Annotated in this window: 45 protein-coding genes and 2 pseudogenes (2 of these 47 cut by a window edge); 34 read left to right on the top strand and 13 right to left on the bottom strand. The window is 42.7% G+C overall.

The features are described 5' to 3' along the window. The 3 genes from C9J47_RS04900 to C9J47_RS04910 form a co-directional block, all read left to right on the top strand. Positions 1-545 carry the 3' portion of an NAD(P)-binding protein gene (locus C9J47_RS04900; protein WP_107252487.1) on the top strand. The gene continues 1,108 nt to the left of window position 1, outside the view, so 545 of the gene's 1,653 nt are visible here — the last part of the coding sequence; its start codon lies off the left edge, out of view; the stop codon is at positions 543-545. Between the two features lie 10 nt (positions 546-555). Then, the gene (gene nifJ, locus C9J47_RS04905) at positions 556-4,128 is read left to right on the top strand and encodes a pyruvate:ferredoxin (flavodoxin) oxidoreductase (RefSeq protein ID WP_107252488.1); all 3,573 of its coding nucleotides are present in this window, start codon (positions 556-558) and stop codon (positions 4,126-4,128) included. Between the two features lie 339 nt (positions 4,129-4,467). Then, positions 4,468-4,650 (top strand): hypothetical protein, encoded by a 183-nt coding sequence (locus C9J47_RS04910; protein WP_107252489.1) that lies wholly within the window; start codon positions 4,468-4,470, stop codon positions 4,648-4,650. Positions 4,651-4,759: 109 nt separating this feature from the next. Here the strand turns inward: C9J47_RS04910 and C9J47_RS04915 are convergent, their stop codons facing one another. Further along, on the bottom strand, positions 4,760-7,912 hold the full coding sequence (locus tag C9J47_RS04915; protein WP_107252490.1) for a hypothetical protein: 3,153 nt from the start codon (positions 7,910-7,912) through the stop codon (positions 4,760-4,762). 503 nt (positions 7,913-8,415) lie between these two features. Then, positions 8,416-9,981 (bottom strand): arylsulfatase, encoded by a 1,566-nt coding sequence (locus tag C9J47_RS04920; RefSeq protein ID WP_107252491.1) that lies wholly within the window; start codon positions 9,979-9,981, stop codon positions 8,416-8,418. A gap of 324 nt (positions 9,982-10,305) precedes the next feature. Here C9J47_RS04920 and C9J47_RS27570 point away from each other — a divergent pair. The 8 genes and pseudogenes from C9J47_RS27570 to C9J47_RS04955 form a co-directional block, all read left to right on the top strand. After that, positions 10,306-10,884, top strand: a pseudogene (locus C9J47_RS27570) (AAA family ATPase); the annotation flags it as partial. A 66-nt stretch (positions 10,885-10,950) separates the two neighbouring features. Next, positions 10,951-11,301 (top strand): annotated as a pseudogene (locus C9J47_RS27575) (AAA family ATPase); the annotation flags it as partial. 8 nt (positions 11,302-11,309) lie between these two features. Then, positions 11,310-12,287, top strand: coding sequence for a DUF58 domain-containing protein (locus tag C9J47_RS04930; RefSeq protein ID WP_107252493.1), 978 nt, complete (start codon positions 11,310-11,312; stop codon positions 12,285-12,287). Then, positions 12,287-12,808, top strand: coding sequence for a DUF4381 domain-containing protein (locus C9J47_RS04935; protein ID WP_107252494.1), 522 nt, complete (start codon positions 12,287-12,289; stop codon positions 12,806-12,808). The genes C9J47_RS04930 and C9J47_RS04935 overlap by 1 nt, the downstream gene beginning before the upstream one ends. Continuing rightward, complete coding sequence (locus C9J47_RS04940; RefSeq protein WP_107252495.1) at positions 12,801-13,901, top strand: vWA domain-containing protein; 1,101 nt, start codon at positions 12,801-12,803, stop codon at positions 13,899-13,901. The genes C9J47_RS04935 and C9J47_RS04940 overlap by 8 nt, the downstream gene beginning before the upstream one ends. Beyond that, positions 13,894-15,645: a vWA domain-containing protein gene (locus tag C9J47_RS04945; protein WP_107252496.1), complete on the top strand. Its 1,752-nt coding sequence runs from the start codon at positions 13,894-13,896 to the stop codon at positions 15,643-15,645. The genes C9J47_RS04940 and C9J47_RS04945 overlap by 8 nt, the downstream gene beginning before the upstream one ends. Beyond that, positions 15,638-17,011 (top strand): BatD family protein, encoded by a 1,374-nt coding sequence (locus C9J47_RS04950; RefSeq protein WP_107252497.1) that lies wholly within the window; start codon positions 15,638-15,640, stop codon positions 17,009-17,011. Before C9J47_RS04945 ends, C9J47_RS04950 begins: the two co-directional genes overlap by 8 nt. 151 nt (positions 17,012-17,162) lie before the next feature. Next, entirely contained in the window at positions 17,163-18,062 is a 900-nt protein-coding gene (locus C9J47_RS04955) for a LysR family transcriptional regulator (protein WP_107252498.1), read from the top strand. A gap of 83 nt (positions 18,063-18,145) precedes the next feature. Here the strand turns inward: C9J47_RS04955 and C9J47_RS04960 are convergent, their stop codons facing one another. Further along, a complete protein-coding gene (locus C9J47_RS04960) occupies positions 18,146-19,840 on the bottom strand; it encodes an alkaline phosphatase family protein (protein ID WP_107252499.1) in 1,695 nt (564 codons plus the stop codon). Between the two features lie 76 nt (positions 19,841-19,916). Continuing rightward, the gene (locus tag C9J47_RS04965) at positions 19,917-20,732 is read right to left on the bottom strand and encodes a formylglycine-generating enzyme family protein (protein WP_107252500.1); all 816 of its coding nucleotides are present in this window, start codon (positions 20,730-20,732) and stop codon (positions 19,917-19,919) included. Between the two features lie 158 nt (positions 20,733-20,890). Between C9J47_RS04965 and C9J47_RS04970 the strand changes: the two genes are divergently transcribed. The 3 genes from C9J47_RS04970 to C9J47_RS04980 are packed head-to-tail and all read left to right on the top strand — an operon-like array spanning position 20,891 to position 24,485. Then, positions 20,891-22,213 carry an anaerobic sulfatase maturase gene (locus C9J47_RS04970; protein WP_107252501.1) on the top strand — a complete coding sequence of 441 codons (1,323 nt, stop codon included), beginning with the start codon at positions 20,891-20,893 and terminating at the stop codon, positions 22,211-22,213. A 15-nt stretch (positions 22,214-22,228) separates the two neighbouring features. Beyond that, the gene (locus C9J47_RS04975; protein ID WP_107252502.1) at positions 22,229-23,278 is read left to right on the top strand and encodes a HEAT repeat domain-containing protein; all 1,050 of its coding nucleotides are present in this window, start codon (positions 22,229-22,231) and stop codon (positions 23,276-23,278) included. 52 nt (positions 23,279-23,330) lie between these two features. Then, positions 23,331-24,485: an OmpP1/FadL family transporter gene (locus C9J47_RS04980; protein ID WP_107252503.1), complete on the top strand. Its 1,155-nt coding sequence runs from the start codon at positions 23,331-23,333 to the stop codon at positions 24,483-24,485. A 142-nt stretch (positions 24,486-24,627) separates the two neighbouring features. Here C9J47_RS04980 and C9J47_RS04985 read toward each other — a convergent pair whose 3' ends face one another. From C9J47_RS04985 to C9J47_RS05005, 5 genes are all read right to left on the bottom strand, one after another. Continuing rightward, the gene (locus tag C9J47_RS04985) at positions 24,628-25,524 is read right to left on the bottom strand and encodes a 1,4-dihydroxy-2-naphthoyl-CoA synthase (RefSeq protein ID WP_006229955.1); all 897 of its coding nucleotides are present in this window, start codon (positions 25,522-25,524) and stop codon (positions 24,628-24,630) included. Between the two features lie 283 nt (positions 25,525-25,807). Further along, a complete protein-coding gene (locus C9J47_RS04990; protein WP_107252504.1) occupies positions 25,808-26,416 on the bottom strand; it encodes a condensin complex protein MksE in 609 nt (202 codons plus the stop codon). After that, positions 26,406-27,824: a hypothetical protein gene (locus tag C9J47_RS04995; RefSeq protein WP_107252505.1), complete on the bottom strand. Its 1,419-nt coding sequence runs from the start codon at positions 27,822-27,824 to the stop codon at positions 26,406-26,408. Before C9J47_RS04995 ends, C9J47_RS04990 begins: the two co-directional genes overlap by 11 nt. Further along, complete coding sequence (locus C9J47_RS05000) at positions 27,811-30,810, bottom strand: hypothetical protein (protein ID WP_107252506.1); 3,000 nt, start codon at positions 30,808-30,810, stop codon at positions 27,811-27,813. The genes C9J47_RS04995 and C9J47_RS05000 overlap by 14 nt, the downstream gene beginning before the upstream one ends. Continuing rightward, a complete protein-coding gene (locus tag C9J47_RS05005) occupies positions 30,807-31,622 on the bottom strand; it encodes a hypothetical protein (RefSeq protein WP_107252507.1) in 816 nt (271 codons plus the stop codon). Before C9J47_RS05005 ends, C9J47_RS05000 begins: the two co-directional genes overlap by 4 nt. A 203-nt stretch (positions 31,623-31,825) precedes the next feature. Here C9J47_RS05005 and C9J47_RS26980 point away from each other — a divergent pair, with 203 nt between their 5' ends. Together C9J47_RS26980 and C9J47_RS05010 are read left to right on the top strand one after the other, a co-directional pair. Then, positions 31,826-31,969 (top strand): hypothetical protein, encoded by a 144-nt coding sequence (locus C9J47_RS26980; RefSeq protein ID WP_170107425.1) that lies wholly within the window; start codon positions 31,826-31,828, stop codon positions 31,967-31,969. A gap of 306 nt (positions 31,970-32,275) precedes the next feature. Continuing rightward, a complete protein-coding gene (locus C9J47_RS05010) occupies positions 32,276-32,842 on the top strand; it encodes a DUF2913 family protein (protein ID WP_107252508.1) in 567 nt (188 codons plus the stop codon). Positions 32,843-33,061: 219 nt separating this feature from the next. On the opposite strand, the gene C9J47_RS05015 is transcribed toward C9J47_RS05010, so the two are convergent. Beyond that, positions 33,062-34,246 (bottom strand): MFS transporter, encoded by a 1,185-nt coding sequence (locus tag C9J47_RS05015; protein WP_107252509.1) that lies wholly within the window; start codon positions 34,244-34,246, stop codon positions 33,062-33,064. 85 nt (positions 34,247-34,331) lie between these two features. Continuing rightward, positions 34,332-35,000 carry an SDR family oxidoreductase gene (locus tag C9J47_RS05020; protein WP_107252510.1) on the bottom strand — a complete coding sequence of 223 codons (669 nt, stop codon included), beginning with the start codon at positions 34,998-35,000 and terminating at the stop codon, positions 34,332-34,334. A 125-nt stretch (positions 35,001-35,125) separates the two neighbouring features. Between C9J47_RS05020 and C9J47_RS05025 the strand changes: the two genes are divergently transcribed. Beyond that, on the top strand, positions 35,126-36,049 hold the full coding sequence (locus tag C9J47_RS05025; RefSeq protein WP_107252511.1) for a LysR family transcriptional regulator: 924 nt from the start codon (positions 35,126-35,128) through the stop codon (positions 36,047-36,049). Positions 36,050-36,077: 28 nt separating this feature from the next. Here the strand turns inward: C9J47_RS05025 and C9J47_RS05030 are convergent, their stop codons facing one another. Continuing rightward, complete coding sequence (locus tag C9J47_RS05030) at positions 36,078-37,082, bottom strand: LacI family DNA-binding transcriptional regulator (protein WP_107252512.1); 1,005 nt, start codon at positions 37,080-37,082, stop codon at positions 36,078-36,080. A 208-nt stretch (positions 37,083-37,290) separates the two neighbouring features. Between C9J47_RS05030 and C9J47_RS05035 the strand changes: the two genes are divergently transcribed. The 9 genes from C9J47_RS05035 (at position 37,291) to C9J47_RS05075 (ending at position 48,610) form a co-directional block, all read left to right on the top strand. Next, positions 37,291-39,051 carry a class I mannose-6-phosphate isomerase gene (locus C9J47_RS05035; RefSeq protein WP_107252513.1) on the top strand — a complete coding sequence of 587 codons (1,761 nt, stop codon included), beginning with the start codon at positions 37,291-37,293 and terminating at the stop codon, positions 39,049-39,051. Positions 39,052-39,053: 2 nt separating this feature from the next. Continuing rightward, the gene (locus tag C9J47_RS05040) at positions 39,054-39,482 is read left to right on the top strand and encodes a PTS sugar transporter subunit IIA (protein WP_107252514.1); all 429 of its coding nucleotides are present in this window, start codon (positions 39,054-39,056) and stop codon (positions 39,480-39,482) included. 9 nt (positions 39,483-39,491) lie between these two features. After that, positions 39,492-39,989 (top strand): PTS sugar transporter subunit IIB, encoded by a 498-nt coding sequence (locus C9J47_RS05045; RefSeq protein WP_006229943.1) that lies wholly within the window; start codon positions 39,492-39,494, stop codon positions 39,987-39,989. Positions 39,990-40,030: 41 nt separating this feature from the next. Further along, positions 40,031-40,834 (top strand): PTS mannose/fructose/sorbose/N-acetylgalactosamine transporter subunit IIC, encoded by an 804-nt coding sequence (locus tag C9J47_RS05050; protein ID WP_006229942.1) that lies wholly within the window; start codon positions 40,031-40,033, stop codon positions 40,832-40,834. After that, positions 40,834-41,682 carry a PTS system mannose/fructose/sorbose family transporter subunit IID gene (locus C9J47_RS05055; protein ID WP_107252515.1) on the top strand — a complete coding sequence of 283 codons (849 nt, stop codon included), beginning with the start codon at positions 40,834-40,836 and terminating at the stop codon, positions 41,680-41,682. The genes C9J47_RS05050 and C9J47_RS05055 overlap by 1 nt, the downstream gene beginning before the upstream one ends. A gap of 62 nt (positions 41,683-41,744) precedes the next feature. Further along, positions 41,745-42,866, top strand: coding sequence for an AGE family epimerase/isomerase (locus C9J47_RS05060; RefSeq protein ID WP_107252516.1), 1,122 nt, complete (start codon positions 41,745-41,747; stop codon positions 42,864-42,866). Positions 42,867-42,875: 9 nt separating this feature from the next. After that, a complete protein-coding gene (locus C9J47_RS05065; RefSeq protein WP_107252517.1) occupies positions 42,876-43,430 on the top strand; it encodes a glucose-6-phosphate isomerase family protein in 555 nt (184 codons plus the stop codon). A 327-nt stretch (positions 43,431-43,757) separates the two neighbouring features. Further along, positions 43,758-47,087 (top strand): DUF5107 domain-containing protein, encoded by a 3,330-nt coding sequence (locus C9J47_RS05070; protein ID WP_107252518.1) that lies wholly within the window; start codon positions 43,758-43,760, stop codon positions 47,085-47,087. Between the two features lie 95 nt (positions 47,088-47,182). Further along, positions 47,183-48,610 carry a sugar porter family MFS transporter gene (locus tag C9J47_RS05075; protein ID WP_107252519.1) on the top strand — a complete coding sequence of 476 codons (1,428 nt, stop codon included), beginning with the start codon at positions 47,183-47,185 and terminating at the stop codon, positions 48,608-48,610. Between the two features lie 93 nt (positions 48,611-48,703). On the opposite strand, the gene C9J47_RS05080 is transcribed toward C9J47_RS05075, so the two are convergent. Next, the gene (locus tag C9J47_RS05080; protein ID WP_107252520.1) at positions 48,704-49,918 is read right to left on the bottom strand and encodes an ROK family transcriptional regulator; all 1,215 of its coding nucleotides are present in this window, start codon (positions 49,916-49,918) and stop codon (positions 48,704-48,706) included. Between the two features lie 95 nt (positions 49,919-50,013). Here C9J47_RS05080 and C9J47_RS05085 point away from each other — a divergent pair, with 95 nt between their 5' ends. From C9J47_RS05085 to C9J47_RS05120, 8 genes are all read left to right on the top strand, one after another. Continuing rightward, a complete protein-coding gene (locus C9J47_RS05085) occupies positions 50,014-50,907 on the top strand; it encodes an aldose 1-epimerase (RefSeq protein WP_107252521.1) in 894 nt (297 codons plus the stop codon). 494 nt (positions 50,908-51,401) lie between these two features. Next, a complete protein-coding gene (locus C9J47_RS05090; protein ID WP_245903288.1) occupies positions 51,402-52,280 on the top strand; it encodes an N-acetylneuraminate lyase in 879 nt (292 codons plus the stop codon). After that, on the top strand, positions 52,274-53,185 hold the full coding sequence (locus C9J47_RS05095; RefSeq protein WP_107252523.1) for an ROK family protein: 912 nt from the start codon (positions 52,274-52,276) through the stop codon (positions 53,183-53,185). Before C9J47_RS05090 ends, C9J47_RS05095 begins: the two co-directional genes overlap by 7 nt. Continuing rightward, positions 53,185-54,399, top strand: coding sequence for an enolase C-terminal domain-like protein (locus C9J47_RS05100; RefSeq protein ID WP_107252524.1), 1,215 nt, complete (start codon positions 53,185-53,187; stop codon positions 54,397-54,399). The genes C9J47_RS05095 and C9J47_RS05100 overlap by 1 nt, the downstream gene beginning before the upstream one ends. Before the next feature lie 57 nt (positions 54,400-54,456). Beyond that, positions 54,457-55,395, top strand: a complete 939-nt coding sequence (locus C9J47_RS05105) for an NAD(P)-dependent oxidoreductase (RefSeq protein WP_107252525.1) — start codon at positions 54,457-54,459, stop codon at positions 55,393-55,395. A gap of 60 nt (positions 55,396-55,455) precedes the next feature. Continuing rightward, the gene (locus tag C9J47_RS05110) at positions 55,456-56,421 is read left to right on the top strand and encodes a sialic acid TRAP transporter substrate-binding protein SiaP (RefSeq protein ID WP_107252526.1); all 966 of its coding nucleotides are present in this window, start codon (positions 55,456-55,458) and stop codon (positions 56,419-56,421) included. Between the two features lie 81 nt (positions 56,422-56,502). Continuing rightward, positions 56,503-57,024 (top strand): TRAP transporter small permease, encoded by a 522-nt coding sequence (locus C9J47_RS05115; protein ID WP_107252527.1) that lies wholly within the window; start codon positions 56,503-56,505, stop codon positions 57,022-57,024. 9 nt (positions 57,025-57,033) lie between these two features. Beyond that, positions 57,034-57,671, top strand: partial view of a TRAP transporter large permease gene (locus tag C9J47_RS05120; RefSeq protein ID WP_107252528.1) — the 5' portion only. 628 nt of this gene lie beyond the right edge of the window; 638 of the gene's 1,266 nt are visible here — the first part of the coding sequence; it begins with the start codon at positions 57,034-57,036; its stop codon lies beyond the right edge, outside the window.

Genomic DNA, 57,671 nt, shown 5'->3' on the forward strand with positions numbered 1-57,671 from the left:
ATTCAGATGGCACTGTTCTCGTCAATGAACACATGATGACAGACTATGAAGGTTTGTTTGCTGGTGGCGATATAGTGCCTTCATCTCGCTCTGTGACTATCTCTACTGGTCATGGTAAGAAAGCAGCTCGCAGTATTGATGCTTGGCTTCGTGGTGGTACTTATATCAGTGAAGAGAAACATCAAATTGTCACTTACGACATGCTTCAGCTTTGGTATCAAATCGACTCAGATCGAAGTCTAGTTCACGAAATTGATGTCGCCGAACGTGTAAAAGATTTTACCGAAGTAGTTCAAGGGATAAGCCAAGAACAAGCGGTTTATGAAGCAACACGCTGCTACAGCTGCGGTAATTGTTTTGAATGCGACGGTTGCTATGGTGCCTGTCCAGAAGAGGGCGCGATACTCAAACTTGGTAAAGGTAACCGCTACAAATTTGATTACGACAAATGTACGGGGTGTCAGGCCTGCATGAATCAATGTCCATGTCATGCAATTGATATGCTCCCTGTAACTAATACAAATCAAAAACCAAATAATCAATAAGGGGTACGCTATGTCACATCAATATAAAACAATGGATGGCTGTACAGCTGTTACCCATATTGCTTACCGTACTAATGAAGTAGCGGCAATTTATCCGATCACGCCTTCTTCGCCAATGGCCGAATTAGCGGATCAATTTGCAGCAGAAAAGAAATTAAATCTTTGGGGTGATATTCCTAATATTATTGAGATGCAATCTGAAGGTGGTGCTGCTGGTGCAACCCACGGTTCATTACAAACAGGCGCGCTAACAACAACCTTTACTGCATCACAAGGCTTGTTGTTAATGATTCCAAATATGTACAAGATTGCGGGTGAATTAACTTCGACTGTATTTCATATTGCTGCACGTTCATTAGCGACGGGAGCATTATCTATTTTTGGTGATCACCAAGATGTTATGGCTTGTAATCAGACGGGTTTTGCAATGCTTGCTTCAAGCTCTGTACAGCAAGCTCACGATAATGCGTTGATTGCTCAAGTTGCGACTTTGGAGTCTCGAGTTCCTTTTATGCACTTCTTTGATGGTTTTAGAACCTCTCATGAAGTTAATAAAATTGAGGTGATCTCCGACGATGTCATTCGCGAAATGATCAATGATGAATTTGTTATTGCCCACCGTAAACGCGCTTTAGCACCAGAACGGGCATTTATTCGAGGTACGGCACAAAACCCTGATATTTATTTTCAAGGGCGAGAAGCAGTGAATCCATTCTACAAAGCTGTGCCACAGATTGTAGAAAATGCCATGAATAAATTTGCTGACTTAACAGGGCGCCAATATAAGCCTTTTAGTTATTATGGTGATCCTGAAGCAACTTCAGTGATGATTATCATGGGGTCTGGTGCTCAGACAACACGCTTAGTTGTTGATGATTTAAATGCCAAAGGGGCAAAATTGGGTCTGATTGAAGTACATCTATACCGTCCATTTGCGGCCGATTACTTTATGAAAACCCTGCCTGTAACGTGTCAGCATCTTGTTGTTATGGATCGCTGCAAGACACCAGGCGCAGTTGCCGAGCCTCTTTACACTGATGTAATGAGTGTATTAGCTGAACAGTGCTCAATGGGTAACCTAGCAGCTATGCCTAAATTAACTGGGGGGCGCTATGGTTTATCTTCAAAGCAATTCACGCCAGCTATGGTGAGAGCTGCATTTGATAATGCTATTAGTGAAAACATTATTCGTCAGTTTACGGTTGGTATTAATGATGATGTCAGTTTCACTAGCTTGACCATCGACAACAATTATACGTTAGAGCCTGTTAATTCAGTTCGAGCCATTATTTATGGTTGGGGTTCAGATGGAACAGTTGGCGCAAGTAAAAGTACCATCAAAATTATTGGTGGTATTGATGGTAAGTTTGTACAAGGTTATTACGATTACGATTCTAAGAAGGCAGGCTCTCGCACCGTCTCTCACCTTCGTTTTGGTGAACACCTTATTGAAGCACCGTGGATGATTGAACGTGCGTCATTTGTTGGCATTAATCAATTTAATTTCTTAACGAAATTTGATTGTCTTGAACACGCCGAGGTTGGTGCAACTGTATTGTTGAACTCCCCATATAATGCAGATGATGTTTGGTCTCAGCTACCTTACGCCGTTCAACAACAAATCATTACTAAAAAATTATCGCTTTATGTACTCGATGCGATGAAAGTCGCTGCTGAAACCAACATGGGACGTCGTATTAATACGATCATGCAAACTGGTTTCTTTATGCTGGCTAATGTTTTTCCTCAACAAGAAGCTATTGCTCAAATCAAGCATTCCATTGAAGTTACTTATGCTCGTAAAGGGCAACGTGTTATCGAAATGAACTGGAATGCGGTTGATCATGCGGTTTCAGCGACTCAAAAAGTGATGGTACCAACCACCGTTACATCACTAATTGGAATAAAAGAAACCATTACCGACCAGCACCCCGTGTTTCTTCAAAAAGTAACCAAAGAAGTCATGGCGATGCGTGGTGATCTGATCCCTGTATCAGAAATTCCTGCTGATGGTACATTCCCATCAGGGACGACACAATTTGATAAGCACCGCCAAGCGGTTAGTGTACCAAGTTGGGATCCCGAATTATGTATTCAGTGCGGTAACTGTTCGTTTATATGCCCACATGCAACAATTAGAGCCAAACTATATCGCAAAGATGCTCTTGATACGGCACCTGAGAACTTTAAGCATGCAGATGTTGCAGCACGAGGTTTTCCTGATATGGCTTATTCTATTCAAGTGTATGCCGAAGATTGTATGGGTTGTACACTTTGTGTTGATGCCTGTCCTGCTCACTGCGCAACAGACTCAAACCGTAAAGCTTTACAAATGGCGCCTGCTGTTGATGAATGGGAAAAACAAGCGGTAAACGTTGAGTTCTTTGACGATCTACCATTGTTACCAATCAATCAAGTTGATTATTCAACAGTAAAAGGTGTGCAGTTTTTACCACCTCATTTCCAGTTTCCGGCGTCTTGTGCCGGATGTGGCGAGACTGCGGTTGTGAAAACTATCAGTCAATTGTTTGGTGAACGCTTAATGATTGCAAATGCCACAGGCTGTTCTTCAATCTATGGCGGTAACATGCCAAGTACACCATGGACACAAGGTGCGAATGGTTGCGGTCCTGCATGGTCAAACTCACTATTTGAAGATAATGCAGAGTTTGGATTGGGTTACCGTATTTCAGTCGATCATCAAGAAAAGGCAGCACGACGTTTACTCAATGAGCTTCAGCATCACATTGGTGCAGAGCTGGTTCAGGCTGCATTGAATGCTGACCAAAGTTCGGAAGTTGGTTGTCGCGAGCAGCGGGATCGTGTTACAGAAATTCGTCAACACATTCATGGGCACCCAAAAGCAGCCGAACTTGATTCAGTTATAGATGCGATGGTTAAACGTTCAATTTGGTTAATGGGTGGTGATGGCTGGGCCTATGACATTGGTTATGGTGGCTTGGATCATGCACTTGGTACCTCACGCAATATTAATATTTTGGTGATGGATACAGAAGTGTACTCAAATACCGGTGGGCAAGCGTCAAAAGCAACGCCGTTAGCTGCAACTGCAAAATTTGCTGCTGGTGGTAAACCAACATTCCGTAAAGAATTAGGTTTACAAGCGATTTCATACGGTAATGTTTATGTAGCTCAAATTTGCTTAAATGCTAATCCACAACAAGCACTGCAAGCGCTACGTGAAGCCGAAGCTTATAATGGACCATCATTAATTCTGTCTTACAGCCCATGTATCGCACATGGCTTTGATATGACTCAAGCTCGTCAGCAAGCGAAAAAAGCGGTTCAGTCTGGGCATTGGCCTTTGTATCGTTATAATCCGACATTGAAAGAGCGAGGTGTTAATCCATTCATGCTTGATTCACTTCGTCCATCGATAACCAAAGCGGATTTTATGGATGCAGAAAATCGCTTCAGTAATTTATTTAAAACTAATCCAGAAAATGCTGACGCTATGTTTGCTCAAGCACAACAAGTAGCATTAAGCAAATGGGCCGTATTTGAAGAAATGGCAGAGACGAATCCTAGTTGGTTTATGCCGGAACTCAGTGCATTAAAATAAGATTTTTAGTCACTGCTTGTTAGAAAGTTAAAGGGAAGGCTAAGTGTTTACACGCTTAGCCTTTTTTAGTCGATTAATGTTCAGTTACTTAAAATCACGTTTAGAAAAGCGATAGTTTTAATGCTACTGGTAATGCTATTCCAATGAGAAGAACGTTTTTCATTCCATTTATCCTTTTTGATGTACCCATATTCTATTTTTATACTCACAGGATCTTTTTAATATAGCGTCTTATTTATTGGGGGTTAATAACCCGTATTAATAAAGGGCAAAGAGATCTATGAGTTATGAATATTTATTGGGTAAGTTGGGCTTCCTTAAATGAGATAACCTTGCTCCATGTATGGATATTATGCGGAGTGGTTGATTTATGAACAGCTGGAAAAAACGATAACGGTTATCGATAAAATAGATGGCGGAAATGGAGTAAATGCTAATTATTTTGTTTTTAAACGCTTTGTGGTTGTTTTAGGCGTTGCTTGGCTTAGTGTAGAGAGAAGTCGTCGATTGATGGTGATTTAAATGAAATGGCATTCATTAATATGAATGCCATTTTTCTATTATCACATCAAGTATGAATGAATCTTCATTTCCTGCAAACAGGGCTTTTTAAAGCCAATAAAGCAGGTTGTTAGATGTTAAATTTCAGGTTTACTGTATTCCATTCGTAAACTTTGCGCATTTTACTTTGCGCATCGGCGTCAATGGACTCTAGGTATCCTTTTTTATCTTCATCTAGTTTATGGTGTTCAACATACGAACCACCTGTTGGTGTATCAATAAAGTCGAACTTACCTGAGCGGAATATAACGAGTGGGTTGACTAACTCCCACTCACCAGCAGTTAGATAGTGGTTATCCAATACTGTGAATTTGGTGAAGTGGTTTGCACGTTCCCCTTCTATTTTGCAATCATTCTGTCCATCAGTATCGAAATTGATGGCCATGCTCGGTGTTAATGAGCTGCTATCGCTATAAGTTGATTCACAACCATCATAACGACTGATCAATACTGCTACTGCTTTTCTTTCCTTTATATCATCGCTGCCAACAGGTTTAACTTTAAGAATGGTATAGTAACCATTGCCGTAAGTTGTTATGTCTGTTTGTAATGGCACATAATGACTTGTATAGCCCTTAAAGTAGAACGAACTTCGTAATAGTTTGTTGTAACGAGTGCTATTTAGACCACTTTCAATAACTTGTGATTGGTTAGAGCTAGAAAATGTAACTGTGTAGTCTTTATCTGAGTCATTCGGCAGTGGTGGGTGAATTTTAATTACACCATAATCTGCTTGCTCGGAGCCACTTTTTGCTGCCTGGTATTTTTCGCTTTCACTCTCTGTGACTGCAAAATTGACAGAAAATGGATAATCTTGAATATCAGAAATAGTGCCTAAGCGAGTATTGAAGTTATAGTTAAATCGAGGGTTAGGTGAGGCCGCTTGCATAAAAGTTCTCGCGCCGTACTGCTTAGAAATAACTTTAATCGACTTTTTTTGTTCTAACGGAGTGTAGTAGACATTAAGATTTTCAACTTTAATACCTGGGTGCACTTCTTTTAGTACAGTAAGGTAGCTTCGTCCGTTCACTTGTTGGTAGTTTCTTGATGTACCTTTATAGGAAATGTACACTTTACCGGCAGATTTTAACTCGATATAACCATTTGCGTTGTTAGTTACTTCAGCGATAGCTGCATTATCGACAGTGAAGTTAAGCTTCCACAGGTTACGTGAAATTTTAGGCTGGTAGAACTTATCTCCACCAAGCGCGATCTCAGATGGATACTCAACGACTAAATCCGCTTTAGCTTGATGAACTGTTGCGGTAAAAGTGGCTTTGGATTCGGCAAAGCTTTCGTTACCACTGTCAATAACTTCAATTGTAGTATTACCAGCATTCTTAACTGTCATCAGGCCTGATGTACCGTCAATACTGACAACGTCAGCTGGACTGCCGCTTTTTATACTGTAGCTAATTGTCCCTTTTTTACCCTCGACTTTAGGCGCATCGATAGTTTTTGTATCAATTTGGTACGTTGCTGATACAGAGCTAGTTGCGAGTGTTAAGCGGTTATCTGCTGGCGTGATATTAATCTCGACAGTTTTCTTCTCAGACTCCAGATATTGGTCATCTTGAGGCCAGTACAGTTCAAGGGTCGCAGAACCTGCTCGGTTAATGCTAATTGTTTTAGCCGCTTGGTTTAACGAAATCGCGTTTTCAGAATTCGCTTTTTCGCTAACAATTGGTGCTGTCGAAACCGGATTACTATCTTGTGAGTAATCATAGAGGTCAGAGAAATTAAGAGTACTTGTTGAATACTTCTGATTAACAGGGCTAACGGTAAAGCTATTACGCTTTGCACGCTTAACATTGACAGTTAATGTTGTTGTTGCAGCACTGTATAGCTCTGATGTGTCAGTGACTTCAACCGTTGTTATTCCAGACTTTAACGTAGTGAGCTTACTACCATTTGCCGTTAGAATATTTGTATCTGCGGCTTTAAGTTGCAATGTTCCTTTTTGCCCTGGAATTGAAACTATATGTTCAGAATTGGAATATGTGTAGTTGGCTGTCTGTGGGGTTAAGACTGGGTGCGTTGCTTTAACAACATTAAAAGTGACCACAGTTGATGCATTGACATAATTCGAACTTTTATCAGTTACTTTTACTTTAACTTCACCTAAGCCTGTCGTTAGGAAAGAGCCATTAGTTTTACTGAAGTTACTGATGTTATTACCAGATACAAGCTCATAGCTTAAAGTCCCTTCTTGGTGTTTTAACTGTAAGTTCAACGGTTGAGTAGTAGTCGAAAATGGGATTTCTCTTGTAACACTCGCGCTAAAGGCTGCTGGGCGCTCACCTTTTTCGACCGTTACAAGAAAGCTATCGTAAATTGCGGGTTGATTTGAATATATAGATCTGAAGCTAATGTTGACATTAGTGCTACCGACTTTTAAAGGTTGGATATCACCTGTTTTTTCATCAATATTGATGAGATCAGGATCATCTGCATGGAATGTGTAAGTCGCTTCGCTACTTAAAATCTGATGGTATGGTTGTGTACCATATTTCATTGTTATCGGACTGAAATTATTGACAATCGCTTTTTTAATATCGATTTTAAATGGGATTTTGTAGGCAGCATAATTGCGGTTACCAGCATCGACTATATATCCGTTTACAGTACCTGAATGCTTAGGTGTAATCGCAAATGTATAACCGCCTACATATTGAAGGTCAACGAGTGCGATAGATGCAGAATCTAGCTCAATGCTTAAATCACCACGAGGGTTATTAACAGTAAAGCTTCTGGATGCATCTTTTTGATCAAGTATGACTTCTTTTGAAAGTGGATTTGGCGCCTTTGCCTTTTTAACTTTGACAGTAAAGGTTGAGCTAGAAGTTTGGTAGTCATCACTTGTGTCAGTCACTTTATAAGTGAGTTCACCCGCGTTAAGTATGGTGAACTTATTATTGAAAGGGTCAAGGTCAGCAACATTGTTATAACCCGAGCTAAGCAGCTCATAGTCCAGTGTGCCAATTTGATTTTCGATAGTAAGGCTAACGTCATTATCTTGACCATATGTGAGCTCAATATTTTCAACATTTAGTTGCATTCTTGGCTGTTTGGACGGCTTAGGTGCTGGTGTGGTGGGGCTTGTCGTTGGTTTTGTCGGTGCAGGGGTAATAGATTGCGATGATGAGTCACCACCACCTCCGCCGCCACACCCAGAAAGTGAAAGGCTCGTTGAGATGAATATAGCAAGTATTTTATATTTCATATAAGTCTTTTATGTTGTGGAATGGTTGTATTTTTGAGATTAGCCGTAACATTTGAACAGTGTTCTTTTGGAGGCGGTAATTTATTACAAAATGTAAATATTCTCAATAGTTATATGAATGATTATTGCCAATATAATTCAATTGATTAATAAATACTTTATTTATGAATGTTTATATATGGAGGGGTAATGGCTCTAATGCTGTCTCTCTTCATTATATGTCACTAATATTTAAAGCAATTCGCCCTTAGTCTGAAAGCTATCCACTAATGAATTGGATGTTTAGTATTCTGTCTGTGCTGGGGGGGTAAAACCTTATTGGTATTACAGAGATTATTGTTGTGATTATTGTTGCTACTGGTGTCTGGAAAATAGTCGATTGATGATGACCTAAATGAAATGGCATTCATTAATATGAATGCCATTTATTTTGTTATTACATTAAGCCTTTTATCTCGGATTTGTGTTTCCGGCTTATCACGAGATGTAACTTAAAGTTAAGTTTACTTCATGTTCTCAACTTGCTTTTGTAATTCATCAATTTGATTCAGTTTTTTCTGAAGACCGAGAGATTGAGCACTTATACTTGCAGGATTTAACAGCGTACCATTTTGCATTGGGTAACCTGGTAGTGTCGCGAAGAAATCAGCAATCACATCTTGAATTGGAACAAATAACCACATATTGTCAGCCATCCAACGCATGTACATGGAAGATTCATGCGGCGCTTTTTCAAATGGGTCTGCACGTAGGTGAATAATTTGCGGCCAGTTTGGTGTGAAACGAACGGCATCAACGATACTACCTTCCATAACGGCGAAGTTTAGTTTCCAGTCATTCCAACGAATCGCGTTTAGTTCACCATTGGCGGTAAAGTACATGAGTGAGTCACGCGGGCTTTCTTCTGCTTTACCTTCGAAATAAGGTTTGAAGTTATAACCATCAATGTGAACTTTCCAGTCTTTATTATTAGCGGTGTAGCCTTTGGCTAGTTGCTCTTTCACGTCATCAACACCAGCTGCAGCTAGGAGTGTTGGTAGCCAATCTTGGTGCGCCATCATTTCATTGATTTTAGACCCAGGCTTAATTACGCCAGGCCAGCGAACAAGCTGAGGAACACGCATGCCGCCTTCCCAGGTTGTGCCTTTTTCACCATAAAATGGTGTTGCACCACCATCAGGCCACGTCACGGTTTCAGCGCCATTATCGGTAGAGTAGATAACTATAGTGTTATCAGCGACGCCAAGTTCATCAAGCTTATCAAGTAGAATACCCACCTGATCATCGTGTTCAAGCATGCCGTCGGCGTAAATGCTTACCCCTGACTTACCTTGATACTTTTCTTGTAATCGAGTCCATACATGCATACGGGTGGTGTTGTGCCATATGAAGAATGGTTTGTCAGCTTTTACCGCTTTTTCCATGAATGCGAGTGACGTTTCCAGGAACTCTTCATCGGCATGCTCCATACGCTTACGGGTCATAGGGCCTGTATCTTCGATCTTGCCATCTGCGTACGATTTAATTACACCACGGGGACCGTAGTTTTTACGGAACTCAGGATCTTTCGGGTAGTAATATGTCTCAGGTTCTTCTTCTGCATTAAGGTGATAAAGGTTACCGAAGAACTCATCAAAACCATGATTAGTTGGTAGATGCTTATCTTGGTCACCAAGGTGGTTTTTACCAAACTGTGCTGTCATGTAACCTTGATCTTTAAGCAAGTCAGCAATAGTTGGTGCCCAGTCAGGAATACCATGAGTTGAACCCGGCATACCAATTGTTAGTAGACCTGTTCGGAATGGTTCTTGACCTGTAATAAACGCAGCTCGTCCAGCAGTACATGACTGCTGACCGTAATGGTCGGTAAACAATGCTCCTTCATTTGCAATGCGGTCAATATTCGGGGTTTGATATCCCATCATGCCTTGGTTATAGGCACTAATATTCCAGTAACCTACATCGTCACCAAAAATTGCAAGAATATTGGGCTGATCGGCAGCTACAGCAGTACCTGCTGTGGCTATTAGTCCCACGCTGATTGCTACTTTATTTAAATGATATGCCATATAAGAGTCCATCTAACTAGTGTCGTAAGAAAAGGTAGAGTAAATAGAACTGAAAACGTAAACCCATACTCGGTTTATGGGTACTTACTCTAAAGCGTCGCACTGTTAGTGTCGCTTTATAGTGTTTATAACTATTGGTTATGTGGTGAGTTTAACTTGATGATTTAAAAGCGAAAGCTATCAATGCAGTGATGGTAGGGATGGTTTGGAGTGTGATGGGGCTCAAACATGTTTTGGTATCTCCGTGGTTATCATAACTAATATAACCAAAGGTAATGGGCAAGTTGTTTAAAATGGCTTCAGATTGTTTTCGGGGCACAGCTTATGAACCACAACCAGCAACAGATATCGACACTTATCAATGAAGTAAACCGTTCCGTTATTGGCCAACAGCATGTTGTTCGTTCGTTAGTAATAGGGCTGCTGACCAATGGTCATGTGCTGCTTGAGGGGTTACCGGGTACAGCTAAAACTCGTTCGGTCAAATCACTGGCAAATACATTAAATGCCAGCTTTGGCCGAATTCAGTTTACTCCTGATCTTTTACCTTCTGATGTAACAGGCACTGAGGTTTATCAAGAGCAGCAGGGGACTCATCAACTGCGTTTTCAGCCTGGTCCCATTTTTAACAGTATTATTCTTGCCGATGAGGTAAACCGTGCCCCCGCAAAAGTTCAAGCTGCATTGCTTGAAGCGATGGCCGAAGGCACGGTTACGGTTGGTGATAAAACACATTGCTTACCTGAACTGTTCATGGTTCTCGCGACGCAAAATCCGATTGAACAGGAAGGTACCTACCCATTGCCTGAAGCGCAGATGGATCGCTTTATCATGAAGGTTACCGTTGATTTCCCTGAAGATGATGCAGAGCTGGATATTATCCGTTTAGTCCGTCAGGAAGAGCAATTGTTATCGCTATCGCTAGGTAGTGACAAGCAGGAGCATCAATCAAAGGTACTTGATCCTGCTTTTATTCTTGAGGCTCGGCGTGAGCTGGCAGAAATGGAAGTATCAGATGTAGTCGAGCGTTATATTGTCGGCTTGGTAATGGCGACCCGCAAGCCTGCCCGTTATGAGGCGTCGGCACTGTCTCGTTGGATTGCCATTGGTGCGAGCCCTCGTGCTTCTATTGCACTTGATAAATGTGCGCGGGCCTATGGTTGGATAAATGGGCGTGATTTCGTTCTGCCCGATGATGTACGAGCTGTTGCCTCATCGGTATTGGGTCATAGGCTTACTTTAAGTTATGACGCATTGGCTGATGGGATCAGTCACCAGCAGATAGTTACGGAGTTGCTTGATCATGTTGTGATTGGTTAGGGGGAAAAATGGTCAATCTATCTCGCTTTTCTTCATCTTTATCAGACAGCAATTCCGACCCCCGCATCCATTGCAGATATGATCGATTAATCAAGCTTCAGGCACAAGTTGAGGGTTTCAGTTTATTACCTCAACTGAAAGCGGGCAGTGTGCTATCGGGTCGCCATGGTTCGGTATTCCGAGGACGAGGCCTCAACTTTGAAGAGCTACGGCATTACCAGCTGGGAGATGATATCAGAAACCTCGATTGGAAAGTTACTATGCGTACGGGCAAGCCTCATGTTCGAAGCTATACCGAAGAAAAAGATCGCCATGTCATCATTTGTGTCGATCAACGTAGCAGTATGTTTTTTTCTTCAGTAGAAGTGATGAAATCCGTTGTTGCCGCTGAGATAGCAGCTTTAATTGGTTGGCGAGTCCTGAAAGATAGTGACCGAATTGGCATGGCGGTATGTGGTTGTGAGGGAATTAACTGGGTCAGATCTCGGCGGTCGCAAGCTGATTGGTTGCAGCGTCTGCAAGTTTTAACTCAAGCTAATCAGGCTTTGAATGTAGCAAGCCATGATCAAGTCGCAGTCAGCTTTGCCAACTTACTGGCAATGTTAGCCCGGTTGAAGTTAAAGAATACCACTCTGGTTATTCTCAGCGATTGGGCGGGTGCTACAGAGCAAGATATTAGCCACCTTAAGCACCTGCAGCGGCATAATGATGTGCTAGGTATCTTGATTGCGGATCCCCTTGAAAAGTCATTGCCGTGCCATAGTGCTAGCGATAGCCATTGGGTGGTAGGTGATGGTCAATTTCAACTCAATATCACCAATAGCCAGCAACTGGCACGGGTTAATCAAGGGTTGGAAACACAGTTGTTGCTGAAAAAAGAACAGCTACTAAAGCTGATGGCAATGAAGTCGTTGCCAGTAATTGAACTTGATACCAGTGGTCAACATATTGAGCTGTTTAAGCGTGCAATAGCAGGGGGGCGTTAATGCAACATACACCCCCGAGTACATATATTTTACGCGAATTGATTGATGTTGCAGTGCCAAATTCAGTCTCGTGGTGGCCACAAACGATTGGTTGGAAGATCTTGGCGGTCTTGATATTACTGGCTGTTGGATATTGCCTCGCCAAAAAGATCCAAAGTTGGTGGTATAACCGTTACCGTCGTGAAGCTGTGCTGGCATTACAAGCGTTGCAACCTGAGTCCCCGACGGTTAATCAGGATATTTTGATTATCGTCAAAGCTGTGGTCACCTACTTAGAACCAAGAAATGGTGCAATGTTTGGCGAGCGGTTATTAGATTATATGGACAGCCTTTCCCCTCATTCAGATTATCGTTTTGCCTGTGAATCGGGTCGCCATTGGCTGCACTCGGTGGTAACAAAAAAAGTGACATTCACCCCGGATCAAGCTGCGAACATCATTGGTCAGGTAACGCTGTGGATGGAAGAGCATGATGAGCGAATCCCCCACCATATTCAGGCTGGAGGGATAGATCATGTTTGATCGTTATTTGGTAGATGTGAGCAGTGTTGTTTTCATTCATCCATGGTGTTTTTTACTGTTACCGATTCCATTGATAATTTATCGGCTTATTCCTGCATATCGTACCAAGCAAGCAGCTATCAAAGTGCCTTTCTTTGACACCTTGGTCGATGCGCTTGGGGAAAAACCGACAGAGGGGGCTAGCCAATTGACACCACAGTGGTGGCAGCGTGTGATCTTACTAATTTCCTGGTTATTGGTTGTGGCAGCACTGGCCAAGCCAACAGTGCTGGGGGAACCGCAAGTACGTGAGCGGCTAGGAAGAGACGTAATGGTGGTTTTGGATTTGTCAGGCTCGATGGCTGAACCAGACTTCACTACGCCGAATGGTCAGAAGAACACTCGGTTGGCAGCGGCAAAGCAGGTACTGGCTGATTTTGCAGAAACGCGAAAGGGTGATCGGCTGGGATTGATTTTGTTTGGCGATGCAGCATTCATTCAAACACCGTTTACATCGGATCTTACTGCTTGGCTGGCATTACTGGAGCAAACAGATGTCGCGATGGCCGGCCAAAGTACCCATCTAGGTGATGCCATAGGGCTAGCAATCAAAGTATTTGACCAAAGTTATTACAGTGATGCGAACAATAGTGAACCGCGTGAAAAAGTGGTGATTGTACTAACAGATGGTAATGATACCGGAAGTTTTGTTGAGCCAATTGATGCTAGTAAGGTTGCTGCAGCCAAAGGGGTACGGATCCACACTATTGCGATGGGAGACCCAACCACGGTAGGTGAGCAGGCGTTGGATATGGATACCATTGAAAAAATTGCTTCAGTTACGGGGGGAAAGGCCTTTGAAGCACTCAACCATGAAGAGTTAGTGGTGGCCTATCAGACAATTGGTGAACTGGAGCCACAGTTATATGAAAGTACGACATATCGAGCCAAACACAGTGTGCACCATTATCTTATTATGATAGTGGTTGCCTTGTATCTGCTGGCATTCTGCATGGTTTGCCTACGTCGTTGGTTGCAGAATTCAATAGTATCTAAAAGGGAAGCGACATCGCTAAAACAAAGCGAACGGCAAGAAGGAGCCTGTGATGTTTGATTCCCTTTTATGGCAGCAGGCTTGGCAGCAATTTCATTTTATGCGTCCTTATTGGCTACTGGTACTGATCCCACTGTGTTTCGTTGTATATTTGCGATGGAAGCAAGAGGCTGATGAGCAATGGCAACAATTTCTGCCATCACACCTCCGTCAGGTGCTAACCATTGGCGAGACCGGCTGGAGAAAGCATCTGCCACTTAAACTTCTAACAGTGAGCATGGTGTTGGCGATATTGGTTTGTGCGGGGCCTAGTTGGCAGCGCGAAGCTTCTCCGTTTGGTGAAGATAAGTCTTCGCTGTTAGTTGTGCTAGATAACAGTGATTCTATGTTGCTGCAAGATATTGCACCGAGCCGCCTTGAGCGTGCTAAGCAAAAAAGCCGAGATTTGATGGCGCTAAGGCAAGGCGGGCGAACTGGTTTGGTGGTGTACAGCGGTTCAGCTCATATCGCGATGCCTTTAACCCAAGACAGTGATGTATTCACTCCATTTCTTGCTGCGATTGAGCCTGATATTATGCCAGTAGAAGGTAAGTCGGCTGAAACGGTACTACCGTTACTTACTCAACAGCTCGGAACAGAAACCGTAGGGACAGTATTATTGCTGACCGATGGTGTTAATCCGAACACCATTGAACAATTTGAAGCGTATTTTGCGGAGTCGCCACATCAACTGCTTATTCTTGCGGTGGGCAATACGACGGTTAAAACCGGCAGCCCGCTTGATTTGACTTCACTGCGTCAGCTGGCCAGTGCCACTGGTGGAAAAGTTCTTGAACTCACTGTAGATGATGGTGATATCACGACCCTAAATCGCCAAATAGAACGTTATATGCAGCTAAACAATGAATCAGCAATGCCTTGGAAAGATATGGGGTATTACCTGTTAATCCCTGTCGCTTTCATGTTGTTGCTATGGTTCCGTAAAGGATGGTTAGTTCAATGGTGTGTTTTGGCTGCCGTATCATTGTCGGTAAGTTATTCGCCTGATACAGAGGCTCAGCCTGTAATGTCAAAGGCTAAAACAGTGGTGCAGGAAGTTACAATTGGTGAGACATTGAATCAGTGGTGGATGAACCTATGGCTAACACCTGATCAGCAAGGGCAATTTTACTTTAACCACGGTGACTATCTACAAGCCGCGATTCATTATACCGATTCGTTTCGTAAAGGGGTTGCTTATTATTACGCCGCCGAATATCAGTTTGCCCGTAGTGCATTTATGCAAGATGGCAGTGAGATAGCCATGCTTAATACAGGTAATGCTTTGGCAAGGCAGCGCGAATATTTGGCTGCTAGAGATTTGTTTCGCCAACTGGCCGAGACGGCTGATTCTTCTTCTGTTCGCCAGCAAGCTAAGCATAATTGGGAAGCAATTCAGTCTATCGTGGATGAAATCAATCGGACCAGTGAAAGCCAGATGGGAACGACAGATGGACCTGAAGACTCTTTTGAGTTGGCAGATGATCAGCCAAGAACTTCTGATGGTGCTGAAGAAAAGGTAGATGCCAGCATGATGGTAAGGGAAACCCTGAATGCTAATGAAATTTTAGGCAGCCCAGAATTGGCGGATAAATGGCTCCGTCGTGTAGAGGCCGATCCAAAATATTTCCTGCGGGCTAAATTCCTTATTCAACTTCATAGTCCAGCTGGTTCCTTACTTAATGACGATAAGTTAGACGGAAAAGGTCATAAAAAAGAGGCCCTCTTATCGGGAAGCCATATCACGGGAGAACACAATGAATAGTTATACTGCTGTTCAGAATGTGGCTTCAAATTGGCGAATAGCCATTCGGGTTGTTGTTATTATACTTGCAGTGATGATGTCTGGATTGTTCAGCTTATCAGCCTTAGCTTCATCGAACAGTGCCGCGATGGATATTTTTCAGCTTGAAAAGAGAGGACAGGTCGAAGTAAAGGCTTGGTTGGATCGCTCGCAAACAAACAAAACAGAACCGTATGCTATTAATCAGCAAATTATTATGTATATCGAAGTGGCGACACCGCGCTGGTTTACTGGGGGAACCCAGATAAACAATATTGATTTGCCCAATGTGATTGTAAAGCAGCGAAACCAGCTTGCGACCAATTATACTGAACGCAAAAATGGACAAACTTGGTCCCGTCAACGTTGGGAGATTACCTTATACCCGCAGCAGTCGGGGGCTTATGTTATTCCTGCCACTGGCGTTGAGTTACAAGTATCGGTTCCAGGTGGTTTGAATGTACGAGGAAGATTATATACCCCGCCATTATCCTTTTCAGTCGCATTGCCATCAGGTCGTTTGAATTCAGATGGTGACTGGGCAGCGGCCAGCGAACTTAAAGCGGAGCAGATTTGGGATAGCTCCAACGAGGAACTTGCCGTAGGTGATGTGATTACTCGTACAGTTCAGGTTAAAGGCAAGAATACCTTATCGGTTCTTATTCCATTGCTGATCCCTGAAGACCCGTCTTCTGAGTATCAAGCCTATCCGCAGCCTCACCGTCTAAAAGATACTCAAGAGCGTGGTAATTATAGGTCTAGTCGCCAAGAGCAAGTGATGTATGTTCTACAGGCTGGTGGAGACGTGCATTTTCCGGCTTTAAATATCCAATGGTGGAACACTCAAACGCAACAAGTGGAAACTCTTCAAGTTGCAGGTAAAACCTTTACAGTTCGGCATACATTTCAATCATTGTTGAATACATACTGGCAGCAACTCATGTTTTGGGGCGGGATAGGTTTAGGAGTAGTGCTTTTAATTGGTGTACTGACCCGTTATTACCGAACTCACCCTTTACCTGCTTTGATAGATTATGGAATGGCGGTGAATCGTCGACAATGGACGAAGGCTAAGACTATGGCTTATAACAAGTTTCGCAATGAAACGGGGCTACTAGAATTAGGGGGAAGAAGCACCGCTGCTCAATGGCAGCAATTCAGCATTGAATTTCAGCTTGGTCAGCCATCAAGACGTTTGTTTTGGCAGGTTTGGCGGAGAATGCTATATACGGAGCTATTATTGAATCTGAAAAAGCAATGCTTAAGGCTGCTTCATCCCTTGCAGTTGCTTGTACCTGCGGCATTGCCACAATTAAAATCAGCGAAAGCTAGCAAAAAAAGACATTGAACAGAAAGCAATTGAGCAAGCCTCACAAGAGTGAACAAAACCGTTAGCTGAGGCGAGCGGTTTTTTTTAGACTGAAGGTAATGTTAATTATACCTGTGGCTTGATACGTTTATGTACGTGTTTAGGGCGGGTAGCAGCATATTGGGTGGCAATGAAAAATACTGAGCTGAACCTTATTCCAATTTTTGTCGCAATTTATGAAGAGCAAAGCCTTTCACGGGCTGCTGGTAGGCTGGATATTAGTCAACCCGCCGTGAGCAAGGCGCTAAAACGTCTTCGTGATATTTACGACGATCCATTATTTCATCGCAATACAGCAGGTGTAGAGCCGACGGCTTTTGCCAGTGATATATATCCGGCAATGGCTGCGGCATTAAAGAATTTTAGTTCTACATTATCAGCGTCGCGAGAGTTTGATCCAAAAAGCTCGACAAGGATTTTTTCAATCGCATGCGTGTCAGTAGCAAGTTATAGCTTGATCCCGAAGCTGATTAATAAGATCAGAAAAGAAGCGCCCTCTATTGCCCTTGAAATCCATCCATTGTTTACTGAAGATATGGACGCGGATTTACGTCTTCAGCGTTATGATTTGATCATTGACCTGCCTCCAAGGGGGCGGAGCCTGCTTAAGACAGAAGTTTTATATTCGGAAGCACTGAGCGTGGTTTGCAGCCAGCAACACCCACGGTTAAAAGATACGATATCAATTGAACAATTTTTAAAAGAAGATCATGTAGTAGTGGCACGTTGGCATGCGCGGCGGAGTTTGCTGAACGCTGAGGATATTCCAGAGTTAGATAATCGTAATATTATTGTTCGTGCGCCAGGCGCTGTTGAGATGCTACCGCTTATAGCTGGCTCAGATATGATTGGAATACTGCCAAATTCGACCATAGAGGAATTTACCAATATTTATAAGGTTAAGTCTTTACCTTTGCCGTTTAGTAGTTACCTTTATGACTTGTGTGCAATTTGGCATCCAAGCCGCTCTTCTGAAGCCAGCCATCGTTGGTTACGCCAATTGCTGCATCAAGCCGCAAAAGAGCGTTGAGCTATTTATGAGTGAATAAAGCCCGGTTATTACTGATATTTCCGGGCTCTTTCTTGCTATTGTGCCGTGATTTTCTATCTATCCTATTTGGTTGCTTTACTTACTTCTTCCAATACGTTGCCCGTCGCACCGCTTGGCTGGGTGATCCCTAGCTGATTTGATAGTGTTGGCGCAATGTCATAAGGAGTAATTTCACGTGATATTTTTTTTGCATCAATGTTATAGCCTGCAAAAATAACAGGTACATGTGTATCGTAACGCCATGGGGAGCCATGGGTTGAGGCAATAGTCAGACCATCCATATCATTGATATAGGTGCGAGGGTCGAATACTAGATAGATATCCCCTGAGCGTTGTGGGTGGTAGTTGTTTTTTACCATTCTCATCACCGCGGTATCGGGTAGACGATTTGCAGCAACATCGTCGCTAGTCACTGCGTAGGCAATACCTTGTATTTTTTCGACTTCGTCAGCGATAGCTTTTTGTACAGCAGCTAAGGAAACACCCTTCGCCTTAATTATTTTATGATTGAGATAGATATACGGTTGAGCGTAAAGACGGATTACATCCTCGTTTAAGCCAAAATCTTCTTGTAAACGTTGTCGTAGCTTATCATTGATAATTGTGTTTTTGTCGAAGTAGCTAGCGGTACTATAGCTGAGTGCATTAACCGTCGGAGCAGCTTCTGGCACACCATGATCAGCAGATAGAACGATAAGGGTATTTTCTAACCCTACCTGCTCATCTACACGGTTGAGCAATTTGGCCAAGGTGCGATCAAGGCGAATTAGGTTATCTTCAGTTTCTAGGCTTGAAGGTCCATACATGTGGATCACATAATCATTGGAAGAGAAGCTTATGGCCAAATAGTCAGTAAACTTATTGTTACCAAGATCTTCTTTCTCGAGCAGCTCGCTCGCAAAATCAGCAGAGATTTCGTCACCTGCAGGGCTGAGTGTCAGCATTGTGCTGAAGTATTGGTAGCTGGCAGGGCCATAAGGGTGGGGGAAGGTGCGTTTAAACCCTGCTAGGTCGACTTTGTGATCCTGAGGGCCTTCTTTGAGGGTATAGCTGTTTCTGTCTAAAGCTAGCTCCCACTTTTGTTTGCTGTAACGGGCTGGAATCTCTTTTTTATTCCACTGAGTTACCCAATTTGGATATTGTTGGTAGTAATAATTACTGGTAACAAACTCAGACTGTGCTTTGGAAAACCAAAATGCTTTGCCAGAGTGACCAGCGAGAGAAATTGCCCCGCGGTCTTTTACTGATACCGAGAAGATTTTTGATTCACCATTGCTGGCGACAGATAGCTCATCACTGAACGTTGTTGATAATATTGGTACAGGTGAACGACCGCCCAGTTTAGCGGCTTTTTGGGTTGGGTCTATTTCGGTTGACTGGTTAACTCCTGCATTAGCAGTGAGCATGGCATAGTTACCATCTTCAACGTTATAGACAAGACGCTCTTGTTGACGGTCATACCACACATTACCGACCATACCATGCACACTTGGAGGTGCCCCTGTTGCCAATGATACATGACCCACAATAGTTTCAGTATTGCCATGCTGGTAGTGGGCATTGGTGTAATAGACGCCTTGTTCCATTAGGTAGCGGAACCCGCCTTCACCGAAGTTGTGTTGGTAGCGTTCAAGTAGATCGCCACGTAAGCCATCAACTGTAATTTGCAGAACTAATTTTGGCGGTTCTTCAGCTGCTACTGCAGGGAGAGCAAGCAGACTAGCGAGTATGAATCCGGGTAAATAGGCGTATTTCATTACAGGTTTCCTCAGTGCTATTTCATGATGAGTGCAGATAAGTATTTCATGCAGTTTGTTATATGAGGTGTTATGACTATTTGTCGCGGACTAGACGTAATCCCATATCAGACATAATGATTGTCTGGCTGGCAAAATCCCTTCGGTAACTCTCTGACTCATTATCATCGTAGGAAAAGCTACCCCCTCGAACGGATTTGTGGGCTAGTCCAATGTCGGAATGTTGCTCATTGCGAGGGTTATCTGACGAGCCATATCTGTAATAACCAACATCGTAAGCGTCAATGACAAACTCCCCCACGTTGCCAGTCATATCATATAGACCAAGTTCATTAGGTTGTTTTTGACCAACTGGGTGAGCTTGGTTTTTTGAATTTCCTGCATACCAGCTGACATCATCAATGTTGTTAGAGCCGCTGTATGTGTAGCCTTCACTCTTGTTACCACCCTTGGCAGCAAACTCCCATTCAGCTTCTGTTGGTAGGCGGTAATTTGCACCAGATAACGCATTTAATTTTGTAATAAAGTAGTTAGCCTGCTGCCAGCTAAGATTATTGACGGGCACGTTAGGCGCTTTGAAGTAGCTAAGTGATGATCCCATCACTGATTCAAAAATCGCTTGGGTAACTTCAAATTTCGAGATGTAAAAGCTATCTACTGATACGTTGCGAGCAGGACCTTCAGGCTTTTTAGCCGAGGCTGAATTGGATCCCATTTCAAAGCTTCCACCTTCTACCAGGATCATATTGGCTTCAATCTGAAGCTCGATAGGATGTGCGGGGGAAAATACGTCGTTAGAGATCAGCCAAAGTGCGCTGCCAACCCCTATTGCCGTTAATAGCAAACCCGAGATCTGCATAGTTGAAGAACGTTTGTAAAAGATGGAAAACATGATGAAGCCTCCGCAAAGCTTGTAGGTTATCCGCAAAGAAGGGAGAGCCTATTGTAGAGAATATCTCCATATCTAAAGGTTATAAGGGGTATAACAAGCGCTTGGCTATTACCCGTTTTAAAATCGGTCTACTTATTAAGTTCGAAAGTAGGTGCAATATGTTGATTACTCAAGGTCCGCAGTTTAATGGCAAGGTATCCAAGCGATTACATGTGATGGCAAAACCGATTGGAGCAGCATGTAATATTGATTGCACTTACTGTTATTACCTGAGCAAGCAGGATCTGTTGGAGTATAAAAAGGGGTGCTCTCCACGAATGGATGAAGACACGCTGGAAACGTATATCCGTCAATATATTGAGGGACAAAATACCGCAGAAATTATCTTTTCTTGGCAAGGTGGCGAACCAACAATGCTAGGGCTCGACTATTTCAGAAAAATTGTTGAGCTTCAAAAAAAGTATAAGCCTGAAGGCATCATTATTTCCAATGATTTACAGACCAATGGCACGTTACTTAATGATGAGTGGTGTGTATTTCTAGCCGCCAATAATTTCCTTGTTGGATTGAGTATTGATGGCCCAGAAATGCTACACAATGCCTATCGTACTAACCGTGCTGGTCGTGGAACATTTAAACAGGTAATGATGGCTGTTGAATTACTGCATAAGCACCAGGTTAAATTTGCCACTTTAACCTGTGTTAATAACTTAACCAGCAAGAACCCACTAGATGTTTACCGTTTCTTGCGTGATGTGGTGAAGTCACCCCAGATGCAATTTATTCCGATAGTAGAACAAAAGACATTTCGAACGACTGCTCCACAGAAGTGGAAGTCTCAAGAGCAGCTGCGCCAAGGGGATAAAAAACTTAACCCTTGGCATAAGAATTCGGTTGTTGAACCTTGGTGTGTATCGGCTGATGCATGGGGTGATTTTCTGATCGCCGTGTTTGATGAGTGGATTAAACAAGATATTGGTAAAGTATTTGTGCAGTATTTTGAAGCCAGTGTCGAGACATGGATGGGGCGAAAAAACCCGCTTTGCACCTTAGGTGAAATATGTGGCAAAGGGTTGGCAATGGAGCCTAATGGCGATGTCTATACCTGTGATCATTATGTCTACCCTGATTACCAAGTCGGTAATATCCATCACAAGAACATCGATGAAATGGCGTATTCCGAATCACAGAAAACATTCGGTTTTGCAAAGTCACGAACATTAACTAGCCAATGTCAGCAGTGTGAGTACCAGTTTGCCTGTTATGGCGAATGTCCTAAAAATCGCTTTATTCGCACCAAAGAAGGCGAACCAGGATTAAATTATTTATGCGCAGGTTGGAAGAAATTTTTCAGCCACGCAGATAAGTCGTTGGCTTATGTGTTGCGTGCATCGGGCTACCCTGTTGCTCATGGTAAATATAGCGATGAGGTGATACGACAACAAGGTCAACGCTTCCCACAATTTCCAACTTGTTTTTAAGTGAGGGTAAAAATAATGAAATTGACACTAGCAACATTAATTATGCTTGCGTCTTTTACTCTGCCTGTCGTTGGAAATGCTAGCACCACATTGAGTTCGGAACCGCTAGTTCAGCCAAGTATTGACCAACCAGCAACCAGTGAGCGCAGTGCAGCACCTAGCCAACAAAACAGTCAGGTCGAACAGTGGGTATATATCGCACAAGATCATCGACAGGATGATGCTGCACGGGCTGACGCACTCAGAAATCTTGCGCGTTTCCCCAGCCAGAACAGTTTAGTTGCCGTTGTTCGTGCTTTGCAAGACGAGAATATGCTGATTCGTGAGGCAGCGATAGTCGGAGCGGAACCTTATCAGTTTGCTCACCGCTGGCGAATGATTGCGCCATTGCTGAATGATAGTGAATGGCAGGTACGCATGGCTGCCACAACAAATCTCATCCGGGATTTTTCCAATATGTCTAGCGATCAGCAGCAGGTGATGACCCCACCGGTCGCTGAACTAAAAGCGTATTTGTTATCTCGTCAGGATCCATCATCGCAACTACTGTTAGCTGATGTCTACCGTTGGCACCAAGAATGGGATAAGGCTCAGGTGCTATATGAGCAGCGATTAAAAGTAGAGCAAGGTAACTCACAAATCAGATTGAGTATGGCAGATAACTTACGTGCTCAGGGGTTGAATAAACAAGCTTTGGCTGTGTTGAACAATGGATTAGAACACCAGCCACAAGAGGCTAACTTGTATTATTCCCAGGCATTGACTCTGGTGAGATTGGAGCAAAGAAATGACGCGGCAGCAGCAATGCGCAAAGCGGCTGAATTAGCAAAGACGAACAGCTATTTTTGGTATTTGAATGGCGTGCTTCAAGAGAACGTTGATTTAGCCGAATCGACAAAATCATTTGAGCAAGCTTATTTGATATCAGGTGCACCTGAACAGCTCTATGCGGTATGTGATATCTACGTTCGTTACGCTAATGAAAAAGCAGGGGACTGTATTGATGAGTTAGCCAAGATTGCACCTTCAGATGTTATTGAAGAACTCGAATCTAAGCGCAATTGAATATCTTACATAATCTAAATTCATTCACCCTAAGACATATTATTGAGGATAAATGCGTTATCTTACTTCGACACTGATTGCTTCTGCTTTATCGTTGCCTGTACAAGCAAGTGGTATTTTTTTACAAGAGGCGACCACGGCAAATGCTGGTACTGCAGGGGCTGGGGATGGTGTTTACACTGGTTCAGCTGCAGCAATGTGGACAAACCCTGCGACTATGAGTGGTATGGGAGAGAGCAAAACAACGATAAACCTACTAGGGTTTGATCTCGCAATGAAATACCACGATGACACGGGTAATGGCGACGGAAAAGCAAGCTCTGTTCTTCCTTCATTTGGGATCTTCCACGCTTACCAGGTTACAGATGATCTCCATGTGGGCCTGTCATTGGGTGCTGTTGGTGGTTCTAGCCTTTCTTATGGTACTGAATGGGCCGGTGCTGCAGCGCTTGATGAAATAACGTTGACGGCTATGCAATTTAACCCAGCAGTTAGCTATCGGGTGAATGAGCAATGGGCTGTGGGGGCTGGCTTACAGCTAAGTTGGGGGGCATTAGAACAATCAACCAAGTTGCTAACCGCAGAACAAGATTCTGACTGGGCTTTCGGGGTGAATGTTGGTGCAACCTATAAGCATGATGATCGCTTGAGTATTGGGGCGAGCTATAGGAGTAAACTTGAGCATGAATTTGACACAAGTGTAACGGGACCAACCAGCTGTGGGCTAATTAATAGCTTGCAGACAGATATTATTGTTCCGGCTATTTTTGATGTTAGCGCCCGTTATGCTGCAACGCCTCAGCTCGACTTGTTAACGAGTGTTCAGTGGCACCGCTGGAGCGAGTGGGATACGACAGTACTTGATTTTGGATTGGGGGATGGAGTCGCGATTGATCGTGATTGGGATGATGTCTGGAAAATTGCGGTTGGCGCTGATTACCAGCTAAACAGTCAATGGCGATTGAAAACAGGCATTTCCTATGAGTCGTCGCCGCAGGATGATTCGACTAAGCAATGGGTAGATGTCCCTGTTGGAGAGCAATACCGCTATTCGGTAGGTGCAGCCACGCATTGGAAAGACATTACAGTCGACATGTTTTATGAATATGCAGACTTGGGTAGCGTAGAAATTGAGCGTGATAGACTTAACCTATCTGGCACTTTTGATGGACGTATTCACTTTGTAGGTATGAGTTTCACTTATTAGCAAATATTACTAGTATCAGTTTTAAACGTTTTAAAAAATTTGCTGCTTTTACTAGCATTACTCAGGCTCTACATCCAATGTAGAGCCTTTTTTGTTAAAGCCCGGCGAACAGGGCTTTAACAATCAATCGTTCAGGCTGGTATTAGTAATGCCAAGGAAAACGGCTGAAGTCTTGATCTCGTTTTTCCAAAAAGGCATCACGGCCTTCTTGTGCTTCTTCGGTGCCATAGGCTAGACGAGTTGCTTCACCTGCAAATAGTTGCTGTCCGACTAAGCCATCGTCAGACATGTTGAAACCGTATTTAAGCATGCGCATCGCGGTTGGTGATTTGCTATTGATCTCTTTAGCCCAAACAAGTGCTTCATTTTCAAGCTCAACGTGTTCAACAACCTTATTGACCATACCCATGTCATAAGCTTCTTGTGCGCTGTAGTTAAAACCACAGAAGAAGATTTCACGAGCACGTTTCTGGCCAATCATCTTGGCAAGGTAAGCCGAACCGTAGCCTGAGTCAAATGATGCGACATCAGGATCTGTCTGCTTGAATACAGCGTGTTCTTTTGATGCAAGAGTTAAGTCACACACTACGTGTAAACTATGGCCACCACCTACTGCCCAGCCTGGTACGACAGCAATGACTACTTTTGGCATGAAACGAATCATACGCTGAACTTCAAGGATATGCAGGCGACCCATGCGAGCAACATCCGCTTTGCCTGCTTCTTCACCTTCGTATTTGTATCCGTCTTTACCTCGGATACGCTGGTCTCCACCGGAAGAGAATGACCATTGGCCTTTTTTCGACGGACCATTACCGGTTAGCAGTACACAGCCAACATCAGACGTTTGGCGAGCATGGTCAAGGGCTGTGAAAAGTTCATCTACGGTTTTTGGGCGGAATGCATTCAAGCAATCAGGACGGCTGATTGCAATACGAACCGTACCGTGTGCTTTAGCGCGATGATAGGTGACGTCTTCAAAATCAAAGCCAGGGACTTCATCCCATAGTTCAGGATTAAAAATTTCTTTGCTGGTCATGATTACGATTGCCTCATTGGTTAGATGAGACAAGGCTATGGCGTTTGCGCTAAATGTCAATGATTTATGAATAAATATGACAGTCATTATAAGGATTGTTTGGGGCTGGCTTATTATTCAAGCAGATCCATCCTGAACACTCCGTATTAAAATAATAAGGGTTTAGTTCGATCTATATGGAATGCATATAAATTATATCGCAGTAAATGACCTATGGTGATTGGCTCCAGCTTGTTATCTTTTATACTGTAATCATACCCAGCCGAGCCAATGACATTCAAACTTATCCCACAGGCCTTTCATCCTCAGGGCGAGAGTTGTAACTATCGACAAGTTTATTGAGGAAGTATTGACCTGCTGACGTTAAAATCAGATTGTTATGGTGGTTATAAAAAGCGATGTTTCTTTTTACCAGAAAGCTCAATGCATCCTCCCAATTTTCTAGCTTACATGCTTTTAGAATATCAAGTGATTCACTTTGTGCTTTTAAATAAATGAGATCGTTGTCATCAATCCCGTATTGGATAGAGGATAGATGCTCAAGGTTAAATCCACGGCGGGTAAAGATGCTACCGAGAAGAATCAATGTTGCTTGTATTTTCAAAGCCGTTGCATCGGATTCGTCTTCATCTAAATCTAGACCGCGGATATAAAAAAAATCACCTTCAGGCTCAAAAACCAACTTAGATCCAATGTGGCTATATAAGGTTGTGTAGTGATCTAGATGGTTAAATAATGACTGATAAAGATGCGATTCTGTATAAGAGCCTGTGCCATTATTAAATAGAAATTTTGTGATGACCTTACCGGCTTGAAAGGCTTTGTATACATTTCGGCTATCCTTTGCGCTTACAAGGTCAAAACTACTGAAACGTTGATGTTCATTTGTCATTATTGCTTTCTCCCTGAGATCCAAAACGTACTACTTGGTAACGGTATGCTTGTTGTCCATCAGCAATTTTTCTGCGCTTTAATGTTGTAACAATGTTATTACGTGTCGTTTTGAAACGGTTGATAACTAATAGCAGATCCGTGAGCTGGTAGGTTAAGTGATGGCTCGATAGCATGATACTCAGGCGAGGGTGAATATGGGCATGAAGATCAGGCGTATCAACTAATCGCATTTTATCTGCTATTTCTAGAATAAGGCTGTCACGTCTGAGACGATTGGTTTGTGTCCGGTTAATTGTTGCAGAATCGGCTTGCCCGATAGTAAATGACATCAATTTTGCATCATCAATACGCAGTTGTAGCTGACGCCAAAAACCATCAAGGTAGCTTTCTGTTGAAAATATATTTAGACGTTTTGGTTGATTTTTTGAATTGTTTTTAAGCCCAAGCACGAAATCATTATTTTTAACCCATGACGATGAATCTTGAATATAGAATCGATTGAGTCGTTTCGTTAATGTCTGTGAATACTCTTCTTTTAGAGCGCGGTATGCTGCTTCCATCGCATTGTATTCTCTGACCGTTCGGTGGTTCTTTCTGAGAAAAGCCTGGACTTCACGATTACATTGTTCGATAGGTTGGTAACTTTGAAGTAGATTTAGCCCCAGCAGTAAAAGATCATTGGCATCTTCATAACGTTGGTGGCTTTCGAATTTTTCTCTAATGCTATCGATGACTTGATGAAGGTTTCCTTTGTCTACGGTGTAATGCGGGTCAAGAAATTGAAGGGCCGGAGTAATGGAACGGAGCGATAGCTGGCTCGCTTCGCGAAACATTGTCAGCTTATTTTCGATGAAGTTTTGTTCAGACTGGGTGGTTTCTTTTGCAATCTGGCTTAATCGCTGGGATAGCTGTTTCATTTTTAGCTCATTTGAACGTAGCTTACTGCGTATTTCGACGATATGCTCAAAGATGAACTGTCTGGTTTCTCGAAAATCATCATTTTGATCGCTAAATGATAAGTTATCTAACGCGTTCCGAAGCTCCTTTAAGCGGCTTAACATCGCTTTAAACTCAATATCACTGAGCTCTTTTACCAGCTCACTGTTACATAGCCGTAATAAGGTGATTAAAGAGGGCTGAAAAACCATGACGCCTTCGCCTAAGTGCAAGTCAGCAAGAAGATTTGCTTGCTGTAAGTTCTTTACACTGAAGGCAATATTCACTCTTCTTTTTTCTGATTCATCTTGATTCACATAGCGGCGGATATAATCGGCCAACATCAGTTCGTAGCGATGAATTAAGATATTGTTATGGCCACGGCTATCCATCAACGTGATAATGCGGTCCATTAGCTGTACATGATCAAAAAGGATCTTGGTCGTTGTTAGGGTATCAAAGTGTTTCATCGATGACCTCTGCGTGAGAGATGTGTTCATCGAATTTCGCATCTTCAGTTAATTGCATTTCAGGATCATCTAAAGGGGCTAGTGACTCCAATGCGCCCCAATATACGATGCGCCGTTCCTGACTAAAGAATTTGTCTGCTTGTATATCTCCAATATTGCAATGGTTTCCAACCGCAGCAATAACATCAACACCGACGGCCCGGGTTGAAGCGCAAAAGAGTGTAAAGCCTCTTGTTTCAGCTTCTTTTAAAACCGGAGGGATTTGGGGCGGATCGATAGTTGGCAGTTCATCCATAACATAGGGGATATGGTATTTAACGCCGGGCTTGAAGAGCCTTTGCATCAGATATTGAACTATCGCCAGCGTCGTCAGGCTGGTTGTACTATTGCTCTGTGGCTTATCTAGCCAACGTTCTGAACCGATAATTTTATAGCTGATATCAACATTCAGAATGATGTCTTCAAGTGTTAATGTCTGGCTTTCTCCTCGGGAGAAAAATTCTTGGCAGAAGTTAACCAAACTGCGGTAGAAACTCTCTCCCAGTGATTTTTCCGCATAAAAGTCGACCGCCTGTATCTCCGAAACCAGTTTTTTGAACCGGTTATCGAGGCTGATGGAAAATTTCAGACCAGATAAGTTATTGATATTGGTTTCGTTGAGCTCTTGATTGAGGTTTCGTTGGAAATGCTCAATTAATGTCACGTTATCAATCAGCGTTTGTGTTTTTGTATTGAGCAGGTGGTTATGTTCGGTATAGGCGTGCTTTAACGCCGTTTTCTTTTCTGGAAGCTCGCGATAAACCAGCTGTAGCGATTCCATGCCTTCTTTAACATGTTGCCCGCTTGGCGATTGGCTCATGGCAATACGATGTGGATCGTGAATAATTTGCTGTTCAAAGAATACCCGTAATCCATTCAGTACGTTTTCTCTCAGTTTCCTTGCCTGTTCAATATCGTTTTCCAATGTCTCAACAAGCTCTTTCGTTGGTGAACATGGCGTCGCTAAGGCATGTTCTTCATATAGCCGACCTTCCTGGTATTTTTGAAGATGAGCCAACGATGTCACAATGGCATTTATCTCATCAGATTGCTTCAATAAGAGTGTTTGAGCATTTTGATATTTTTTGTGTGCAGCGTCAGTTTTTGTCACCTGACTTTGACCATCAATTATTTTTTGTTTTGCATCAGTAAATTGCTTTTCAGCTTCAATCAGGTGTTCTTTTTTATCGTGGAGATCTTGACGGGTTTGCTGAATGCCATTTAATAACCCTAAGTCATTTCTCGCTTCCGTAACTTCACGCTTCAGTTTATTCAGAACATTTGCGGGCTCAGACTGATACTGCTGTATATCAACGATTTGGTTGTTACAGTCTTGTAGTTTTCTTTCAAGAGAAGCAATGTTTTTTTGCAGTTGTTTTTTTGTGCTGAAGGGGTGTTTTTTCCAATATTGTTGGTGAAAGGAAATTTGTTCATTATCAACGTTAAACAATTCGCTAAAATGTTCAATTTTAGGTATCGCCAGGTGTAACTCCTCGTCAGACAATACTTCTATCAACATATCGGGAATTAATGTCGCGATAACGTCTTGGGCATGAGGTGTCAGGTGGCTGCCAAGCAGGCGGTTGATGTGCTCAATTTTCTCATTCTCTGCAAAAATCTTGTTTTTAAAATCTTCTCTGTTTTTTTGTAGTTCCAGCCTTCGATGTGCATTATTTACATTTTCTTGCAGAACGGAAAGGCGCTGCTCTCTCTCTTGCCGGTACTCTTCAAGGATCAGAATGACTTCTTTTATTTGTGTGCCGGGATACTGTGCGCAAATGGCGTTTACCTTATCAACGCGTGATCTGAATAATTGAATATCTCCTTTAATGCCTTTGCCGTTATTTGCCCGATCTCCGTTGTTACCTATGGTTATTTCTAGCTCTTTAGCTTGAGTACTTATTCGCGAGAGGTTTTGTTTCGCCTGTTCAAATGCTTCATTGCTGTGAAAGACCTTTTCTGCAAGTGGTTTGCTTTTTTCATTCAGCGTTTGCGCTAGTTTTCGTGCTGAAAATAACAAGCTGTTCCAGCGAATATTGATATCATGCAGACGATTTAAGTTGTTGTATTGCTGAAGTACAAGATTATATTTATCTTCTAACCCCTCAACATTAGCAATATAAGCAGTATCTGATTCTAAGCGGCGGTGCTCTTCTTCGATAGCTTCAAGATCGAGTTCAAGGTTATCGGTTTCATCCCGCTTTGATGCTTCAATTAACGCTGCAATTGATTTTGCCAGCTGCTTTCCATCGGTCGTATCTTCAAACATCATATGGGTCATGGTGCGCAAAGCATTGAGTGTCGAATAATCTACTTTTTTGAGAGGCAACAGCGCGAAGCGTCCCGTTTCTGGATCTAAAGCACGTTCAGGGTAGAGAAGCTGACTCACCTGATCGCGATTTTGAGCATGTTCTGTTCCCGGATACTTTTTCTTTAGTTGTTCTCGCATCAATGTTGGTGAAAATTGTGCTTCGGGGCAACCACAATCACCTAGAGATTTATTCCAGATAAAAGGCGAAATGGCATCTAATCGGGCGGGAACAAACAAGCGTTCATAACGGAGAGCGCCGCGTCCCACAAACAGTATCTGGCAGTGATAACCAAAGGCATTCTCTACTTCTAAAATTAACATGGAGTTGGCGGCAGGAAAGTAGAACGAATGGCTTTGCTCACCGGAGTAGTAGCCAGATTTATGTGCAAACCGAAACTTTTTTTCGGCTTTTTTTAACGAGTCCTCAGGAAGCAGAAAGAGTTTTAGCGCCTGAAGTGCTGCGGATTTTCCTGTATTCCCTGGCGCAATGAGCAGCATATGTAAATCAAGGGGAAGTTCACAATAGCAATAACCAGCACTATCAATTAAAGCAATACGTACCGGTCCAAAGGCATCACCTTGCTCCCCTAAGCCATCAAGGCCTAATTGATCTTCACTGTGTATCAGAGTTGTCATTCATTATCTCCATGATTTAAGGTGAGCAGCATTTCTTGTTCCATAAACTGTTTTGTGTGTCGAAATAGCGTTACCAGAGGAAGGAAGTTATATTTTTCTGCGGTTTTAATTGCTGATGCCAGACGGTTATCGCTTTCAGGAGAAAGAAGAAAACACTCTTTAAGTAGTGCTGCGTTATCTGGCAATACGAAGTTTGTGTTAGGGCATTGGCGTTCTATACCTGAATAGGTAGTGAGTCCTCCAAGATCGTAATCGAGTAGAAAGGCACAGCGTTCATAGCGTTGATAAAATGGCATAAATAACTGATTTGCAGCGCCGTTGCCTTCTCCCATTGCGACATCCCAATCTTTGATATCCCAATGATCATTGGTCATATAGTTCAAGGCTTCGAACGTTTGTTGTAGTTGAAAAAAAAGTGCACGGTTTTCAATAACAAGTAACGAATTTACCTTGCCTGTTTTTTCTAGATTTTCAGTTTCATGCTGTTGGTCTTTACAAAAAACGACCGTGGTCAATTCACCATTATGAGCGGTACGAAGAAGCAATGGCGCAAAATCGACCCGTACCAGATGGCTGTTTCCTCGTTTTGCTGCATCTACTCGACTGGTTGGTGCAACGGACTCCGCTTTTAATTGTTCATAAATTGACAGATTTTTGGGAGTCAGATGCCATTTGAACTTAGATACCTTTTCAATCGCAAAAAGGTCATGCAATCGATGTTGATATTGCTTAGGAAGGATCTGATGAAATGTATTGAGGTTAACAGGGGAGCCAGCATCAATCTTCTTAAGGTAAAGGTTTATTCGGCTCATATGTTATTCGAAACTTATGCTAAATCACACATTGGTCAATTTAATATACACATTTCAGGCGTGAGCAGAAATGTACGGAGTTGTTTTAATCGACACATGTCTGATTTATAAATATTTTATTGTTTTTTCCAAGCCGTTGAGGTGATTATTAGTTCTATCTGTGTGATGGGTAAAGAGACGCTCGTAAATCATCAACAGAAAGCATGCGGACACTAGAGTTGAATGCAACGTTATGGAATACCAATATTCAAAATTTGATTCGCTTGATGGATAAAAAACAAATTGCCATCACTCAAGAAACAATGGTTGCCAGATCGTTACCACTAACAACCATCAGCATAAATTAAAACAGATAAGGCTGTAATTCGGCTAAATTCTCAATCACTAATTGCTGCTGATAGCGTGCAGAGACTCGTCTACAGTGCCTTGGTTTTGCCGTTAATTGGTCAGGCCTAATGAAGATGCCTTTGGGGATAACGAATACATTAATATCACTCCTGATGTTCAATATATTAAAAATCCTGCGTTATTGTCTGATTCAGATACTTAGTTAGTTGGCATTAGAGCAAGTATTGCGATCTAATGTTAGTTAGACATATGTAAGCCGTCGGTAGTATCATGATTCAGTCCTTAAGGTTTCAATCGGTACAGAAATGAACTCAACGCTTCTTCTTGATATAACGACCCACGCTTTATTACACATTGAATTTTGTAACCTTGATAAAAAGCTAACCATTACAGAACGAAACATCAAACTAAATCAATTTTTAAAACGCGCTATTAAATCCAATCGTTACAAACGTATTAAAAAGAACATTAAGCAGTGGTTAACGATTGCCAAACTTAACGATGGACTGGAATTGTTACTCTTGTCTGAGCAGAAGAAACTTATCGAAAATTGTTCGAGTGATATGCATCGCTTTGTTGAACTGATCAGCATGATAGAATCTCAGCTAGCGACGAAAGTTCAGTTCGCTAATGCACGTGAACTTGATTTGCAGGCACGGTTTGGTCAAGTGCTTGTCTGTGTGATTGAGTCTGATTTACAAGCTATTTTTGACGAGGAAGGGTTGATGGTCAAAACAACTCAAATATTATTCGTCGGTTCACCAGAATATAAAGATATATTTTCAGAGCAGATTGATAAAAGTGCTCACTTCCAATCAGTACTCGCATACGAAGACGAAACGCATTTACGAATTGAGCTTTGTAGGTTGTAATCATATCTTATTATCAAAACAGATACTTACTATTGCTTCTTCCATATTAAGACATATTTCAGGACCGAACACTTTAGTGTTTATAGTAAATGATGGTGTTTTAAAGAGTTTCTCTGATGTATAAACCCCACTAATTCTTACCACGCGTAAAAATTAGTGGGTTTAGTTTTGATTTCTATAGAGCTACGTTATTTAGCAATCAGTAATTAATGATTAACCTTAATTAAAGTCGGTTGCTAATTTACCTTGTGATTTTTCACTGCGATTTGCTTTAGCGATGAACAGTAAGCCAATTATTGGAACAATGACTGCTGCGAAAGGGATCATGCCGGCGCCTAGTTGGCTATCAAGTACCATGCCGCCAAGGAATCCACCAAATGCATTGGCTAGGTTGAACGCTGAGATATTGGCTGTAGCTGCAAGTTCCTGACCTTCACCACCATGATTCATCACTCGAAGCTGCATTGCTGGTACGTTTGCAAATGATGCAATACCGAATACAAACGCGGTGACGATAAATAAAATCTTGTTATCAACAACTAGACCAACAGCAATCAATGAGATAATCATTGCTACAGCCCAGAACATAGATGCTTTGCTAAGATTTTTGTCGGAAGAACGCCCACCCAATATGTTACCAATGATTAGACCTGCCCCTACAATAACGAGAATCCATGTAACGGCCTCTTCGCCGTAACCTGTCGTATGCATAGCGATGGGTGCAAGGTAGCCGTATAGCGTCATGAAACCTGACCATGATAAAGCGGTAATTGCTAAGCTAATTAATAGCATTGGATTTTTGAATGCCATAAGCTGGGTTTTAATATTCTTCGCCTCACCATGACCCGTTGATTTGATAGACGTTAGAATTGAAATCATTGCAATGGCACCGAATGCGGCAACAGTAAAGAATGTGGTGTGCCATCCGAACTGCAAGCTGATCCACGTGCCAGCAGGAACCCCCAGTACATTGGCAAGAGTCAGACCTGCGAACATCTGCCCAACAGCACGGCCGGCCATTTTTTCTGATACTAAGTTGGTCGCAACAACAGCGCCAATACCATAAAATGGACCTTGTACAAGACCTGCAATAATACGGCTAATTAGTAGTAAACTATAGTTTGGGGCCAGTGCTGACAGTACATTACCAATAATAAACAGTGCCATTAATCCGGTGAGTACAATCTTCTTATTAAAACGGGCTAAATAAATGGTTAAGATTGGACCGCCGATAACAATGGCTAGTGCGTAAGCACTGATTAAGTAACCAGCCTGACCTTCAGTAATAGAGAGTGACGTTGCTATCTGAGGAAGAATTCCCGCAATAACAAACTCTGCAGTGCCGATGGCGAATGCCGCGAGTGTTAATATCCAGACCTGAAACGGCATTTTTTCTTTATTCATGATTGATTATCTCTACTTATTTTTCGGTATTGATGGGCGTATTCATGGGATTCGTTTTGTACGCCCATGCAGCATTTTTTATGTGTTAGTTGACTAAAGCGCCACCATCGACATCGATGATTGAGCCAGTCATGTATTGATTTGAGATTGCCATGATGTAAGCCATTGCAATATCTGACGCCTCGCCAACTTTACCTGCGGGTAAATTCTGTTTCGCGTTTTCATACATGGCTTCACGCGCTGTTTCATCCATGTTGTTATAGGCAGTGGTCATTGTGAGACCAGGGCTGACAGCGTTAACGCGAATAGGCGATAGCTCTTTAGCAAGCACTTTTGTCACAGCTTCTAAAGCGGCATTAATGGCTGTTTTTGTGTAAGTGTTGGCAACCACTTTGCGTGAAAGCATTCCCGTCGTTAGCGTGATAGAGCCATTCGGTGTCATATAACGAGCCGCATGTTTCGCGACATTAATTGTTCCCCAGAATTTGGTATCAAATGCTTTTTTCGCATCATCAATGGCGACATCAGTCACCTTTCCGGCAGGAGCGAATGAGCCAGCGGTAATAACAAGGTGATCGAAAGGGCCAATCGATTCGAAGTAACGATGAACAGCTCTCTCGTCACTGATATCCAAGCCTGCTTTACGGCTTGCAACGTGGACAATGTTATTGCCATTATCGAAGTGTTTCGCGACGGCTTCCCCGATACCTGATGTGCCGCCAATGATGACGTACGTTGTTTTTTCCTGTTTCATAATCCGTTCCTTTTCGTTGTTCTTGTTGATGATTGCCATTATATTTGTTCGTATTAATTTGATAATTGAGTAAAATGTGAAATCATTATTCGGATAAACTGAACAATAGGGGGGAGGGGTGAGACGTGGACAAGTTTTCTGATATGGCAATGTTCGTGAGCATAGTGAAGCATCAAGGGCTAGCGGCTGCAGGACGTGATCTTGGCCTTTCTCCTGCTACTATGACGGCGAGGCTTCAGGCACTTGAAGAAAGGTATGGTGTGAAGCTTCTTAATCGAAGTACAAGGCATGTATCACTTACAGACTCTGGTGAGCTCTACCATAAAGCCTGTATTGAGATATTAGATAACGTCAGTGAAGCTGAGAACCTTATTCAGAATGGTGTTAAGGAAGTGAAAGGTTCACTAAAAATCGCCGCACCCAAAGATATTGGTAAACAATATATCCTTCCTATATTGTCTGAGTTCTGTAAACAGTATCCAGATGTTGTGCCTTATCTATATTTGGACGATCACATCTCTAATATTGCTGAATCGGGTATGGATATCGTGATTCGATATGGAGAGCTTGCAGATAGCAGCTTGATATCACGGCGACTGTCTCCAAGCCGCCGAGTGCTATGTGCATCGCCTGAATATTTGGCAAAGCATGGAACACCACTAAAACCACAAGACTTAGTTAATCATGATTGCCTAGCAATGCTTCGCAGCAATGAAGAACTAAAGACATGGCATTTCCAAGAGCAAGACAAGAAGAACGCAATTACCGTTGTACCTAAGCGATTCTCAGATGATGGTGAAGTGATTAGATACTGGGCATTAGAAGGGGTCGGTATAGCGCTTAAATCAGCTTTAGACGTGCAAGCTGATATTAATAACCTACGTCTTGTCACTGTGCTCAATGGCTATATGAAGAACTTTAATACATCAATGTCTGTATCAAGCGCAGACTTGAATGTTGTGTACATTAGTAAAAAGTATCAGCCTAAGCGCATTCGACTATTCTTAGATTTTCTGTTTGAACGATTCAGCATAATGGCTCAGAAATGAGTGTACAATCCCTTCTTTGTTGAGCTATTTAACTCGAGCAAGACTGCCTTATCATTAGCTTCGGTGGGAATATAAGGCTTTTAATCGGTTCCTCATTGCCATTCATTCGAGCTAAAAGGATTTCACCAGCAGCTTTGCCTATTTCTTTTGCGCATACAGATATGGTCGTTAATGAAGGGAAGGTATCTGATGCCTCAGGAACATCATCAAATCCCACAACGGCAATATCTTTACCTACCGTCAAACCTCGATCTTTAATTGCCCGCATTACACCAAACGCAACAATATCCTGATAGCCAATAATCGCGGTAATCTGAGGGTGCTTTTCAAGCATTTTTCTTGTCTCAACAGCACCTTCAGATCGGCTAGCCCCACAGGTACTAATATATTTTTCATTGAAGGGGATACCGTGTTCTATTAGTTTTGACATGTATCCACCTAAGCGATGAGAACGCGTTTTGGATCTTTCTTGCCCACCAATAAAGGCAATGTGCTTGTGGCCTAGTTGGATTAAATGCTCGGTAGCGACCTGCAGTCCTAAAAAATTATTGGTGCCAACAAAATCAAATTGTCCTTCCCCTACGGGACGAACAGCAAGCACAACAGGAAAACCTCGTCCTCTTACTGTTTTGAGGTAATCAACATTAGTATCAGTGGCTGGGCACATCACCATGCCGCCTGCATTTTGGCTAATTAGTGAGTCGATAAACTTATCTTGGCGCTCTACATTTTCTTCGGCGTTGGCTAAAAAAAGTAATGTATTTTGTTGTTCCAAATAATGGCTAAGTCCTGCAATCATCTCGGAATAAAACGGGTTGGTGATATCAGGAATGACTAACCCAACAAGATTGCTCCGCTTATGGCGTAAATTGGCAGCCGCTTGATTATAAACATATCCAAGCTCTTCAATTGCTTGCAGTACTTTACTGCGAGTGGCTTCTGATATTCGTCCTTTACTGGTTAAAACCATCGAAACTGTTGCGGTTGAAACTCCGCAATATTTTGCCACATCAGCAATGGTTGGTTTTGCCATAAATGTCCTTACATTTGGGTTAACTTTGCGATTAATCGTTTAACCTAATTTGAGCAAAAAAGTGGCGAATAACTGTGATCGATATCGATAAATTGGCATGTTTAAAGGGTTAATGAATGATAAATGATGGGTTAACCGCGTTAACCTATTTGATGGAAAGCGTACTTGCTGATTAATATATTACCAACAGATTAACCAAGGGTGATGTATGAAGTATCTATCTGGCAACTCGAATTATGACAAATTTCCGCATGTGGAAATTACAGGGTTTGGCAATCAAGCTTGGCAAGATTGGTCAACGATAGTTACAGAAGTTGAAGAACGAGTGAGTAATAACCAAAAGCATGTTTTGGTTATCGATACGTACCACGGTGTTGATCATAATGAGCTACTAGAGCAGCTCATCACGCCATTAAACCCTAGTCACGTAGTATTTACAGATGAAGCTAAATATAGCGAAGAACACATCTTCGAGATGCTAGAGCGCAATATTACCGATGATCGTGTGTTTGGGGTGATTGCGCCGCATAAATTAAATGAGTTTTTTGATGCTGAAAAACTCTCCGAGATCAAACATCAAATTGAAAGTGCAACAGATGGCTTAATTGTGGTGTATGGGCATGGGGCAAAATTATTTGCTGAAGGTGATACGTTCATCTACGCCGATCTTGCGCGATGGGAAATTCAGCAGCGTTTTCGTCGTGGAGAGTTGGGTAACTGGGGCGTTGAAAATACCGATGAAGATGTTTTACGCCGCTATAAACGTGCATTTTTCATCGAATGGCGTGTTTTCGACCGTTATAAAACGAAATTACTCCCTCAAGCTGATTTTCTGTTGGATACAAACGTTGCACTAACGCCGAAAATGGTGACGGGTAAAGCATTTATGGCAGGTTTAGAACAAACCGTACAACAGCCATTTCGTCTAGTGCCATTCTTTGACCCTGGTGTTTGGGGCGGGCAGTGGATGAAGGAAGTCTGTGATTTAGATGAAACGAAGCCAAATTATGCTTGGTGTTTTGACTGCGTGCCTGAAGAAAATAGTCTTTTGCTAAAATACGATGATGTGATTGTTGAAGTGCCTTCCCAAGACCTCGTATTACTCGAACCTAAGCGATTGCTCGGTGAAGAAGTGCATGCTCGTTTCGGGGCTGAATTTCCGATCCGCTTTGATTTTCTCGATACCATGGAAGGTCAGCACCTTAGCCTTCAAGTACACCCGTTGACCGAATACATCCAACAAGAGTTTGGCATGCATTACACTCAAGATGAAAGCTATTACATGCTTGACGTTGGTGATGATGCGAGTGTGTATTTAGGCACTAAAACGGGGACGAACCCCGACGAGATGATGGCAGATCTTGAAGCGGCACAGCGAGGAGAAAAGACCTTTGACGATGAACGTTTTATTAATCAATTTCCAGCCAAGAAACATGATCACTTTTTGATTCCTGCCGGTACTGTTCACTGTTCGGGTTCTAATTCGATGGTGTTAGAGATTAGCGCGACGCCGTATATCTTTACATTCAAACTCTGGGATTGGGACCGTTTAGGCTTAGACGGTCAGCCTCGTCCTGTGCACCTTGACCACGGTAAAGAAGTTATTCAATGGAATTGCAATACGGAATGGTGCGAAGAGCATTTGGTGAATGCCATTACTCCTATTGCTGAAGGGAAAGGATGGCGAGAAGAGAAGACGGGACTCCATGAGCGAGAATTTATCGAAACGCGCCGTCATTGGTTCAGCCAACCTGTTAGTCACAATACTGAGGGCAACGTCAATGTTCTGAACTTGGTGGAAGGCAAAGAGGCGCTGGTATTGAGCCCCGACAATTTATTTGTTCCATTTGTTGTTCATTATGCAGAAACCTTTGTTATTCCGGCTCAAGTAGGGGAATACATTATTCAGCCGCATGGGGCGAGTGAAGGGGCAGAAATTGCAACCATTAAAGCATACGTAAGAGGTTAATTATGCTGCATTTTTTAATAGCAACTCATGGGCCACTGGCTAGTGCATTAGTTTCAAGCGCAAAAATGGTGTTTGGTGAACTTCAGAATACATCGTGTGTATCGCTTACCGAAGAGGGCGGTATAGAGCAATTCAAACAAGACTTTAATACTGAGATTCGAGATATAGCCGGCCAAGTCGAGGGCATTGTGGTGCTTTGTGATTTGGAATGCGGTACACCCTATAACATTGCCTGTACTTACGCATTTGATGGGAGTTTTCCTGTTCCTGTCGAAGTAGTCACGGGCATTAATTTTCCAACGTTGCTGATGACGGCTGATTTTGTGGAAGAGTCAGATCCAGCATCCGTTGCACAGACATTACAACAAGAAGCGCTTAACACGATCGTGGTTGCAAAACCGGTGAGTGTTGATCAAGACGACGATTTTTAAGGAGCAAGCATGACTATTTCATTTGTAAGAATCGACGACCGTGTGATTCACGGTCAGTTAATGACTCGCTGGGCGAAAGAATTACCGTGTGATGGCATTGTTGCTATCGATGATGCAGTAGCGGCTGACCCACTACTTTCTCAGGTAATGAAAGGGGCGGTAACCGATGTGAAAGTCTGGTTATTTGATGCAGATACAGCGATTAGTAAGCTGCCGAAAGTGATTGCGAGTGATAAGAAATATTTTGTTATTGCCAAATCACCAGTCACGCTGCAGAGAATCAGCGAAGCCGGTATCGATCTTTCTAATTTAAATGGAAAGATTAATGTAGGCCCAATGAGTGCACGAGAAGGAACAACAACAATAGGAAATAATCAGAGCGTAAACCCAGATGAAGTTTCAGCTTTTGAATACCTATCTCAATTGGGGCATCAAATAGATTTCCGGCTTGTTCCGGATGCTAGCGCCTACAACTGGGATACCGCACAGAAAAAATTAAATAAATAACAGCGGTCCAAATTTTTTGACGTGATTAGAAGGAACAGATTATGTTTTTTGAAGCAGTTGTTATCGGGATACTGTGTTATCTCGGTGCGTTATCAACACCTTGGTTACTAGGTCTTACTGGTGGCTGGTACACATTAAGTCGACCACTGGTTTCTGGAATGTTGGTTGGCATTGTATTAGGTGATATTCAGACGGGAATAATGGTGGGTGTAGCTGTTCAGGCAGTCTATATTGCGATGGTGACACCGGGTGGTTCGATGCCAGCCGATCTTAACTTTGTCGCGTACCCTGCTGTTGCACTTGGTATTATGTCGGGACAGGGTGTCGAAGTAGCCGTTGCGATTGCGGCAACAATTGGTATTGCAGGAACCATTATTTTTAACTTTATGATGGTACTGAACTCTTATTGGAATCACCGTGCCGATTTGTCGGTAGATGATGGTGATGATAAGGGGGTATACATGAATACCGCTATTTATCCTCAGATCACCAACTTTTTGATGCGCTTCATTCCTACCTTTATCGCTGTTTATTTTGGCAATCAATATATCGAAGGCTTCATGGCAAGCTTGCCTGACTTGGTTATCAATACCATGACTGTGCTGGGTGGTATCTTGCCTGCCGTTGGTATCGCCATCTTGCTAAAACAAATAATCAAAGAAACGTCGATGCTGATTTATTTCCTTGTTGGTTTTGTCTGCATTGTCTTTTTGAACCTCAATATGGTTGGTCTTGTGATGATCGGTGCACTGTTTGCGCTACTGCATTACAACTACAAGCCAGATCCACAGCCTACGGCTGTAACACCAAATCAAGTAATGGACGACGATGAGGATGAATTCTAATGACTACAAAACATGATCAACTCAGCACTGATATTAATGCCAAGATCGCGTTAGATAAGAAAGACCTCATTAAATGTTGGCGTTCGTGGATGATGTACAACCTTTCATCAATGAGTTTCGAGCGTTTGGCGTCATTCGGCTTTTGCCTTGGAATAATGCCAGCACTAAAGAAGCTATATCCCAACAAAGATAAGCGCCAAGAAGCAATGAAACGCCATTCTTCTTTCTATAACACTGAGCCACAGCTTGGCGCCATCATCAGTGGCTTGGCGGTGGGTTTAGAAGAAAAGAAAGCCAATGGTGAGCCTATTGATGGCGAAACTATTAATACGTTGAAAGTAGGCTTGATGGGGCCGATTGCCGGTATTGGCGATTCTATGGTACCCGGTATGCTTGTTCCTATTCTTCTCAGTATCGGTATGGCTTTGGCTGCTGGTGGCAGTATGCTAGGACCACTGTTTTATATTATTGCATTTAATGCCATTGTCATTGTCGGTTCTTATACCTTGTTTATGAAGGGATATAAGATGGGTACGGGTTCAGTCGAAGTACTGGTTAGCCATAAATCGACCAAAATTCGAGAAGCGCTCTCGTTGCTGGGGGTCTTTGTGATGGGGGGCGTGGCGGCGAGCTATGTCAATCTTGGTACGGGGCTTGAGTTTGTAACCAGTGATGGTGTAGATATCAATGTTCAGGCGATGCTTGATGGTATTTTCCCTAAACTGATGCCATTAGTGATTGTGCTTGGAACTTGGTATGCAATGGCAAAGAAAAACCTAAGTCCAGTAAAAGCCATGTTGTCTTTGGTTGTCATCTCGGCCATTGGTGTAGCGATTGGCCTCTTTTAAGGTAAACAAGTAAAGAGAGGGTCATCGGCTCTCTCTACTCCTTCTTAAGTAGAGATATCATTATGAATACCATTTCGCAGCAAGCGAAACGCTGTCAGGTATGGCTTTCTGAACTCGCACTTCCACGGTGGCAACACCATTTTGATAAAAAGACAGGCATTTTCCCCGAAGGCATTTATCAAGATGGTCGCGTATACCAAGAAAACGTTATCCGCTTTCGTGTTCAGCCTCGTCAATTATATGTTTATGCTCATGCTACCGAGCTCGGTCTTATTGATGCTTGTCAAGATATAGATCAAGCAATTCATGTTGGCTTCCCTCAATTTCAAACTGAGAAAGAGACATTTGCATTCTCAGTCGATGATGAATTGAACATTAAAAATAGTGAAACCAATGCTTATGAACATGCTTTTGCGTTATTGGGTTATGCATGGCATTACCGATTGACGAGAGAACAAGCCAGCCTAGACAAAATGGAAGCCATCTATCTATGGTTTCAGTGTGAATTGGCAGATGCAGAAAATGGTGGATTTTACTCATCTACACACTGTTCTTCTCTACGCTGCCAGAACCCACATATGCACTTATTCGAAGCTTTAATGGTGTGCTATGAACATACCAATAATGCTCAATGGCTGGAACGCGCGAATAGTATTTTCACTCTATTCTCTGAACGTTTTATGCAGAAGGAGTATTTATGTGAGTTTTTTGATAGTCAGCTCGCCCCGAAACACCCGCTAAGTAATCTCGTCGACCCTGGACACCATTATGAATGGATTTGGCTACTACATCATTATCAAAAGCTGACAAAAATCGATGTGTCAGTTTACATCGAGAGATTGAATTATTTTGCTTCTATGTATGGGCATAACGATAATGGTTTGGTTAGAGATGAAGTAAAAAATAACGGGGTGGTATTTCGCTCAACATCTAGATTATGGTGCCAAACCGAATATCTTAAAGCTCAGATAGCACTATGGGAGCGCCATCCATCTCCTGAACGGGAACAACGTGTTTGCCAAGCTGTTGATGTGATTTTTAGTGCTTACTTGAATCCGGCTCAGAACGGTCTTTGGTTTGATCAACTGGATTGCGAAGGGCTGCCATTACAAAAGAACTCACCAGCGAGTACTTTTTATCACTTATTTCTAGCATTTTCAGAACTGCTTAGAGTTGCAAAGTAAGGACATTATATGAACGTATTAACACCTCCCAGTATTAACTATGTGACGGGTAAGATAAATGCGGGGAATCTTGTTGAAAAAGTAACGTTGTTATCATCACTTGATGGTGTTTTTGCCGATAAAGCTGCCTATGCTTCACTGCCTGATGATCGTGTTATATACAGTGTTGAAATGCTGCCAGCAGAATCTGCAGAAGGAGAGCTTAACTTTGGTGTATCACATATTGAAGCGGGTAGCGTTGGTGATGAATTTTTTATGACCCGAGGTCACTTTCACGAACGTATCGAGCAAGCTGAATACTATTTTGGAAGTGCTGGTGAAGGCCTGCTTATCTTGCAAGCTCAAACAGGTGTAGTGAGCATTGAAAAAGTCTTTCCGGGGAGTATTCATCATATCGGTGGGTTCATCGCTCATCGGTTAGTTAATACGGGAAACTCGCGATTGTCGGCACTTGCTGTTTGGTCATCAATAGCAGGTCATAACTATAGTGCACTTAAAGATAACGGTTTTAATGTTCGAGTATTAAAAGGAGGCGGTGGGTATAGAATTACAGAGTGCTTTTAATATCTAGGTTGATTAAGAAAGCGTATTTAATTTTTTATATTAAGTAGTTAGTGTTTTTACCGTTATCTTGTGGTTTATTGAGGTTGAAACACTAGAGCAATCTTATCTGGTGCTGAGTCTTGGTAGGCTCCATACACCGCTCAAGACTTCTATCAGGTTTGGCATGCATTTCCTGTTTTCCCCCCTATTGTATGAAGCTGTTGATAGGTCTCATTTATTACTAATCATTGTTTAGTAAAGGTCGTGATTGCTTCACACATTCAATCTTAAAAAGCTTTTTACAATACTCATAACTTAATCATAACGGTTTATAGGTAGTTATAAGTCATGAGTACGAATGCAAAAGCATGGGTTGAAGAGATTGTTCTTCCTACTTACCCAACAGGTAAGCTTGACCCTAATCCTCTTTTTTTAGAGAACCGTGTTTACCAAGGCTCTTCTGGTTCAGTGTACCCATACGGGGTGATTGATAGCATTTCCGACGTTAAAGTCGAGCAAACCTATCAAGCGGTTTATATCGAAAATGATTATATAAAAATCATGCTGTTACCTGAGTTAGGAGGCAGGATTCATCGTGCATATGACAAAGTTAAAGGGCGTGATTTTGTTTATTATAATGAGGTGGTGAAGCCTGCACTGGTGGGTTTATTGGGTCCGTGGATCTCTGGTGGTATTGAATTTAATTGGCCGCAACATCATCGACCAACTACTTATATGCCAACGGACTTCACCATTGAACATCATGATGATGGCTCCGTCACAGTGTGGATGGGTGAAGTTGAGCACATGTATGGCCTACAGATCATGGCTGGCTTTAAGGTGTACCCAAATAAAGCGTTGATAGAAATCACTGGTAAGGTGTACAACGGAAATGAGACCCCTCGTCAGTTCTTATGGTGGTCGAATCCTGCGGTAAAAGGAGGAGACGATCATCAAAGTATTTTCCCACCGGACGTCACGGCTGTGTATGACCACGGTAAACGTGATGTATCTAATTTTCCTATTGCGACAGGTGAGTACTATAAGGTGGATTATTCACCGGGTACGGACATCTCGCGCTATAAGAACTTGCCAGTGCCGACGTCGTATATGGCAGATAAATCAGCATATGATTTTGTGGGTGCTTACAGCCATGATGAACAAGGTGGTTTGCTGCATGTTGCCAATCATCATGTCTCTCCGGGTAAAAAACAGTGGACGTGGGGCAATTGTGATTTCGGTATTGCATGGGATCGCCAGCTCACAGATACCAATGGTCCGTACATTGAATTAATGACGGGTGTCTTTACTGATAATCAACCTGATTTTACTTGGATTGAAAGTCACGAAGAAAAAATCTTTGTGCAACACTTCATGCCATATAGCAGCTTAGGCAATGTTCATAATGCGAATACTGAAGTGGTGATAAAGCTCGAGCGAACACAGGGTGCTATCCAATGGGCAGTATATGCGATTGCTGAAATCACTGATTATGCCTTGGTGATCAAAGACGCTGAAGACCCGTTGTTTGAATCTGCATTAACCTTGATGCCTGGTGAAACCCGTGAGGGACAATTTGACTATATCGGTAGTGATGCCTTGACAATGTCTGTGGTCTCGAAGGATGGGCACACTTGGTTGGAATACACCGAACATGATCATGTAAGAGATGAGCCTGCCCCTGAGTCTGCAACTGCGCCAGCCATGCCGCAGGATGTGGATAACGTCGAGGAACTGTTTTTCATAGGGCAACACTTACAGCAGTATCACCATGCGACGCGCAATTCGGTCGATTATTACCAAGAAGCGTTAACACGTGATCCGAACCATTACCAAAGCAATGTGGCGATGGCAGCTCTAGCTTATGAACGCGCTGATTATCATGCGACTATTGCTTACGCTGAGGCTGCATTAGTACGAGCTCATAAACTCAATAAGAACCCATTGTGTGGTAAAGCGAGTTATTTACGTGGTTGTGCCAACGAAAAGTTAGGGCGATTGGAGGAGGCGTTCAGTGATGTATTCAAGTCTACGTGGAGCGGCAATTGTCGTGACACGGGCTTTTATGCTGCCGCGCGTATAGCGACTAAGCAATCGAGATTGCGCGAAGCACTGGAATACGTTGATCGCACATTGCAGCTCAATGGCACGCATTACCAGGCGGCAACGTTAAAAGCCTATTTACTGACAGATCTCAATCGACATACTGAGGCTTTACAGTTTATAGATGATCAGAGCGGCAATCAGCCTCTTGGTTACGGATTGCTATTCCAGAAATATCAACTGACGCAGGCGGAAGGGGATTTACACGCTTTTAAAGCATTGATGAATGGGCGCGAAGCCAATGCGATTCACCTCGCGAATTTTTACCTATCGATAGGAGCAATAGAAAGCGCCAAAACACTTCTGATGTACTGCGGAAGCCAAGGGGCAATGACGTATATTTATCAAGCATATTTGTCGGATAGCCATCAAGAGGTCAAAGATTTATTGAGTACTGCGTCAAAAATATTTGCCGATAATGTGTTATTCCCGAATACGTTGACAGAAATCGCAGTACTTGAGGCATTCCCTGATAATGACTTTCCTCAATATTTATTAGGCTGTTTCTTCTATGCCAAGCGGGATTATACACGTGCAGTACGTCATTGGGAGAAGGTGCTGTATCTAAATCCAAACTATGCACCGGTACTACGAAACTTATCAGTACATGCGCACAACAAATGCCAAGATATAAATAAAGCGATCGAACTGATGTCATACGCGTTTGCATTAGCGCCTGATGATGCCCGTATTTTGTACGAGTTAGATTACCTCCATAAAGCGGCTGCCATTTCGCCAGCTGAGCGGTTACAGATTTTGAAACCACACCTGGATATAGTTGCTAAGCGTGATGATCTGACCGCCGAACTGTTAAATATATGTAATATCACTGGTGATCTTGATCGCGCCGCTGATTGTTTAGCTACTCGGCAGTTTCACCCGTGGGAAGGCGGTGAAGGGCGTATTACAGGCCAATTTGTGGTGAATAAGCTTCGGTTAGCGTTACGTCTGATACGTGAACAACGCTTCCAAGAGGCGATCGATTATTTGGAAGCTGCATTGCATTATCCGCATAACTTGGGTGAAGGGCGTTTAGTCGGTCAAACCGATAACGATCTGCATTATTATTTAGGATTTTGCCACCAGCAGCTTGATTTGCATGAACAGGCAACGGAGCATTTTAATTGTGCAATACAGGGAAAACAAGATATAGGCCAAAGTCGTTATTATAACGATCAACCTGCAGATTACTTGTTCTACCAAGCGGCAGCATTGCATCAATTGGGGCGTACCGATCAAGCGATAGCTATTTACGAAAACATGATTGTTTGGGCGGAAGCGGAATGCCATACGCCGGTTGAAGTCGATTTCTTCGCTGTTTCGTTACCAGCATTGATAGTGTTTGATACGGATACGCAAGCCGAACATATACAGCACTGCTTGTTTGTAAAAGCAATGGGGCAGTTAGGGCTGGCGTTGGTTACACAATCGGTGTCGCCGGGTTCTGATAGCAAAAAGGATTTTGAACATATATTGCAGACGTTGCTAACGCAATCGCCAGCACACACAAAAGCTAATTTATTCAAAGAAGTTGCAAAACATAGCTACGCATTTGATCTATACGGTCAGGCGTAATGGATAGGTCACCTCAGGGGTGAACTATCTCTATCTCCTGAGGTGACCACAACACACAATAATTTAAATAAAGTGTACCTCTACAAGGATTGATTATGAGTAAGACAAGCGATCAACTCAACATGAGAAATATATGGCTCATTAGCCTAGTTGCTGCATGCGGTGGGTTGTTATTTGGTTACGACTGGGTAGTAATTGGTGGTGCAAAACCGTTTTACGAAGCGTACTTCAATATTACTAGCGCTTCGTTGTCAGGTTGGGCAATGAGTTCAGCACTATTAGGTTGTATGGCAGGTGCGCTTATTGCGGGCACTGTATCTGACAAATATGGTCGTAAACGTCCATTAATTTTAGCAGCATTGTTGTTTGTGATTTCCGCATGGGGCACTGCGGCGGCTGATTCCTTTAATGCTTTTTTGCTGTTCCGTATTATTGGTGGTGTCGGTATTGGTTTGGCATCAGCATTGTCACCAATGTACATTGCTGAAATTGCACCAGCAGAGAAGCGTGGTAAGTTTGTGGCAATCAACCAGCTAACTATTGTGATTGGTGTATTGGCGGCACAAATCATTAATCTTATGATTGCAGAGCCAGTGGCTGCGGGCGCAGCACAAGCGGATATACTCCAAACATGGAACGGTCAAATGGGATGGCGTTATATGTTTGGCGCAGAGTTAGTACCAGCATTTGCTTTTTTACTATTGATGTTTGTAGTGCCTGAATCTCCACGTTGGTTGGTGAAGATGGGTATGGTGGGTCGTGCAAAAGACACACTACGACGTATTGGTAGTGACAGTTATGCAGAGCGTACGGTGGAAGAGATAGAAAGTACACTGTCGGCTGAAACACGTTCGTTACCATTTAGTGCATTACTCAAGCCTGACGTTAAACCCATTTTGATTATTGGTATTGTATTGGCTGTGTTTCAGCAGTGGTGTGGGATTAACGTGATCTTTAATTATGCACAAGAAATCTTTGCATCAGCAGGTTTTGATATTAATGATACGTTGAAGTCTATTGTGGCAACAGGTCTCATTAACTTGCTCTTTACGATTCTCGCAATTCCATTCGTTGATAAAATTGGTCGTCGCAAGCTGATGATTGTTGGTTCATTCGGTTTAACGGTGATTTATGGATTAATGTCAGCTGCGTATGCATTTGGCGTGCTGGGCTTACCTGTTCTGTTATTGGTGCTAGTTGCTATCTCGATTTATGCATTGACTTTGGCGCCAGTGACATGGGTATTGTTGTCTGAAATTTTTCCAAACAAAGTACGTGGTACTGCGATGTCAGTTTGTACCTTTTCCCTATGGGTTGCGTGTTTTGTACTGACTTACACTTTCCCATTATTAAATGCAGGATTAGGAGCATCTGGTAGTTTCTTACTTTATGGTGTGATCTGTGCCTGTGGGTTTGTTTTCATCTATCGTAGAGTACCTGAAACTAAAGGTCGTTCTTTAGAAGAATTAGAGAAAGAGCTGGTGGCACAAGCTGGAAATGTGGGTAAAAAAGTGAACGCGTAATCAACTGCGTTAGTTTGTAATAATGAAAAAGGTCGCCAGTTTGGTGACCTTTTAGGTATTTGTCTCTGCATTAAGCTGTTGTGTGTGAAGTGATTATTGAAAGAGTTCATCTAGTTCTTGTTCTACCCATAAATAACTCATACCCATTACCAACTCTACATTAGAAAGTGCACCATATGACACGAGTGTTTGGTCTTGTTTTCTAGCCGTTTTATCTTCGAATGGGTTATTCAGGGTTTGTTTAGTAATCGCTTTTAACCACTTATCTCCAAGTGCACATGTGTTGCCATATAATATTATTTTGTTGATGTCTAAGGTAATAAGAAAATTATACAATGACTGACCAACGATGTTAGCTGCGTGATTAGCCACGTCCTGTGCAATGGCGTCTTGCCGATCGTAACGTGTTACAAAATCATCAAATGATATAGGTACTGATTCTTGAGTGAGCTGTGATGTCTGCCGAAGATATTTATCACACAAAGCTTTTGAGGAGGCCTCGGTTTCTAAGCAGCCTTCACGCCCGCAGCCACAGGTGATGCCATTATCTGTGACTTTGGTGTGTCCGATTTGACCACTACCATACATCTTTCCACGGTAGATATTATTGTTAATTAGAAAAGAAGAACCAATTCCGTAATCGACATTCAGTACACAAAAATCTTGCCCGTCATGCCCATCTAACCATTTCTCAGCAAGCGCTATCATCACGCAGTCATTATCGACTAAAACGTCCACATTCAAACGTTGCTCTAAGATGTATTTTAGTTCGATATTTTCTGTCCACGGGGCTTGTGGCATGTGCATTGATGATCCAACGAGAGTATCAACTTGGCCATGTACTGCAATAGAGAGGCGATAGGGTGTTGCTCGGTTGACTTGTCGGCATGCGACGATCACTGACACTATTGCATCGATTAATTCGTCTGGTGTTGTTGGTGCAATAGCTTGGTTGATGAAATCAGAGCATGAGTTAATCTCGTTGTCTACCATTACAGCTTGAATGCAAGTGGGTGATACATTCAAGCAGATTGTATCTGGTCGATTCCGTGATACGTTGTATAGCCCTTTGAAGTTGCCTTTTCTCACATGAACTGTGGTTGTGTTTTCAACGCGCCCTTGTTCGATAAGAGCACCTATTATCTTACTGATAGCGGGAATGCTCAATTGTGTTGTTTGCGCCAATTGTGACTTACTCATCCCCTTATTTTTATACAACAAGGCCATGATCATACGGCTGTTATATTGCCGCACTTGTTGGTTGTTCAATCCTTTATGGATAGAGCCTGCAAACGTATTAGTAATCATTGTTTAGTATTCGTTGTGACATTGATATCGCTCAATGGTAAGCCCTGAATATACAGTAGTACATCAAGCTATCACAATTGGAAAAGGGTTTATCAATGGCAATTCACACACTAGAAAATGGTAGGCTGAAAGTTGTAATTAATGAGATGGGAGGGGTGATAGATCTCTTTACATATGGAGATGAACACCCGTTTGATATCCTTCGTCCGCGCATTCATGATGGTACGAACTTCGCAGGGAACAGCAGTTTATTCCCGATGTTGCCTATGGTAAACCGTATTCGTGATAATCAGTTTGATTGGCAAGGACTACGTGTAGTTTTGCCTATTAATGAGAGTGTTGATTCACATTTCTTTCTACATGGTAATGGTTGGCTAACACAGTGGCAATGTCAGGCTAATACTGAGTGTGAACATACGGTACTTAAGTTAGCGATGGCATCCAATATAGAAGGTGTATGCCACTACGAGGCAGAACAAACTTATAAGCTTGAAGAGGATCGTTTAACGATCACATTATGTCTCACTAACATTGATGATGAGGTATTTCCTTTCGGTATGGGGTTTCATCCCTTTTTCCATTGTTTACCCGATACCTTGATTAAATTTTCAGCACAAGGCATTTGGCTTGAAGATGTACATTATCTTCCGACTGATTTTATGGAACATATTCCAGATGTATTCAATTTTGGGCAGGGTAAAACGATACCAACAGTATGGATTAATAATGGGTACTACCTTGCTGAAGATGGCGTGAATATTATTTTGAAGCATCCCAATAGGGTAGCTGTGGTGGTAACCAGCCCATGCCGTTACCTGCAGGTGTATAAACCCACAGGGTACAGTGATTTTTTGTGTTTAGAGCCTCAAAGTCAGAGTGTCAACTCGCATAAGACCCTGTATTTAGATGATAGTTCTAACAGCTTATCTATACTCGCACCGCATCATAGCATGCATATTGTAATGACGATAAAAGTACATGAGTGGTAAACGTTTTATTATTTAGGGTATTGATTTAGTTTCTCTGTAGCAACGGCAAAATATTGAGTTGTAGGTTTGACTAGTGCTGTCCATGTCGTGAAACGCAGTGATCATAATAACGCGTGCATTAGGGCTAGCAGCTTTAAATTCTGGTAGCCCCTCAATGCCTGACTTACCATCCTTACGGATACCTAAAATACGCTTACCATACTAAGCAAACTCTAAAAAACAGTACCTAACAGGACTGTTTTATTCGTTAGTACCTATGAGTTGCTGGCGATTACAGCTCCCAGCCTTTTTTCAAACTTCGTAATAGAACCCTCACGCGCGAAATAACCCGCATTGCTTATTAATTCAACTCTTCCTGCCATTAATTCTACGGTAATCACATAATCTGTACTTATTTTCTACAGCCTCTTTGGTTGTGAATTCAATCACAGAAAATGACGCTGGTATAACAGCATACTAGGCACACCAAAACTTAGTCCTCTGTAATTGGAAGTATGATGAATTTTTCAGGTTTATACGCAGCAACACTGACTCCTTTTAATCTCGATGAAACGATTAACCATGATGACTTGGCATCGTTAGTGAAATTCAACTGTGAGAGTGGCTTAGACGGTTTATACGTGGGCGGCTCTACAGCAGAAGCTTTTCTTTGTTCTACCGAAGAGCGGATTCAGACCCTTGAGCTAACAGCAGAAGCTGCGACTGCAGATATGACGTTAATCGCGCATGTAGGTGATATCTCGACGAAGAAAAGTGAAATTTTGGCGCGCGCAGCAGGGGCGATGCCTTATCAAGCGATTTCAGCGGTCACGCCGTTTTACTACCCGGTGGCATTCAATGAGCTGAAGAAGCATTACAGTGATGTGATTCAAGCTGCGGGTAAACCCATGATTGTTTATAACTTCCCAGCTTTCGCGGGTATGAATCTATCGGGTGAGCAAATTAATGAATTGTTGAATATTGATGGTGTTGTCGCTCTTAAGCAAACGTCTGCCAACTTATATCAAATGGAACAAGTTACTCGTCAAAACCCTGAGAAAACAGTATTTAACGGGTTTGATGAAATATTGGCTTCTGGCCTTGTTGCAGGTGCAAATGGTGGTATTGGTTCTACTTATAATATTCAAGCACAGCGAATGATTGATATCCAAGCCGCAATTTTCACGAATAATGCGCAGCAAGCAACAGCCTTGCAACGTGAAGCGAATGTGCTGATTGATGCCTTAGTCGGTGCAGGTGTGATTCCTGGCTTGAAATATGTTTTGAAGCAAAAAGGCATTATTCAAAACGAGCATTGCCGCCGTCCATTGAATGTTGTGACTGATGAGCACAAAGCAACGTTGAATGCACTGATTGAGGCGAATGTATGTTAATTGGCCTAGACATAGGCGGAACCAAAATTGAAGGGGTCTGCCTTGACCCTTCAACGTACACCCTGATCAATAAGGTCAGGGTAGCGACGCCAAAAGATAACTATGCTGCTTTTCTTGATGCGGTTGTATCAACCATTGAAGCGTTATCAAGCGATCAAGCACCTATATCGGTGGGCATAGGTTGTTGCGGTTCGTTGAGTAAAGATACACAGCGTATGCAGGGCTCCAACTTGTTATATCTCAATGGTGAAGACTTCATTGGAGACTTGAAAGAATACATCACCTTACCGATTGCGATTGCTAATGATGCAGATTGTTTAGCTATTTCTGAGTTTAAATCCGGTGCGGCAAAACATGCTGAAAATTCTTGTATTGCCGTCATTATCGGTACGGGTTGTGGTTCTGGCATTATCATTAATGGTGACGTTGTAACTGGCCTAAATAACTTGGGGGGCGAGATGGGGCACAACCCATTGCCCGGCTATACGCAAGAGCAAGATGGTGAAGCGGTTACTTGCTATTGCGGGTCAACAAATTGTATCGAGTCGTTTTGTTCTGGTACGGGCTTTGAGCGTACCTATGCTGCCAAGCATGTGCCGTTAAAAGCTAAAACTATTTTTGAACAAGCCGAACAAGGTGATGCAGACGCCTTGCAGCATATTGATACCTATACCGATCAACTAGCGCGTTCACTGGGTAGCATTGTGAATGTTATTGACCCAGAGGTTATTGTGCTGGGAGGTGGTATGTCTAACCAAGGCTGTATTTATCCTTTGGTACAAGACAAATTGAGCCGTTACACCTTCAGTAAAGCGGTGGCCACCCAAGTGGTGAAAGCGGAACACGGTGATTCTAGTGGTGTGCGCGGTGCAGCAATACTCCCTCAGCTAAAAGGATTGGTCTAATGGCGAAGATCGTCAATGTTCGTCCAGTATTATTGAGTGCGCCTTACGGGTTTGAAGGCTGTGCAGAGAATGCCTTGCATTTACCGAATGGTATTCGTGGATGCTCCATGGTCGAGATCACCCTGGATAATGGTGTAAAAGGGCTGGGAGAAGGGTATCTGGGTGTTTTTGCACCGGATGTATTTACCAGTATTGCACGCTTGGTTGGCACTGCTATTACGGGTGATGACATCAGTAATGGTTACGGTGCTGTGTTGGCAAAAGCCAAAACTGTTACAGCATATTGGTCGTTACAAGGTGCGGCGCAGCATGTTATTTCGGCAATCGAAATTGCATTGGTGGATGCCTTATCCCGTGTACGTGAGATCCCAGCAGTAGAGCTGTTCGGTGGTAAAAAAGTAGAGTCAATTGCTATGTATGGCTCAGGAGGTGATTCGTTACATCCGCAATATATGGCGCAAGAGCTTGAACAGCTTGCACAACGTGGTATTCAAACGATCAAAATTCGCGCGCGTCATCATCAAGTGGCTAAAACTATTTGGACCATTGAAGCTGGTCGTCAATATGGTATTCGTGTTGCTGTTGATATGACACAGAATCTCTCGATTGAGGGGCAAACTGCCGAGCAAGTACAAGCTTTTTGCGACCTTATTCAGCGTGAAACTGGTGAAGAGTTGGTGTTTGTTGAAGAGTGCTTAGGTCTAGACAAACTGACCCAACTGCCTTTGTTAGCTTTACAAGAGGGCATAGCGGTTGCTGGTGGCGAAATTGTGACCACTAAAGAAGAGTTGTTCGACCGTATTGATACCAATTATTACAACGTGGTGCAACCCGACGCTTCTGTTTTAGGTGGGATTGGCGACACGATTGCTGTTTGTGAATACGCCCAGCAACGTAGCGTGAATCCTGTTGTGCACTCTTGGGGTGGGCCGGTTGCAATGATGGCGAATTATGTAGCGGCGTTTGCCACAGGATGCTCATTGATTGAATATCCGATGCCTCATTTTGAGCTGCGCAATGTCATGTGTAATCTTGAGTCTCGTATTCACGATGGCCACCTCCATTTAGGTGATGATATTGGCTTAGGTGTCACGTTAAGCGATGAGATTGAGGGGCAATTTCCTCATACCAACGATGCGCTGTACCACTGTTTTCCAATGGAAGACGGCTTACAACAATTAGAAGACAGTCATCGCCATTGGGTGAAAGCGTAATTTAATCACTCAGTATAAATCTCCGTTATTGAATGAGCCGATTAATCGAAGGGTCTTATGAACATTTATATTCATCCTGTATTGAACGAACGTGAAGCTAACTATTTAACACAACAACTCCCAGCAGATGTGTCCTGTCACTTTAATGATGGCAGCAACGTGTTTGAGGGGGCTAAAGATGCTGTTATTGCCATCGGTAATATTCCAACAGATTGGATCAATGACATGCCGTGCCTGACGACCATCTTATTGGATTCTGTCGGAACTGATAATTTTAATGGTTATGACTGGCCAGAAAACCGCAGTATCACAGTGTGTAACTTGCAGGGTTTCTTTTCCGCGTCTGTTGCAGAGGAAATTGTTGCGAATGTCTTGAGTATTTATCGTCAGCTCCCTGCATTGCAGATCGCTAAAGCGTCAAATGTGTGGGAAAAAGATGCTATTCGTTTTACCAAACGCCTTGTCGGTGAAGCTGATATTTTGATCTTAGGATACGGCAGTATTGGTAAACAAGCTGCCAAGCTGTTTGAAGCCTTTGGGGCGACCATTCATTGCTTTGATACGACAGACATGAAAGTAAATGGTAAGGCTGGCTTGATTGAAGCGGTGGCGCACTGCGACATTTTAATATCAACCATTCCAGCCACGGATACCACACATAATCTGTTGGACTGTGAAGTGTTCGACAAGATGCGTGCTGGTTCAATGGTAGTTAACGTGGGGCGGGGTCAAGTCGTGAATGAAGATGACTTGGTAGAAAAAGCATTGGCAGACAGCACATTTACAGCTTGTTTAGATGTGACGAAGCAAGAACCTTTGCCAACTCATTCACCGTTATGGACAACACCGAATATACATCTAACCCAACATACTGGTGGTGGGTGCGGCAATGAAAATACAAAGAAAATCGACGTGTATGTAAGACAAATTCACCGTTTGTTCAACGGCGAACCGTTACAAAACTGCGTGTCTTTCGAAAGAATTACTATGCAGTAAGAACAGCTCTACCTCTAAAACAATAATGAGAAACACTCTACACAAAAATAAGGACATAACATGAAAAAGCTCTTTACTCTAAGCATGGTTGCTACTGCGCTATTTGCTGCCAATGTGTCTGCTGAAACCCAACTGAAAGTGGGCTTTAATGAGGCTTACAATAGCCCTATTTACCACGGTATGGTGACAGCAGCCGATGAACTGAAAAAGATTTCAGGCGGAGAGATGACGTTACGCCTTTATGAAGGTGGGCAACTTGGCAATGTTCATGAAATGCTAGAGCAAGTGTCATTGGGTGAATTAGATATGTCGATGCAAGTCTTTGGTGGCTATGCACAATACCTACCTCGTCTAGGTGCATTAGAAACGGCGTACCTTGTGCGTGATTATAAACATCTATCTGCAATATTCGACAGCCCGTGGGGCATGGAAGCACGTAAAGAGCTTGAAACAGAGTTTGATCTTAAGCCTATTGATAGCTGGTTTTTTGGTGTGCGAGAAACGACCTCTAACCGTCCGATTAATTCCATTAATGACATGAAAGGCATGAAGCTGCGTACGCCGAACGCGAAAGCCTTGATCGATTATGCGAAAGGTGTTGGAGCAATCCCATCGCCAATTGCTTATGCAGAAGTGTACTTAGCGCTACAAACAAATGCCGTTGATGGTCAAGAGAACCCAATTTCATCTATTGAAGCGATGAAATTCTATGAAGTACAGCCTTACCTCGCAATGACTAACCACGTGGTGCAGGACCAGACAATCTCTATCTCGGGTGCACGTTGGAATAGCCTGTCTAAGCAAGAGCAAGATTGGTTAATGAAAGCGCTTGCGGTTGGAGGGGAGGAAGCAGAAAAATTAATTGTAGATGGTACAGAAAAAGACTTGGCGGCGTTTAAAGAAGCTGGTGTAACAGTCACTTACCCAGATTTAGCCCCATTCCGTGTAGCGATGAAGCCGTACTATGCGAAATTAGATAAGCAGTTTGGCGATAACTTCACGCAAACGCTGATTGATACACAATAACGCTGCTTGATACAGCTGCTCAATAATACTGAGTAGGGTGGTAGCCTCATGATGCTGCCGCCCGTTTAATGGTGATGGAAAATGAAAAATATTATAAGAAAAATGGAACTGATAGAGAAATACATTTCAGTTTCACTGTTTATTGCAATGTTACTAGTATTGACGGTTCAGATCGTGAGCCGCTATTTTTTTTCAATTGCAATTCCCTGGACTGAAGAGTTATCTCGTTGGCTATATATCTACATTATTTTTGTAGGAGCCAGTGAAGCGGTATCCCGTCGAGATCATATCGCAATTGACATTGTTCCAAATCGTTTGAGTGAATCAGCTAATTACGTGTTAGATATTATGATTCACTTGGTTTTTGCGGCTACCTCTGTTGTTATTATTTACCGTGGCTATTTATTTGCTCAACGTATGGATCGTTTAGGCTCTATCACAATGGATGTGCAAATGTCCGTCTTGTATATGGCTGTTCCACTGGGCTTCACCTTAATTCTGATAAAGTCCTTGTTGAATGTCGGTACCTCTTTCGCGGCATTACAGGATATGCGCGTGAACAAAAAACAACTTTCCCCATTAATGAAAACTGCGGATAAATAGGGATTTATTATGTTAGGTATTTTTTCTGGCTGGGGAGCACTGTTAGCTGTCGGTATGCCCGTTGCTTTCACGCTGTATGTTGTCTCCATTGCTTATTTACTTTTGAATACGGGGATAGCACTGTCTCCACAAAAAATCATTTCTGGCTTGAACTCATTTCCATTGTTGGCTGTGCCTTTTTTCATCTTCAGTGGCTTATTAATGAATTCGGCAGGTATTACCGACAAGATGTTCAATTTTGCCCGTAACTTAACAGGTCACTTCACGGGATCGTTAGGGCACGTAAATATCTTGGCAAGTTTGTTGTTCTCGGGTATGTCAGGATCTGCCCACGCAGACGCAGGTGGTCTAGGGCAGCTTGAAATCAAAGCAATGCGTGATGAAGGTTACGACGATGGTTTTTCGGGTGCGATTACTGCCGCATCGAGCGTGATAGGTCCATTGATGCCACCGAGTATTCCAATGGTGATTTATGGGGTGATGTCTGGCGCGTCAGTCGGTGCCTTGTTCCTCGCGGGGATTGTACCTGCACTATTATGTAGTGTCTCTTTGATGGTGATGGTCTATATCATTGCAAAAAAGAAGAACTATAAGGTTTACCCGCGTGCGTCGATGAAGATGATTTGCTCTTCGTTTAAAGAAGCATC

The organism is Photobacterium indicum (assembly GCF_003026215.1).
Classification (GTDB): domain Bacteria; phylum Pseudomonadota; class Gammaproteobacteria; order Enterobacterales; family Vibrionaceae; genus Photobacterium; species Photobacterium indicum.

Coding starts and splice junctions, on each gene's coding strand:
- nifJ (WP_107252488.1), top strand. CDS start 556: ATGTCACATCAATATAAAACAATGGATGGCTGTACAGCTGTTACCCAT.
- C9J47_RS04910 (WP_107252489.1), top strand. CDS start 4,468: ATGTATGGATATTATGCGGAGTGGTTGATTTATGAACAGCTGGAAAAA.
- C9J47_RS04915 (WP_107252490.1), bottom strand. CDS start 7,912: ATGAAATATAAAATACTTGCTATATTCATCTCAACGAGCCTTTCACTT.
- C9J47_RS04920 (WP_107252491.1), bottom strand. CDS start 9,981: ATGGCATATCATTTAAATAAAGTAGCAATCAGCGTGGGACTAATAGCC.
- C9J47_RS04930 (WP_107252493.1), top strand. CDS start 11,310: ATGGTCAATCTATCTCGCTTTTCTTCATCTTTATCAGACAGCAATTCC.
- C9J47_RS04935 (WP_107252494.1), top strand. CDS start 12,287: ATGCAACATACACCCCCGAGTACATATATTTTACGCGAATTGATTGAT.
- C9J47_RS04940 (WP_107252495.1), top strand. CDS start 12,801: ATGTTTGATCGTTATTTGGTAGATGTGAGCAGTGTTGTTTTCATTCAT.
- C9J47_RS04945 (WP_107252496.1), top strand. CDS start 13,894: ATGTTTGATTCCCTTTTATGGCAGCAGGCTTGGCAGCAATTTCATTTT.
- C9J47_RS04950 (WP_107252497.1), top strand. CDS start 15,638: ATGAATAGTTATACTGCTGTTCAGAATGTGGCTTCAAATTGGCGAATA.
- C9J47_RS04955 (WP_107252498.1), top strand. CDS start 17,163: ATGAAAAATACTGAGCTGAACCTTATTCCAATTTTTGTCGCAATTTAT.
- C9J47_RS04960 (WP_107252499.1), bottom strand. CDS start 19,840: ATGAAATACGCCTATTTACCCGGATTCATACTCGCTAGTCTGCTTGCT.
- C9J47_RS04965 (WP_107252500.1), bottom strand. CDS start 20,732: ATGTTTTCCATCTTTTACAAACGTTCTTCAACTATGCAGATCTCGGGT.
- C9J47_RS04970 (WP_107252501.1), top strand. CDS start 20,891: ATGTTGATTACTCAAGGTCCGCAGTTTAATGGCAAGGTATCCAAGCGA.
- C9J47_RS04975 (WP_107252502.1), top strand. CDS start 22,229: ATGAAATTGACACTAGCAACATTAATTATGCTTGCGTCTTTTACTCTG.
- C9J47_RS04980 (WP_107252503.1), top strand. CDS start 23,331: ATGCGTTATCTTACTTCGACACTGATTGCTTCTGCTTTATCGTTGCCT.
- C9J47_RS04985 (WP_006229955.1), bottom strand. CDS start 25,524: ATGACCAGCAAAGAAATTTTTAATCCTGAACTATGGGATGAAGTCCCT.
- C9J47_RS04990 (WP_107252504.1), bottom strand. CDS start 26,416: ATGACAAATGAACATCAACGTTTCAGTAGTTTTGACCTTGTAAGCGCA.
- C9J47_RS04995 (WP_107252505.1), bottom strand. CDS start 27,824: ATGAAACACTTTGATACCCTAACAACGACCAAGATCCTTTTTGATCAT.
- C9J47_RS05000 (WP_107252506.1), bottom strand. CDS start 30,810: ATGACAACTCTGATACACAGTGAAGATCAATTAGGCCTTGATGGCTTA.
- C9J47_RS05005 (WP_107252507.1), bottom strand. CDS start 31,622: ATGAGCCGAATAAACCTTTACCTTAAGAAGATTGATGCTGGCTCCCCT.
- C9J47_RS26980 (WP_170107425.1), top strand. CDS start 31,826: ATGCGGACACTAGAGTTGAATGCAACGTTATGGAATACCAATATTCAA.
- C9J47_RS05010 (WP_107252508.1), top strand. CDS start 32,276: ATGAACTCAACGCTTCTTCTTGATATAACGACCCACGCTTTATTACAC.
- C9J47_RS05015 (WP_107252509.1), bottom strand. CDS start 34,246: ATGAATAAAGAAAAAATGCCGTTTCAGGTCTGGATATTAACACTCGCG.
- C9J47_RS05020 (WP_107252510.1), bottom strand. CDS start 35,000: ATGAAACAGGAAAAAACAACGTACGTCATCATTGGCGGCACATCAGGT.
- C9J47_RS05030 (WP_107252512.1), bottom strand. CDS start 37,082: ATGGCAAAACCAACCATTGCTGATGTGGCAAAATATTGCGGAGTTTCA.
- C9J47_RS05035 (WP_107252513.1), top strand. CDS start 37,291: ATGAAGTATCTATCTGGCAACTCGAATTATGACAAATTTCCGCATGTG.
- C9J47_RS05040 (WP_107252514.1), top strand. CDS start 39,054: ATGCTGCATTTTTTAATAGCAACTCATGGGCCACTGGCTAGTGCATTA.
- C9J47_RS05045 (WP_006229943.1), top strand. CDS start 39,492: ATGACTATTTCATTTGTAAGAATCGACGACCGTGTGATTCACGGTCAG.
- C9J47_RS05050 (WP_006229942.1), top strand. CDS start 40,031: ATGTTTTTTGAAGCAGTTGTTATCGGGATACTGTGTTATCTCGGTGCG.
- C9J47_RS05055 (WP_107252515.1), top strand. CDS start 40,834: ATGACTACAAAACATGATCAACTCAGCACTGATATTAATGCCAAGATC.
- C9J47_RS05060 (WP_107252516.1), top strand. CDS start 41,745: ATGAATACCATTTCGCAGCAAGCGAAACGCTGTCAGGTATGGCTTTCT.
- C9J47_RS05065 (WP_107252517.1), top strand. CDS start 42,876: ATGAACGTATTAACACCTCCCAGTATTAACTATGTGACGGGTAAGATA.
- C9J47_RS05070 (WP_107252518.1), top strand. CDS start 43,758: ATGAGTACGAATGCAAAAGCATGGGTTGAAGAGATTGTTCTTCCTACT.
- C9J47_RS05075 (WP_107252519.1), top strand. CDS start 47,183: ATGAGTAAGACAAGCGATCAACTCAACATGAGAAATATATGGCTCATT.
- C9J47_RS05080 (WP_107252520.1), bottom strand. CDS start 49,918: ATGATTACTAATACGTTTGCAGGCTCTATCCATAAAGGATTGAACAAC.
- C9J47_RS05085 (WP_107252521.1), top strand. CDS start 50,014: ATGGCAATTCACACACTAGAAAATGGTAGGCTGAAAGTTGTAATTAAT.
- C9J47_RS05090 (WP_245903288.1), top strand. CDS start 51,402: ATGATGAATTTTTCAGGTTTATACGCAGCAACACTGACTCCTTTTAAT.
- C9J47_RS05095 (WP_107252523.1), top strand. CDS start 52,274: ATGTTAATTGGCCTAGACATAGGCGGAACCAAAATTGAAGGGGTCTGC.
- C9J47_RS05100 (WP_107252524.1), top strand. CDS start 53,185: ATGGCGAAGATCGTCAATGTTCGTCCAGTATTATTGAGTGCGCCTTAC.
- C9J47_RS05105 (WP_107252525.1), top strand. CDS start 54,457: ATGAACATTTATATTCATCCTGTATTGAACGAACGTGAAGCTAACTAT.
- C9J47_RS05110 (WP_107252526.1), top strand. CDS start 55,456: ATGAAAAAGCTCTTTACTCTAAGCATGGTTGCTACTGCGCTATTTGCT.
- C9J47_RS05115 (WP_107252527.1), top strand. CDS start 56,503: ATGAAAAATATTATAAGAAAAATGGAACTGATAGAGAAATACATTTCA.